The sequence below is a fragment of the Variovorax restrictus genome, from assembly GCF_051216715.1.
Lineage (GTDB): Bacteria > Pseudomonadota > Gammaproteobacteria > Burkholderiales > Burkholderiaceae_C > Variovorax.
In genome coordinates this window covers 1-55,756 of record NZ_JBPJZH010000006.1, presented here as the reverse complement: position 1 = coordinate 55,756, position 55,756 = coordinate 1, and the positions used below count along the sequence as shown (strand labels likewise).

Sequence of the window (55,756 nt, the reverse complement as noted above, 5' to 3'; positions counted from 1 at the left end):
CCAGTCAGTGCGCTCTTGATCGCGCCGGGGCCATGGGCGCCCGTCGCGATCGCAATACACGCCTGGCGACGGTAAAGCTGGATTGCAGTGGAGATTTCGCTCGCAGCCGCGGCAGCCGCTGTACTGTCGACATCAAGGGCGAGGTCAGCGGCCGTTGCAGCTATCACCTGGGTGGGTTGTTCAGAGTTCATAGGGTCCTGGTTGGTGCTCGTGCGGCCGGCTTTATGCGCGCAGTGTCGCTCCGCGGCTGCTCTGTACCGGATGGGCGCTCTGACCAGTGGCCTCAATGGAATCGACGGGCGAACTGTCTTCGAGCTTCAGGTAAATCGTGGAGCGACTGCCGGCATCGCCACGCGCGCGCACCTTGCCATTGTTGGATGCAGCCATCCCGGCCTGTTCTGCAGTGACGGCGCGATCCCAAACGACCTTGGGGTCGACGGCGCCGTCGAGCCCGTGCCTAATCTTGAATGCCGAGCGACGAAGCATGTTGTCCACCTCAGCCTCCTGGCCAGCTTTGATAGTCATCATCCCGAGACGCGCGTAGTACAGGTATGCCTCGGTCGGGCTGGAAGCTGGGTTGTCGTGGTGCTTAGCGATCAGCTCATTTACTTCGTCGAGCACGAATGCGGCTGCCTCCACGTCGATGGAAAGCATCGGCCCGGTGTTTATCGCCAGAACCTCCTTGCCGCTGGACGTAAGGCGATTCTCCATGCAGCCCTGAGACTCGTTGCTGACCAGTTCGAGAATCGCGCTCCGTAGCCCCGTGTAGGTGCTCTTATCGCCTTCGTCCCAGTCGGCGCCGACGTGGAGATACCTCGCCGGAATCTCCTTCGGCCGCGGAAACACTGGAACATCAGGCACGTGATATCGCTCGCCGCGGACATAGATGTCGTTGTAGATCTTCAGCGCGTGGAACGGGCGATGAAAAGCCTGAAGGCTCCACATGGAATCGATCGCGAAAAGCTGCGTGATGTCAACAAGTTGGAACCGCGGCTTGGCCAAGCCTGCCCGGCGGGCTGCGGATTGCTCGACCACGTCAAGAGTGAGCGCATAGCGGAGCAGTTCCTCCATCATGCCTGGCGAGTAGGCGTCGGGCGAGATGCGGATATAGCCTTCGTTGATGGTCCTTCCGACCCACGAGCGACGATCCATGTCCCACCGCGTGTTGGAAACGAAGTTGCGCAACTTGTTCAAGCCACGCATATACTCATATCGTGGATCGCCGATGAGCATGTTCTCCATGGACTTATCGGTTGCCGAGGCTGTGCAGAGACTGCATCCGTGGCGTGCGCCACATGCCTTTGATGAGGCCGGTCCTTTGCTCATGTCTTCGCCCACAATGACGCACGAGCTGCCCATCGCATCTGCATAAACCCGGAAGGTCTCCTCGAAGTTCGAATAGGACGGTATGGCCCCGGCTCGAGCCATGCCGAGCATCTCCCAAACGTCATCGGTCGTCCAGTGCGCCAGCGGCGACATGAACAGATGGCCAGGGCACCCCGACTCATCGATCCCGCGTCTCACCTCAACGTCGGACTCACCGCGTTCACGCATGTTTGCCGATCGTACGGCGCTCTCGTCATACCGCGTCCCGATGAGTACGACGGGTTCGTTGTACTGACCGCTGGTCAGACGCTGCATCACCCGTTTGCGCAGACGCTTGAGGGGGGCGACCTTCATATTCACTGCACACTCACGCTGCCCGCCGGGAAACGTGGGAAGACCGCGGCCGCCGATGACACGAACCACCCAGTCCTCTGTGAGGTTCGGATGTGCAACCTCGACAGCAACGTTCAACTGATGTTTGCGCGCAAACTCACGAACCTGTGCGAGCTCACCCTCCGCGTATATGTCCACGTCGGGGTTCTCAATATTGGTCGAAGCTGTGAGTACTGCGATGGGTGGGACGTGCTCACCGCGTTGCTTCATCTTCACCGCAGCTGTCAGGACGAGGTTCAACAAAGCGCTCGAATCCTTGCCTGCGCTGAACGACACGGCGCAAGGAAAGTTGCCACGCAGCAGCTCGGTGACTGCTGAGACGACCCGATCGATCTTATGTTCGATCGTATTTAAGGCGGGGGCCTTGGCGGCGCTCGGGGCAGGACCATTGTGGGTTGGTGCACCAAGGTCAAGTGACAGCTGGGCATGCGGAATGGGTTCAGTGACGAGCGGCATGGGCATAATATTTGCCCAAAGATACTCGGAGCCGATTAACGCTGCAAAAATCGGCAGCCTCGCCCGCCTGCGCGATTTGTCAGGCGCGGAGCTATTAGCTAGCGTCGCCGGCGCAGTTGCCGCTGCTGGAAGTTGCGGACCCTGATCTGGCACGGCAACGTCTCTAATGTCACCTCCGGATCAATGTCACCTAAGAGGTCCGTCACTGCGTCGGCCAAATTCTCGGGCACCCTGTGCGCAGAGAGCAGGCCGCCGTCCGTGAGCTTGGTGCGACTGAGCGGACGTCCTTGCTCATCGCTGATGGTGACGATCACCGAGATCATTGCCGACTCCTATTCTGCAAGGCGCGCTCTTGTTTTGGCTTCGGGATGTTCAGCGACGCGCAAACATCACTTCCTTCTTGTCCCAGTCGATCGTCGCAACGAAGCCCTGCTCCTTCAGCAGATCCTGAAGGACGTTCGTCCAAGGCCGGCGGGTACCGCGCACGGTGACTTTCCCGACTTGAAGAACTCCCGAGTCCGCATCAGCGAAGCCACGCCACTGCGCGGGCACAATAGCCTTCAGCGCATGGGCGAAGTCGACGCCGACAATATCCGCTCGCATCAACGCAGGCTGCTCGTATTCGCCGACGAAGGTAAGTGTCGGCTTGTTGCTCGGCGTCCGGGCCTGTGGCGCCAGCTGCACTGCCGCTGCTGGCGCAGCAGCAGGTTCGTTTTCAACCACCAGGCGCGCCTGGCTGGAATGCGCATTTACACCCAACACAACAAAAATAGCGACACGAAGCGCGCCGGAGATGGTGAGATGTCGCATTTTGAGTCCTGAACGTAGCGAGAGATTATGAAAAGATTGCACCGAATGCACTGCTTAGGGCGCCCGGGGGGCCGGCGCTGCTTGCAGCTTCCGGCAGGCGATTAACACGCTCGATTATTGTCGGAGCCGACACCGACATGTCGCCGATTAAGGTCGAAGGCGGTGGAATAGTTGCGTTGGAAGGGCGTTCGTCACTCCCCTCTTCAGGGGCGGGCTCGCGAGAGTCAGATCGATGCGGCGCAGGAGCCCGCCTCACGGACGAGGTGCGGTTCGGTAGTGCAGTCGCGTCGGCTGTTGGCTGAATGGCCCGCACGATTGCCTGGCCAGGCGGTGTCATGACGACGGCTGGCCCCAGACTGGCGATTGCTGGTGCCTCGAAGGCCAAACCCCGCTCGAGCCAAGCCCCGATGCAGAGCCAATGGCGCACGAGGTCGCAGCGGCTACGCATCGGATGCTTCGAGAGCGCGGTGACCACCTCGTGGTCATACGGGTCCTGCGCGTCAAAGAAGAGCTTGAGTCGAATGGTGGTGTCGAAGTCGCCTAGGGCCTGGGCGTGGCTTAGATCCGGCACCAGGGAACGGTTGAGCATCCCGAGGCGCACGGTACTCCGCATCCAGCCGGCGGCCCGCCGGGGCCCACGTTCGGTGATGGCGTCCAGCACGTTTCCTTCGGGTTCGTACTCGCGCACGAATCCGAGGGTGTACACATGGCGGGACTGAGCGGAGGTACGACGAGAGCGCACTTTAGCGGCCGATGACGTGCTTCAGGTACTTGAACATGCCGCGCGCGTTCGCGAACTCTGGTTCGTCGACGAACACCGCCGTTGCGAAGTGCTTCTTGATCTCTTCCTTGAAGACAATGGAGCCGCCGCCGACGAAGAGCATGGCCTGCAGGTCGAAGCCCTTGGCGACGCGTTGCTCGACGTCCTTCATGATGTCCGCGGCTATCGCAGCACGCGCGATGGCGACGTCTTCCGAGAAGTCCACGTTCAGCGCGTGCTTTCGGAACACGCCAGTGCGGATGACCTCCTCGACCATAGCGCGCGGAACCTGGCTGTCCTGCAGGTCGCCGAACATCTCCTGGATCGTAGGGTTGCGGAGAATCGTGAGCTTGATCGCCTTCACGAGGTCGAGGACGCCCTTGTTGATGGTGCCCGAAGCCTTCTTCTCGACGTTCATCCCGACCAGCACCTTGACCGTGTCCGTCGTCCGCCCGCCGATGTCGATCACCGCGGCGGGGCTCTCCAGCGCTACCCGCTGCGTGCCCTCATCACTGATCGCGAAGTCAAGCCACGCGGCGACGCCTTCAGCGAACACGTGAGCCTTGGCGACCCGAGCGCATGGCACGCCGGCGACAGCATGGACTGGCTGCTCGATGCTCTCGTTCTTGCGCGCGATGTTCACCTTGTTCTGGCCGTCTTGGTTGAAGAAGGTGTGGACGGGAAGGCTCGTGGCCACCTCCACCTCCTGGCCACCCAGGCCCGCCTGGCGCAAAGCGTGGTGGACCATCACACGGTTCAGCGCGCCGTACGGGTAGTCGTTGTAGCGGGTGTCGGCCGCCTCGATGTCGGATGCCATGGTGGCCGTGAAGAAGCCTTGCTCTCCATGAGTGCCTTCGCCGACATTGGTCTTGTAGGTAGGCAGCTCCTCGGACGAACCGGTCAGCGAGGAAGCGCCAGTTCGCACGAGCGATGGCATCTTGAACTTGGTGCCGTTCGACAGGACGACCTTGGTCATTGCGTAGCCGTCGTCGACCGCGACAAGAACGGGGGCATTGGTGGTCTTGGAAGCTTTGATTTCAGTCATGGGTCAGTCTTTCGTTCCGGCGACAAGTCCGGAGGGATAGAGGGTTAAGTTGTTGGAGAGGCGTTTAGAGGCGCGTCTTCTTCCACCAGGGCACGGCATAGCGGGTATTGCCGGCCAAGTTCGAGCGGAGGGCCCGCAGGACGATCCGCAACGGCCGGCGCATGAACACCTCGACTAGCCACATTGCGAGCGTCACGCCGACGGCAATGCCCAATGTCCACCACGCGATGTTGAATGCGAAGAAGAGCAATGGCGGGAAGACGATCGTGGCGTCGAAAGGCCCAACGCGAACCTTTTTGGCCGTATAGCGCCACTCGATGCCGCTCGGTGTACCTGATTGGTTGTAGTCCATGCTTTCTCCTTATGTGGCTGCCGGGGCGAGGCTCCGAAGCGTGGCCTCGTCAATGCGTCCTTCGGCATGAAGCCGCTGCGCGCATGCCCGGACGGTTTGGCCATGCTTCTCGACCAGCTTTGACATATGCACCAATGCCGCGTCCATGTTCTGGCTGGCGATTGCCATGAGCTCCTCGCGGATCTCGCTGCTGAAGACCAGGTACTCGCGGATAGCCACGCGTTTGCCGTCTGGAGTGCGGACGAGGCTCTGCCAAACCACTGCCCGCACGCTCGAAATCAAGCCGTTCATGACAGACCCGTGGATCTGGTACGGGAAGAAGTTCACGATGCGACGGAACGTGTCAACCACCGAGTGGGCGTGGACGGTCGTGTACACGGCATGCCCGGACTGAGCGGCCGCTAAGGTGGCCTCGATCGTCTCGATGTCGCGCATTTCGCCATTCAAGATCACATCGGGCGCTCGACGCATTGCGCTCCGAACACCGGCGTCGAAGGTTGGCAGGTTCGCGTCGGGACCGATCTCGGTTTGGAAGATGGTGCTGCTAGGGGTCGCCACGGTGTCGTAGACATACTCGATCGGCGCCTCGAAGGTCATGATGAAGCGGTTCCCGTCGACCTGCTCGAGCATGTGGCGCATCAGCGTGGACAAGGTCGTCGACTTGCCTGAGCCGGTTGCACCAGCCATGATCACTATTCCGTCCTTCGGGAACAGGCCTGCCCGCAGCTCCGGCTCGAGACCAACCTGGTCCATGGTCGGCGGCTCTAGGGAGATCATGCGGATAGTGATCTCAATCGCGTTTGCGCCCATCAAGGTGCCGCCGACGGCGTTGACGCGGAAACGGTATCGCTCGTGCCGGGTTGGATGTAGCTCGTAGGCGATGTCGATCGCCGAGCCAGACTTGATGCGGCCTGGGCCGTTCGAGCCATACAGCGTCGTGAGGATCTCTTCGACCTCCGGTGGAGGCAGCGGCCTGGTGGTCAGGCGATGCACAACCCCGTTGACCTTGGCGATGACGCAGTTGCCGGTCTGAAACTTGACGTCCGACGCGCCAATCGAGCTGAGATACACGAGCAGGCGCTTCACGTGATCGGACGAGAACCTCGCTGGAGGGTTCGGAAAGGCGAACTCGCTCGGCGGAGCGACGACAGCTTCGCTCATTGCCGAGGTTTTCCTGCGCTTTTCGCCTTCGCCACTACGGGAACTGCCCGCGCCGGTACGTCTGGAGAAGGACCACCGGTCAGCTCGTCCAGTGACACCCGTGCCCCGGGCGAGCGGGCACTTGGCAGTACCACCGCGTGCGGGCGCGCAGTCGGCGGAGCGACAGGAGCGGGCTGCTGCGCAGGCGCCGAGGGCGCGATCTGCCCAGCCGGCGCCGCCGGATAGGGCCGTTGTGGCTCTTGCGCCTCTCCCATGACTGGCTTCCAGCGCGTCGGGTCGCGCTGGAAGGTCGGGATCACGGTGATCTTCAGCGTGATGTCGTTGACGTTCAACGCGTTGTCGTTGCCCGTGACGCCGTCGTTGCGACTGGCCACATGCGGCAGCGACAGAACGTTCTGCGCCAGGAGATCGTGATACAGGACCATGCCGTCGAAATCACGTGCAAGGCGGTTCAGGTCCCACTCGAGAATCGTTTTGGCCTGCTGATAGCCGATCTGCCAGCCGTCGGCGACCCACGCGTCCCAGTTCGCCTTTTCGGTGGCGTTGCGCGGCATCAGCGTGTAGTGCGGAAGGCTCGCGGCCTTCTCGCCCAGGTCGCGGTACAAGTAGGTTCGCCAGTTGGGAGGAGTCGCAACGAACTCGACGTTGCTCTCGATCCGGTAAACGGCATCACGCTCCCGAAGCATCCGGGTGTCGAGTTGGTTGTAGGCGGCGCGCGCCTGGACGATCACAGGAGGGCGAATCAAGCGTGCCCGGCCATCGCCACCACTCTCGTACGACTGCAAATCGGTGAGCATCAGCGGAGCGAAATTGAACGTCGCGTCGTAAGCTGCGGCGACACGATTGAGAGCTTGGCGGATCTCGTAGCTGCCGCGCAGCAGCCCCGAGCGTGCGCCATACGAGTTCGCAGCCTCGCGCATGGCCTTCGAACGCAGATCGCGCTCGGCGACAGCCTTCGCGTCAACGGCGCCGGCTCCAGCCGCGACTGCAGCCTTGGCCTGCTCCAGTGATTGCGGGGGGACGTCGCCATCGTTGATTTGCGCAGCGGCCGTGATGGGCAACCCGGCGGCTAGGAGCGCAACAACCAGTGCGCAGAAGGCCGGGGCGGCGTGGAGTCGGATTGGGGTCTTGGTCATGGTCTAGCTAATAGCGCCTGCGTTTGCGGATCAGCGCGGTTGGACCGGGTAACCCCCGCTGCGCATTGCGGGCGGGTACTTGACGAACATCTTCTTGGTATCGGGATGCACAACAATGTCTGCCGCCGAACCGGCTTGCGCAGCTGCGTCCGACAGCACGTTGAACGCGGTGTGGCTGTTGACCGCCATCGATACCAGCACGGGCGTCTTTGCGCTTCCCAGCGTGCCGCCGTATTCGTACCCTGCCACTTCGGCGATCTGTTGCACGAGCTGATCGACTGGTCCAGACCAAGAGACCGACACAGGAACTTCCAGACCTGCTGGAACGATTCCTGGCGCGACCGTAACGCCAGCGGTTGCGCTTCGAATCGCAGCCAGACGCGCCATCGAGTTACTGGCGCGCTCCGAATAGACGGCGAGTTTGGCCATCACCTCCGCATCAGGGGCAGCCACAGGCGCTGGCGGTGTAACGCACCCCGCAAGCAGCCCAGCGGCGCAGACCGCAGAGAGGAGAGACGCCAGCCGAACGCTGTGGAGCTTGGGGGACATAGCCGTGACCTGCTTTCTAACTTTGCCTGGCGCCGAGCACTGACGCTAGGGTTGCTAAGAGACATAACGAGTAAAGGGCGGAATCGCCAGTAACCATTTTGAGAGTAACACCCGATCCACTGGCAAACCGCCTCACAACCACGTGGCGGGCCGCTTTTCTGGTGCGAGTGCGCCAAATAAAAGCGGTTGCGACAGTAACGGGTCCGATTCTGCCTGCGATTTTGCGTAGCCGCCGCGCATTACGTGCAGAAAGGGTGGAATCCGCGACAAGAAGGCGGAGACAAAGGTGCCGTCAGACCTAGGCGCAGGTCGTAAGGGGCGATTGCTACGCAAGTAGTCCGGCCGTGCGAGTTGTGCGGTGCAGTGGTGGCGTATCGCGCAGCGTTGGGTGGCCAGATCGGCATCAGGTGGGCGCCGTCAATCGGCCTCCTGTGATGCGGATACCCGTGCACGCGAAGGCTGCGCCAGTTCCGAGCGCTGGTGCTGCGAGCACCCGGCTCGGGCCGGAATCCGGGCCCGCAAAACTATGCCGTTCGCTATGCCGTAACAAGCCCGGTAACAAACATCAGCGCTTCAAAATCGGCACTCGCCATGCGTTACCGAGGCGCATTTGCGTACCAAAAGGCATAATCGGCGCATTATGCATTTTGCTGTTACGAAGCTACGCATTTTCTGTTCCTCGTAACTACGCAGCAAAAGTACGCAGTAACATACATACTGGTGCAAGAAACACATGGAATTTCGTGGGGGCGTAACAGCCACAAAGACCTCTAAAACGGAGGATGAGTACCGGAAGCGTTACCGTGGATTCGTGCGGATGGTCGAACGGGCTGAGGTCGGGTACTCCAAGGACACTCAGACAGATGTGCACGACATTCATGCGAAGGTGGTGGAGTGTTTTCTCAGAACCAGGGGGGAGTACAGCCCGGCGAGCGTTAGATTGAACCTGGCAGCCATCGTGTTTGTGCTGGATGAATCGGTCCAGGGCGGAGATATCGCAGCGTACGAGGCAAAGCGGACGCTGTTGGACCGTACCGATCCGGTGAGCAATCGCTATCGCAGTCTCTCGGCAGCTGAACGCAGCGAGGCAGCAGAGGAGCTTGAGCGGATCGCGGAGGCGCAAAAGTCGAGAAAGGCGAAGCTTCGGACGTCCCGTCTTCCAGGGAAGACGTCGCAGCAGAAAGCCAAGGTCCTGACGGCCGAGAAAATCAATGCGCTGATCGGGGCGCTAGTGGCAAGCCGCAGCAAGTGGGCGGCAGACACGATCAACTGGTTCCGAGCCGGGTGCCTAACTGGCCTTCGGCCGAACGAGTGGCCAGGTTCGGAGATCGTTGATTTCGAGGGGGTGATCGCCCTGCGGGTGAGGAACGGGAAGTTCTCGAATGGACGCGCTCCGTCTGAATGGCGCCACCTCCTGCTCCACAAGGCTGACGCGGCTCAACTGGAGGTCATCAAGGCACAGGTAGCACGTGCGAACGAGATTGAGGCGCGCGGGGGATACCCCGAGTGGTACCACAACTGCCGACAGGAGCTACGCCTCAAAGTGACGCGCTTGTGGCCGACTGCGCCGAAGCACCCATCCCTCTATTCCACGCGTCATGTTTTCGCGGCGAACGCGAAGTCGCGCCTGACCCAGCGAGAGGTCGCAGCGGCCATGGGTCATGGATCGGACGTAAGCAGCACTAGGCACTACGCCCCGCGGAGATCGGCCCCAGGCGGATTTACCGCAGACCCGTCAGACCTCGATCTTGCAGTGCTTCAGCAGCGGAACGGCGACCCGAAAGACGTGGTGCGACCGCCAGAGAAATCACGAGGGGATGAAGACGGGCGCTGATGCGGGTGCGATTGCGGGAAAGGGGCGACGGCCTTTTTGCTCCACCGGGGTGCGCAGCGTCCCGGAGGCCGCGGTCGAAACTCGTACACGAGGTTTCGCCCGCGTATTTCTTCAGCGCGATCGAACATCCCCGATTACGAAACATTCCCGCTCACGAAGATTCATGGCCCAGCGCGAGGCGCCCGGGCTGATTGGGAGCGGCGTCCGATGGGCCCCATTTTCGTTCTCGGAAGAAGCCCGTAAGCGGGGACCATTTACGACAACGGACCACCCTGCCGGCTGCCCTCCTCCAGGCTCAGGTCTACCAGCACCAGTCGAGCCCTCTCTGCGTGCGGCTCGCGTACATCACGTTTTCGGGGAGGTTGCGTCTACGTAGATCTTTGCGTCCACGGAAATGTCATTCTTATTCGACCTACGCGCATGACCCATCGCCTGTCGGCCTGTCGAAAGGGCACTTTTCCGTTTGCGGACAGACACTTACCGTTCGCGCCCCCATGTCATGTTTATTCGACCTAGCAGCACCAGCCCTCCGCATAGGCCCGATTCGGGCCGTGCTGCCTGCGTCATGTTTATTCGACCTACGGCCAACGCCATCTGCCAGCCAGGGGCGCCAACAGCCATTTTCGCGAGCGGAATCAACGGCTTAGCGCTGCATTCGCGGTGTCATGTTTATTCGACCTAGCCCGAGCTTGCGTTCCGACTGCGCATGTTTTCGTCCGCGTAGAGCCACGAGAACGGGTCATGCACGTCCACGGAACCATCTACGTGATCGAACCACGCCATCGGACCCCATACGGCCACGGAGCCTTTCCGACTTCGGAGATCACGGCCCCGTGGTCGCGCCGGCCTGCGGCCAGGCGCTCCCGCAGCGCACCGCCTGGCGGCGAGTGCGGCTGGGGGCGGCGGAGTTTGCGTGAGCGAAACCTTTCCGTCTTCGGAAATGGAGCCCTCCCCGACTGCGCACTCAGGCCCGCGCGCTGACGCGAGACGGGCTGCGGGCCCCGGGCTGCGCGCCGGCCTGTGGCCGAGCGCAGCGGAACCCGAGCCCGAACCCGAGTCCGGGCCCGGCCCCGCATGGTGCTGGTGGGCGACCAGCACCAGCGATCGCGAGGACGAAGTCATCACGATCACGCAACCGCCAGGCGCTCCGGCTCGCCGGGCGCAGACCCTGGTGGGGCTCCTGGCCTGACGGCCAGTGACGCGGGGGGCGCCGCGCAGACCGCGCGCCCTCCTCGAGCGGGCGGACCGGAGGGGCGGACGCGGGCGGCGGGCCGGGCCGGCCTGGCGGCGCTCCCCTCGGTTATCGAGGGTAACCGTGCGGGGCCGACCAGGGCGGCGCGCCCCTCCTTGGTTATCGAGGCCAACCGTCCGGCCAGCACGGCGGGCCGGGCCGGCGGCGTCCTCCTCGGTTATGGAGGGTAACTGCCTGAGTGCCAACCAGCACCAGCGGCTGCGCCGCGTGATGGGAGGGCAACCCCATTTCCGAAAGCGCCCACCACGTTCGCGCAGCGCCGTCGCGCCGTCGCGCCAGCGCACGGCGTGAGGTGCGCGTCATGGCGCGCATCCATGAGCGCGCGCCAGGACGGTCGGCGCGCACGCCGCCAGGCGTGCAGACCGCCCCTATCCGCAAGCGCCCCTTTCCGTCAGCGCACCCCACGATGGCGAAACGCCTTCCGAAAGCGAAGGCGTTCCGATAGCGGCGATCACCGGCCCGCCGCGTGGGCGCTGGTGCTGGCGCGTCGGTTGCACCAGCCAGGCGGCAGCAGAGGGACGATGACGGAAACCGCGCTCGTAATGTCGTCATCGAAAATCATGCCGCTTGCGGCATCCCCGCCGGCGGAACATTCCCGATCGCGGAAAGATTTACGCACACGGAAAGGATTCGTCACCGGAGCTGGCGCCTGGCCGCTGGTGCTGGACGCACAGCAGCCAGTTGGCCAGCGCGCCGCGCGAGCGGATGTGCTGGCCAGCGGCGGGGCGACGGCGCGGCCGTGGCACGAGGCGACCGCAGCGCCCTCCCCTGCGCGTGTCACGCACATCACGACCACGTAACCCACGACCACGTAAATCACGAGACCGGGAATGCTCGGCCGGCCGTCAGGCCGGCGGTGGCGCGCGCTGATGGCGCGCTGTCCACCAGCACCAGCCGGTCAGACCTGACCGGCGAGCGTGCGTGACTGCGGCCAGCCTGGTGCTGGCCGGCAGCCGGCCGGCCAGCGGACTCGCGCGCGTCGCGCGGGCAGAGCGGCCGGGTTGCCGCCAGGCCGCCCGCCTGGGCGGCGCCGGCTGGCCAGCGCGGAGGCGCGGCGGCGCGCGCCAAGCGCGGACCGGCAACCAGCACCAGCACGCGTGCGTCTCCTGGCGAGCCCACCACCCAAAACCATTTCCGAAGGCGAACACATTTCCGACCACGTAGTGGCAACGTCATCGGAGAGCCTCGTCGTCGGGAGATCCCGGCATCGAAGGTCTACGTGCACGAAGCCATTCCGCCCGCGGAGATCAACGCCGGGCGACGCGCGCTGGCGCCGCGCGCCGCGGCGGGTTGCGGATGTTCCGTCGGCGGGGTTTCCGTCTGCGGAAATGTGCGGCAGCGGAAATGGTCGGCGTCGGAAATGGTCGGCGTCGGAAGGCTCGTCGTCGTAAATCGGTCGGTCGCGTAGACGTGCGACCTCGGCCCGCGTTCCGAGTGCGTCGATCATCACGTGAACGGAAATGGTCCGGCCGCGGGGATCGTTGCGGCAACGGAAATGCGCGCGTCCGGTAAACGGCGCGACCGAGCCGACGCTGCTCGAGCAGCGGTCGGCCGAGGAGACGCCGCCGCGCCTGGGCGCGCGACGGTCGGTCGCCGCCGCGGCGCCGCCGCCGGGCGGGCGACGTCTGCCGACCCGGCGTTCCCGGCACCATCACCACGCAGGTGGTGCTGGTCGACGGGAGCCGGGAAGTGCGCCGGGCCCGGCCGGGTTGGCGGCCGGGATCGCCAGGCTGCGGCGCGACGCACATCGCGCGCGCTGACGCCGCGCGGGTGCGCGCGGAGCAAACGCCGGAGCGCCCGTCGAGCGGGCGGCCGGGATCGCCGGGCGTGCCCGGCACCGGCACCACGCAGGTGGTGCTGGTTGACGGTAGCCGAGAGATGCGCCGGGCTCGGCCGGCGGTCGGACGGCCGCCCGCGTGGGCGGCGCGCCGATCGGGTCATCGCGGCGCGCGCAGTCGCGGGCGGGCGTGCCAGGCGAAGCCACCACCCCGGTGGTGTTGGTTGACGGTAAACGTGCGGATGGATGGGAGCCGGCCTGGTCCAGGCGGTCGAGTTAGGTGCCGCGCCCGAGCGCGGACCGGGAGTTCACCCGGCGTTCCCGGCACCAGCACCACGGATGTGGTGCTGGTCGACGGTAGCCGGGAGGTGTGCCGGGCCGGTCGGCCGGCGTGGTCAGGCATCTTCATGCGGCGCCGCGCCCAAGCGCGGGTCGCGAGTTCGAGCGGCGTTCCCGGCACCGGCACCACGGAGGTGGTGCTGGTCGACGGGAGCCGTGGGGTGCGCCGGGCCCGGCCGGCGGCGCGGCGCCGGCGCGGCTGCGCACGGAGCTCGGCGCGGAGGATCTGCGAGACGGCGATCTGGGCTAGAGCTCGTCCGGCATCGGGCCCGCGCCGGTGGTGCTGGTCGACAGTCGCCGAGGAGAGCCCGCGGGCCCGGCTTGGTCGAGCCCTCCCCTCACGGCGCCGCGCTCGAACGCGGCGCCGCTCTTCGTCCGGCGTTCCCGGCACCAGCAGCACGGAGGTGGTGCTGGTCGACGGGAGCCGGAAGGTGCGCAGCGGTCGGGCCGGCCGGGCCGCCGGGCGCCAGGGCGGAGCGATGGCTGCGGTCCATTTCTACGGGCGCGTCCGAGTCGAGTCCACGGCGTGCCCGGCGACGGCACCACCCAAGTGGTGCTGGTCGACGGTAGCCGGGTCGCGGTCTGCGGCCGGACGCGGCCGGTCGACCGGCGGCGCCGGGATCACGAGGGTACTTACGGCGCAGTGGCCAGGAGGATTCGACGCGACGGCTGCTTGCCGGGCGATCGCATCGAGCCAGCCGGTCGGGCCCGAAGGGGGGGCGGCGCCTCGGCGGCGGGCCGGCGATCTGGTCGACCAGCACCAGCGCAGTGGTGCTGGTCGACAGTGGGCGCGATGCGCGTCGGGCGAGTGAACGCAGCGCGGGCCGGCGGGTCGGACATGACGCGCGGGAGGAAGGGTCGAGCGGCGCCGCGGCGGAGCTCGACCGTACGACTTTCTGTACGGTACGGATTTTTGTATGACGTCGAACGCGGGATGTCTAGCGGGCGGCGTGCCCGGCGCCGGCACCACGCAGGTGGTGCTGGTCGACGGGAGCCGGCGCATGTTCCGTGGCGCGCGCCGGACTTGCCCGGTCGTCGGGCTGGCGATCTCGACGACCAGCACCAGACGGGAGAACTGCTCGCGAGCGGCACGCTGCAAAGAGTCGGCGCGGTTTTGACGCGATCGCCAGGCCGCATAAACTCGACGCTCAAGACGGTTCGAGAGCGAGTGCGAAGACGAACCAGCTGCCTGGAGCGATTCAGGTCCTGCACACCAGCAGGGGTAACAGAGACTCGCAGCGATGACCGCGGTCATCAAGGACAGGGCCTTCGGGCCCTTTTTCTTTGCCTGGACGGGAGGTTCGCCGGGGCGCCGCGCCGGGTTGGCCAGGCGTGCCCGGCGCCGGCGCCACGCATGTGGTGCTGGTCGACGGGAGCCGGCGGCGGCCAAGCGGCCCGCGAGCCAGACTAACTTGGCTGGCCGACGGGCCGATCGGGCCGGGTCGGCCGGCCGCGCGCCACGGCATCGCCGCATCACATGGCGGCGATCGCTGGGTCCAGTTCAAACAGCACCAGCTCCATGGTGCTGGTTGACAGTTCGGTCGACGGTGTGCGCGCGGAGTGAGGCGACGCGAGCCGCGGTACCTCAGGCCGACTGTGTTCGAGCGGCGCGCGTCCGCGGCTATTTCGGGTGGGATCGTCCCGCGGCGTGCCTGGCGCCGGCGCCACTCAGGTGGTGCTGGTCGACGGGAGCCGAGAGGTGCGGGCCGTGATCCAGGTCAAGCAGGTCACCATCTGCAGAAGGAAACCGCACTCCGCGGCCAACAAGATGCTAACCATCGGCCCTGGCCGACGATTAGCACTTTGTTGACCCACTTTCCTTTGCCAGCGGCTGCGCGATCCCGTGATTAGCACATTGTCGGTCGCGCCATCGTGCCGCGTCCGACGGTTAGCACTTTGTTGACCCAAATCTTGCCCCGGACGGCTGCGGCGCCCGACGGTTAGCACTTTGTTGACCCAATTCATGCCCCGGACGGCCGCGGCGCCCGACGGTTAGCACTTTGTTGGCCACGCCGCACGGCCAGGGTCCCGACGATTAGCACTTTGTTGACCCACTTTCTGACCGTCGGCGTCGCGCGGTCCGATGGTCAGCACTTTGTTGACCACGCCAGCTGGGCCTGGGTCCGACCATTCGCACAAAGTTGGGATTTGTTCTGGCCAGCGCGATTCCGTGCAGACGAAGCCACTGACCGGCCGGCGGTTGAACGTATGCTCACCGCCGACCCAGACGTCGTTTCGCGCGAGCTCGACGTCGTACACCCAACATGCCGGCGCATCGCCGGCGCTACGTTCAGGAGATCTCCGTTTGTCGACCAACAGTGAGCAGGGCGGAATGTGGCAGATGGTCGGCATCGGGGCCGGCATTTGCGTCCTCGTTGCAGCGGGCCTCTTCCTCTACACGTTGTCTAAGTCGAATGGGACCGGCTCGGAGCAGCAAACCTTGGTCTGGGATGTGGCGCCAGAACTGAGCGGAAGGATTGAAATATCGGATTGCGGAAGACGCGGCGCGAACATGAACTGCGCCGTTCGCAACCACACCTCTGCGCAGATCTTCGACTCGAACCCGAACAGGGCGTACACCATCACGTGCTTCGACGCCACGAATCTCAAGCTCTACGAAACCTGGATGCGTCCGGTCGAGGGCCAGACAGCCGAGCGTCAGGACCTTTGCCCCTGGGACGGTCTGCAGCGCGTGCGGATAGTCAAGGAAAAGTGGTAGCCAGAGACGAAGGATCCGTACGCGTCGGCCCGCGGCCGCTCGTCGAGCGAACCCTATAGGGTGTTGAACCATCCGCTGATAGGGTGCTAAATCCCGATCGCGCCTTCCCCACCGCCCTCCCGCTGAAGTCCTGACCGACGGCTTTCCTGGGATGCCTCGGCGATCCTCCGTTCGTCCCCGGCGCGCTGACATGGAGAAGTCACGTGGCAACTGATGTCGCACTGCACCGGGTCCTAGGCGATCCAATCTCTTGGCGCGACGAACAGCCACTTGCCGACGTCGTGTTCGTGCACGGCCTGGGGCACGATGGGTTTCGCACCTGGCAGCCCACGGTCATCAGCGGTCGCTTCTGGCCAACCTGGATCGCTGGACCGTACACCCAGGTGCAGGTGTGGACGGTTAGCTACCCTGCTCTGTCGACTCGATGGTCTCGCGATGAGTCACAAGAGGGCATGCTGAGAGTCGCGCGCGATTTGCTGGCGGCGCTCGCAGCGCGTCAGGTCGGGGATCGACCCATCGTTTTCGTGGCGCACTGCCTCGGCGGTCTGATCGTCAAGGAGCTGTTGCGTGCCGCCGAAAGTGCTGAAGACCCCGCACAACGACACGTCAGTGAAATGACGCGCGGCGTGGTGTTCCTGAGCACACCCCATACTGCCGCTGCGCTGGCCAGGCTCGAAACTGCCGTGGCGAAGCTGCACCCCGATTCCCGCCCGCTCCCCGACCTCGGGGCGACCAGCGACTACTTCGGCGAGCTCAACGACTGGTTCGTCCAGTATGCGAACCCGGCGAAGCTGCGGGTGAAGGCAAGCTATGAGACTCACGCACTCGACGACACCGGGCAGGTGGTTGTGGAAAAGCTGGACGCGAATCCTTTTCCGGGACGGCCCGGTTTCGAGCCGAACGACATGTGGGGTGACCACTTCAGCACGTGCAGGACAAACATCATCGACGGGCAACTGACCGACTATGTCCGGAAGTTCGTCACCTCGCTGACAGGCTCCTGGGAATGGTCGCTCAATGTCGTCTGGACTCAGCACCTCACCGAGGAGGCACGTCCGTTCATGTATCGAATGCTGAAAATGCCAGGGCTCTGGCCATGCTCGAACACAGAAATGGGGAGTGCACAAAAGTTCCTTGACCAGTTCACGATGTGGGGGACGGGGCCACGCAATCATGGAAGCGTCACAGTCTTCGTCCTGCGTGACTTCATGTCGAAGACCCGTCTCGAGCACCGGCTTGTCGGCAAGTTGTTCGGGCACATCGAAGACACGTTCTCAACGGCGCACGTCGCACCCGTCGTGGTGTTTTACGGGACAGAGGCCGAACTCGGTAGATTCAAGAGCTCCTTGATTCCCACCGCGAGAGCCTGCCTCGAACGCCTCGCCAGCTTCACGTTGCACTCAGTGGACGAGGCATCCTACGATCTAAGCAAACGTCCCGACGTCCTGACGCGACGCATGCGCGACCTGCGGGAACAGATCCGAGCGCACTGGGCCTTGCTGCCAACACCTCTCATGCCACTTCGTTGAGGGCCAGGGCGACGGGCTCGCAGCTGGCGCCCGCCCGTGCTGTCCATGCGGCCGCGCGGGCCGTCGGCGAAGGGGTGTCGGGCACCACCTCCACCAGCTCCGACGGGGGTGCTACCTGCCCCGGTCGCTTAGCGAGCCATCGCTGCCAAGCCAGACACCATCGCTAAGGTAGACATCTTCTCCGTGTTCGCCGATGGCGAGCTCCTCGTACAGATTTTGCCGTTCGACAATTGGCCTGTCGCTCAGTCTCGGCAAGCTGTCGTAAATCTCGAAAAATCGACCAAGAGCGCGCTGGTTCTCTGCGTCGAAGGCCTCCTCACCTTCCCCGGGGCGACGAGTGATGGCGCAGACTTTCACGTACTCGCGCCCTTTCCAGTCTTTTTCGACCGTGGGCCCCGTTTTCAGCTCCGCGCCTAGTCGCAGGGCAGCCTCAATCAGTCGAGGCTGCTCCGCGCATACGCGAATGTGGCCGCGATCCTCGTCCGCTGTTGCGGTCGCAAGAGACCATTCGGGCTCGGCGCCAAGAATTCTCAGGAAGGCTGTTCGGTTCCGGACCACGACGTAGCTCTCTCTACTGTTCAATCCGACCTTGCTGGACTCAAGCACGGAGAAGGCATTTGTCATGGGTGATACGTGTCGGGTACTGCCGGGCTGGTCGGCCAAGCACTTGAGGGATGAGGAGCTCGGACGCTCGAACATTGCTTGCTCGGGCCAGGGCGGGCGGGACGGCACATGATAGGCGCCAGAAAGACGCCTCCTCCACCGCGCGCGCGGCCAGAATTCTGGCTCAGCTCAGGCTGCCGTCTGCATCGTGCCTGGATCTCCCATCGCGGAAGCCCCGAATGGCGAGCTTGGCGACCCACCACCAGGTGAGGGCCCAGATCATGATGACCGCCGCCCAGCCCAGAAGCGAAGGGCTGGCCCAACCCCACGCCTCCGACGAAGCGTAGACGGGAAGTCCGATCATCTTCAGGAGCGTGAGAGGCAGATAGACCGAGCTGCCCACCAGCGGGGCGAGCGCATCGGGTGGAAACAAGAAGCCACCCAAGTGAAGAACCACAAGCGCTGCGAAGAGGTAGCGACGACGACGCATGGCGGACAGGAGGAAGTCGGACGCTCGCCACCTGGAGGGGCTCAGCAGCCGCTCAAACCCGAGTTGCGCCTGGAGACCGCTGCGGCACCGCTGACGGTGTGCTCCGCCCGCTCATCGCGACGGCGAACGAGACTGCCCAGAAAAAGGGCATTTCGCGGATCTGCATCTGCGGGCTGGCGCATGCATACGACACAGCACTCAGAGTCTCGCGCAGTTGCTCCACCGTTGTCGCGGCGTCGAGTTCTGGCTGAACCTCTTCAGCCCAAATGGCGTCCGCCTTGAGCTTGAGAGCGTAATACTCATCCGCCAACGCCTTGATGCGTGCCGCGTTCATAGGAGCCTGCGTTTGCATGGGATTTCGGCGAAAGCTGTTGCGATTATCGAAGTCTAAAGTGCCCGACGACGCCTTCCTAATCGACGCCAAAAAGGACGGCGTCCCGATGCGTTCTCGACGATTCGATGCCAGTGCGCAGGTCGAGCCGGAAACTGTGTGGCGCGGCCCGGCCCTGGCGTCGCAGTGATCCTCGGGGTGCCTGCTGTGACGGCGACACCTCCGTGCTGTGAACGATGCTCGGCGTGTGCGAGGCAATCTTGTCGCCCAGCACCAGCGCGGCGATCTGATCGACGGCCGCGGCGCGGGTCTCGCGCGACCTGCGCAAGTGTCCGTTGCCGATCGAAGCCCAAGAAAAAGGCCCGCACGAGGCGGGCCTGAAATAGTGTCTTGGGACCACCTTGAAGAAACTGCCCCTAGGTTAGTAGGCCACGTCCTACAGCACAAGCACGCAAAAGTTCTCAGGGAGCTTCAATGGCGACGGAAAGCGCGAAATCTTTGCCCGGGTGCCGATCGGCGTCAGGGCAGTGGCCGCACGCGCGACCGACCTATGCATTGCCGGGCGTGCCGCGGCCCCGCCGCGCACGCGTAGTCGCGGTCTTTTTAGCGGTCTTCCAGGTCACCACCGCCCCTTTGGCGTCAATCAGGAACTGCACGCCGTGGAGCTCTTCTCCTGGTTGCAACTGCGCGGCGAACTCATCGGCAGCTGCCATGCTTTCGAAGAGCCGGATCGCGGCGCCATCGAAGAGGTCTCGGTCGCGCAGCCACGCGCCTGTTTCGAGCAGGTAATCCGTCGACCCCAACCCCCGAAACCGCGCTACGCCCCAATCCTTGGCCATGCTGTACCTCACTACCAGCATGATGCCAGCAGTGCCGACTTCTCATTTTTTGCTCTGCCTGTACGCCTGTCCAACGCCTGCGCGCTCCGAGAGACTGGCGACGACGTTCTGCCGATCGGTATGCCGATCATTCTTCTACCAAATCAACAACTTACGCGCCCGCCGTGGCCGTTTGATGCCGGTCTTTGCGAAGACCGTCGGAGCCTGCCTCCGCGGTGCCGTGCCGGGGGTAGTCGGGCGTAAAGGTGTCCTGCAAAATGGGCTGCAGATGGGCTATTGCCACCGATTCGCAACCAACAGGTCTGGAGCCAGGGTGAAACAATTCGGAGATGAAATCCTTAACAGCCTTGCGCCAGAACTTGCGCATTTCACCGCTGCAGAGATCCCGGAAGTCGAAGCGGAATTTCCCTCGTGTCGAGTCTGGATGTCCAACTACTTCCGATACACGCTCCTTACGGGTAAGGGCTATACCGAAGAGGCGCGGCCGCACCATGTCACGTTCCTGTTGCGGGCGCAATCGCTTTTCCGAAACTACAGCCGCGCAAAACATTCCACGGAGGAGTTCTTGCGTCCCTTGACCCAAACAATCCGCCAATTGACAAGTACTTCGCTGCTCTAAACGATTGGGAACACACGGTCTTGGATTGGGGCATCGCCATCGAAAGCTACAACGAATTCGGCATGGGCAAGGCCATCGACAACAAGTCTGAGCGAGACAAATTCGAAAGCGCTACCTACAAGCTCTACAACACCATCAAGCACTGGAGTCCGAACTTCGCTCAGCAACGGCTGCCCGGAGACACTGTCCCCGTATGGCTCGTGACTGATGGGCTGGCGTCTCGGACGGCCGCCACCGTACCGTTCAGTGAGCTGGCCCGTCTTGTTCGCGACGTCGGGCGCGTCTCCAACGAAGTTCAAGCGCCAGGTGCAAGCGAGACGCCACTCAATGAGGGTGAGTCCATCGTGCCGACGGCGCTCGATGGCGCGGGCCAAACCCCATCAACTCCGGCCACTTCCTTGAAGGCCTAGATCAATGGCTCGCACTTTGCGCCGGCCGAAGCCCGGTGCTGCACATGCGGCCGCGCCGGCCGCCTGTGAAAGCTTGTCAAGCAGCAGGATCCATGGCGTGGTGCCCACCGTCAGCTCGATCTGCAGTGTTGTTGGCCGAGCTCCGTGATTTTCCAGAAGGTTCCCATGATGTCCTGGGCCATGCCCTTGGCAACCAGGCTGTTCATCGTGCGCTTGGGCGGCTTGTCTATCAGCAGGCTCACCCACCCGCGGCTGTCAGCGTCCATCTTCAACAGCCATTCCCTCTCCCCTGGGGACAGGTGGATCGACGCGGGATCCGCCTGCGGCAGCGCAGGCGCGCGAGGTGCGACGGGCTCGCGCGCCATCACGCGCCCCACATCTTGGTCAGCGCCGGCTGGCGCATCGCAGCCGCGGTGTCGACGCAGATCGCGCGCAGTTGCGCCGCCTGGTCATCGGACAGGCCTGGGAACTTGCCGTCCAGCGCAAGGAAGAGGTCGGAACCGCGCAGGTGGACTGCATTGCCAAGGGCGCTGGCCAGGCGCTCGCCCTCCTGGCGGATCTCAGCGAGCGTCGGGATTGTTGGAATGGTCATGTGCCGCGTCTCCTCAGGCGGGTTGAGCGGCGCCGGCGGGTCGCTCGGAACTGTCGACGGACACCTCAACTGCGGGCTGCTCGATCAGGTTGATGCTGACGCCCACCGCCTGCAGCGCAGCCAGCGAAGGGTAGTAGACCGCTTCGTGCGTCACGAAGCCACCGGAATCCAACACGTCGAGCGCAAGGTACGGCTGACCTTCGTGAACCATCTGCCGAACCTTGCACGTGTAGCCCAGGCCCGGACGCTCCAGCCTGCGGGTATCGCCGTTCCAGTCGACGAAGAAGCCTGTGACGGGTAGGTCTTGCGGGAGTGCGGGTGCCTGTACGGCGCCGGCACCTGGTTGCGAGTGGACGAGACAGTTTTTCATTGGCTTCGGAGCGACGAGAGATCGAGCTTCGATTCTCTTCGCTGGAGCGCTCAAAGAAAAATCGGCTGCAGTTCCGAGCGCACACCGCCACCGCTCGCGATATCACAACGGGCTACGGTTGCGCGCACAAGCGAGGCAAGTCCAAGCAACGGCGATCGGTACGCCCGCGGAACCCGGCGGCTGCGCCAGCCCGCTGGGTGCGCGCGCCTATTCCTCCAGTCTTCGAACGAGAAATCGTGCGCCTAGGACGTCTCTGGCGCTAAGTCGCACCGATCGCCGGGCCCAGGTTAGGGCGTGCGGCTTATGGCCAGCGATCGCGGCGCAGCGAGCGCCCCAGTAGAGAACATCGAAGTACGCGCCGCTTGATGCGTTGTTGCCAACTAGCTGCGGTTCGATTTTTCCCTTGAAGCCTTTCGGCATCAGGCCCTCGAACATGCTGCGACAGGCCTTGAATTGATGCCAGAGACTTTCAGCACGCGGATCGAACTCGAGGCCGCCGTCCTCGGAGAGCTGCGCCATTGAATTGACGAGCTGCCAAGCCAAAAGGTAGGGGTTTTTCGGCATTTGGAGGGCAGCGGCACTCAGCACGTCGCAGGCGGCCTGGCGCTCCTCGTCGCTGTAGTGGTCGCTCTTGACTACTTCCATCTGGTCCAAGATGACCCGATAAACGCTGTGGCCCTTGGCAGTAAGGCGGAACACTCCCTCCATTGACGGCTTCTTCTTGGGCCGGCGGGAAAACTCTTCTCGCACTTCAAACCAAGCGTAATCAGAGACCTGCGCTTCATGTTCGGCGGCAATCGCGCCTGTCGAGACCGCGTCCTGAAAGTCCTCTTGAGCGATGACTCCCTTGCGCACGTCAGGTTCTTCGAAAATGCCCAGGTCGTCGATATCGCGACGACCCGTGGGTCTCGCATCATCGGGCGCGAATTCGCTGAAACGTGTAAACGCACTCATACGAAGCTCAATCGCATCGCCGAAGGGAAGTTCAGTCGGATACGGTCCGGGTTGTGGGTTGGTCTTCATATGCTCCTGGACCGCGTGCAAGTCCGGGTAGCCATAGATCCTCGCGAGAAGCTCCTGACACGCTTGAAGCGGCAGGTTGCCGTACGCTTTTTTGATGTCGCGCGCCGTGTGTTTGAACGCGCTGATTGATGCGGGCGTGAAGCGGAAAGCAGTCGACATGGTCGATCTCCGTGAAGCGTCCACGCCCACTCAAAGCCTCGTCCTGTCTGGAGCCTGCTGGCGTAGCTCCGCAACGCTTCGAGATGGGCGCAGACCGTTGACGAAGAAAAGCCAAGGATCGCTGCCGCTACCAACCCGGTGTATTTCTGCGTGTCTGTAGACCAGCGCCAGCGCAGCGAGTACCGGTGAGACCCGCAGTTTTGAATGTAGCAGGACTTAGCCGCCATTGCACCCGTTGCACGCGCGCGTCGTCCAGGTCCAATTGACCCGGCCTCGGTGGATACTTGCCGGCTCATGTTCTGTCATCAGAAGGGCCTCACTTGAAATTCAATTGCATCGCCGCAGGCACCCTCTTCCTTGCAGCAATGGCGTCGTCGCACGCGTTTGAACTCAAGGGCTTCAAGAGCGTCGAATTCGGCGCCAGCAGCGCGACGCTCACGGCGAACGGGCTCAACTGCAGACCTCAAGGAACAAACGTTGAGTGCTCAGGTGCCGATACGCTTTTCGGCTTGTCAGGCACAGTGCGCGCTTGGCTGAGGAACGACAAAGTGACGAGCATCCGAATGGTGGTCGTCGACAAGAAGCCAGTGAACCTTGTCGATGCTTACAGCCAGGCGCTGGGAAAGCCCAAGACGTTCATCCAGCGCTACCCACGGCAGGATGTGACTGTCTCGTATTGGACCGCGAGGGACGGTACGTCCGTCTCCACGTTCACCACAGGCACCACGCTCGTGGTCAAAAACCCGGACACCGGTGAAGAACGCCATTCGGCGACCGCCGACTACATGGACAAGGCCAGCACCATAGATCTGCTGGCCAAGGCGAAGAAAGCGGAACAGTCAAAGCGCGACTTCTAGCACCACGCGGCCGCGGGATGGTGGTGGATCGATGTCCGCAACGCGAACCCAGGGCTTCCGGCGCGAGCGCCCCGCGCGCCGGACCGCCGGAGCACCGCGGGGTGCGACCGGCAATCTTGTCGACCAGCACCAGGACGGTGTGCACGTTCACAGGATGGAGCTCGAGTCGTGCTTAGGGCTCTGCCGGTCAGGTCGGCGGATCCGCGCGGCATGCAGCGTTAGATCGACGGGCCGAAGCACGCGAGCCGGGACGGAGAGTCTCCGCGGCGTGCGCCATGGACCTTTCCCCATGGGGGTGCCTCCTATCGGTGCGCCCAATAATCGCCCAGACGTTTAATACGCGATATAATCGGAATGTGGCGGATTATGCGGATCCGTCAGAACACGTCATTCGCGTTGAGGACACCATGTCGAGCCCATCTCCTATTGCCGGCGGCGATTGCTTTCAGGACACCGAAGCCGTGATCGCCTGCCTCGGCGACGACGCCGCCGCGCTGCGCAATGAGAACCCCGATGACGAGCGCGCAGCCAACATGGACCGCGCTGCCGAACTTCTCACGGCCCTTTCCACCGACACGACCAGTATCGAAGTGGACGACGCGATGGCGCTCACGTTTCACCGGGCCACCACCGACGGGATGATCGGGAGTGACGAGCTCGAGGACATCAAGTTGGGGTTGCGCGCCGTCCTCTGCAATCTGGTCGCCCCGACCTTACCCCTGAGCGTGACCCCGGTACATGCGGGGCTGAACCTGCTGGCCAAGAAGCATGAAGACATGCGCGTGGACTACAGCGGTCTACTCGGCGAATGCCAGCGTGCTTTGAGCGCCCGACGGGAGTCGGCCAACGCCGAAATGCTGCGCCAACTGAAGGGCCACCTCAAAGAATTGGGCCGCCGGTGGTACGCGGGCGACATCGCTGTGGTCGACGAACTGTTGCAGCTGTACTGCATCGAAAGCGACGCCCGCGCCGCGCTCGCTACCAGCATTGCCGCCAAGGCCGAACCTGCGCCGTGCACGCGTGGCGACGGAATAACTCGAGTTGGAACGCCAGCACAAGGCGGCCTCGCTGCCCAGCTGACAACCGCCGTCGTGTCCATCGAGTCAGGGCACGACCCTTATTGCATGAGCGTTCTGCGGGGGAAAACCTGCGACTGCGGTACAGCCATCGCCGTGAAGCCAGATCACGACCCCTACTGCATGAGCGTGCAGGGCAAACACTGCGACTGCGGCGCAGCTCACCGGCAGACCAAGTCCGAGGAAAGTCCATCGTGAGCAAGATCGACGGGCAGACTTTCATGGGAACGCGCGAAGCGACCAACGCCGAGCACGCGAAGCACGTTGAGGCCGGCTACTACGTCGCCCGACTCAAGGGCGGATCGAAGCTGCACCTACGCAAGCTCGCCGAAGATGCTGTGTGCGGCGCGCACCCCACCAGCAAAGGGGGGTTCCGCCACATCAAGAGACGGGACGGCTGGGAAACCTACAAACAGGACGGCCATCCGCGCGCCTCTTGTCTCCAATGCCTTGATGGCTTCCGGCCAGTTGCGCCGCCACCAGCATCGTGGCCGTTCCCACTGTCGCAACCAGCAGCAACTGAGGGTCACATCGGCTCGCTCGAACCCCGAGGCCTCGACGCGCAGCCAGGCGCGGTCGCCGCAAAAGGAGATGGAGTTGCCTGACGCACACAAGACCATCCCCGCGCCGAGCATGCCGATGACGGCCGTCAGGCTGCAGCCATCGGACATCGCTGATGCCAAGCCCCTCCTCGGCTTCGACCTCGGGCCCAACGTTTTCCACGTGCTGGCCTTCGACTTCGGCAACGACGGAGGTGCGATCGGAATCTGGCGCGAGGGCGACGAGTTCTGCGCACGCATCACGCTCGATGCGCTGGCCGAGTTCTGGGCCAACGCGAAGGCGGCGGGCGCCATCGCCAACGCAGCCAGCGTTGATCCTGGCCGCGACCGACGTTAGACCGAATGAGGCCGGCGATCGCGTTCAAAAACGGAGCCATGCCGGGTCGGTCCTTGTAGACCCGTCAGCCCAAGCAATTCGAGCAGAGGAAAACAGCATGTCCAGCACATCCCCGGTCAGCAGCGACGACAGCCAGTCCACAGCCGCCGCCGGCGCGCCCTACTCCCATATCGGGCAACTTGATCCGCGGTTTTCGGCCCGCCTGACGTGCCACAAGTGCGGCACTTGCCAAGCGGGCCAGGTGTTGCGTGCCGGCTCCGACTTCTTCGACTGCCTCGAGTGCGGCAGCTTCACCTACGTCAAAGGCATCAACAAGAATGCGCACCGGGAGGCGGCTCGTCTGGCCGCTCCAGCCCCGGCCGAGGATCCTCTGCTGAGCGGTCGCTTCGTCTTCGTTTGCCGCACGTGGGGTGAGAGCGACAGCCCCATCACAGAATTGGCGCTCGACTTCGATGGCGTCGGCGCCTTCATGGTCAGTTGCTGGCTGGGCGAGCCTGATGCGGTGGACCACGACGGTACGCCAACGCTCCCGCGCCTCATGGACGAGTGGAAGGCGTACGACTGGACCAAGACGCCAATGTGGTCGGCAGAATTCGAAATAGGCGGCGTCAGCGCCGAGCGCGTCGCGTTGCCGCTCCTTGTTGCCAGCGCCGCTGCGCCCGAGCCTCTGTACCGGCGTGCAGGCGTCGCCGACCTGATCTTGCACCTCCAACAGTGGCAGGTGGCGCCGACTGGCCAGCCTTCGACCCACGCTTGGGATCGCTTGCAGGCAACGATCGACGCACTCGCCACTCCTGATGCTTCGCAGCTGGCCCTTGAGGCAGCGCGTTTGGTGGTCAACCAGGAGGCCGTGACGCAGCAAACCACGATGCCAGGGGCGAGCGAGGCGCCTGTACCTGCCGCGCTGACTGCTGCGATCGCTTTCATCGCGTCCTACGACCCCGACGAGGCTGGCCGCATGGGTCGCGACCAACTGGCGCAGCGCTACGTCTCCATCGTCGAGCGTGCTCGGCGCGCACTCGCTACCGGTGGCGCCGCCTCGGCCGAGTGGGGCGCCAACCCGGACGGCATCGTGCCGGGGCAAGATTCGCCGATCCGCGTGCGCACCGACACTGGTGCTTGGGAAGATCACGGCGCACCAGTGTCGGCAGATCCAGCCGTGCGCCCGGGATGCAAACAACCCTGGCGAGGCTTCTGCTCATGCGGTGAAAGCGTTGCAGCGCAGGCCGGGCCGATCAAGTTCAAGACGTTGCTGACCGGCGGGAAGTTTTGCTTCAAAGTGGGAGGCCCGGTGTTCGTGCGCGAGAAGTCTTTCTTCAGGACACTGCCGGACGGTGACAACGGGCGATCGTTCCCTGCTGACATGGATGCCACGGTCTACCCCGTTCCCGACACCGCTGCCGCTTCAACACCAGTCATCAACTGCGACATCTGCGGATTCCCGACCCAGGGCGCCGCGCGCCACCCCCATTGCTCCAACGTGGACTGAACCATGATCACAATCACTAAGGACGCTGCCCGTTTCGCCAAAGCCGTGCGCCAGGGCTTGGTGCCAACGCTGCAGGAGGACAGAAACCGGCTTGCCGAAGTCCTCGAGAGCATCGCCGCTGCAGCGCCGGCCGAGGCAGTGCTGTGCGTTTCTTCCAAGGAGTTCTCCCGGCTGCGCGCGGGTGACGACAGCAGCAAGGCTTGGCTTCCGCCGGCGACCGGTGCGGAGGACATGCTGCTGTACGCGGCCCGGGCGCCATCGCCCGCCGACGGTGGCGCGCTGGTTGACCCCGTCGAGTTCAAGACGTTCTCTGTGTACGCAGACACTGAGTTCCGTGACTCGGAGGGCAAGCTGATGGCGGTGGTGAACAGCGGCAAGCACCACAAGCGGATGACATCGGCCCTTCGCGCAGAGCTGCAGCAGACCCAGGGCGCGTGAGGCGCCTCGCGGGCGCTGCTTCAGAAGCCGCCAGAGCTACAGGGCTGCGCGTTGGGGTCAGCGACGGTCGGGCTCGGGAGGCACAACTGGCTGCGCCGCCACGCCGCCGGCGGCGCGCCGTACTCGCGGCGGAAGGCGCGGCTGAAGGCCGTGTCGGTCTGGTAGCCCACGTCCTCGGCGATCGCGGCCAGCGGCGCGTTGCTGCCGCGCAGCAGATTGGCTGCGATCACCATGCGCCATTGCGTGAGGTACTGCATCGGCGAACTGCCGACCAAGTGCTGGAAGCGTTCGGCCAGCACGGAGCGCGAGCTGCTCGCGGTGCGCGCCAGTTCTTCGAGCGTCCACGGATGGCCGGGGCGGGCGTGCATCGCCTTCAGCGCGGCGCCGACGACGCGGTCGTTCACGCCGGCCAGCCAGCCGGTGCGGCCTTCGGCCTGTTCGTTCATGTGGAGCCGCAGCACCTCGATGAAGAGCACCTCCGCCAGCTTCGCGAGCACGCCCGCGCCGCCGGGCCGGTTCGGCGATCGCGCCTCAGCCAGCGCATAGCGCACCGAGGCCTCGAGCCACACGCCGGCCGGCGAGCCGCGCACGTTCACCTTCACCAGCGAGGACAGGCCGGCCAGCAGCAGCCGCGCCAGCCGCGCGTCGCAGGCGAGGTAGCCGCAGACCAGCCGCGTGGTCGGCCCGCCACCGCCGTAGGCCAGCGTGCGCGGCCGGCGCGCCAGCACCGCGTCGAGCCGCGCGCCGCTGGCCGGCGGCAGGCCCGGTTCCGATGCCATGCGGTGCGCATGGCCCTGCGGAAAGATCACCGCGTCGCCGGCCACCAGCCGCACGGGCGGTGCGTGGCCCATCTCGACGAAGCATTCGCCTTCGGTGATGAGGTGGAAGATGACGACGCGCTCGGCGCCGGGTTCCAGAAAGGGCGCGGCCTGGTCGGCGTGCGGCGACTGGTAGCACCACGGCGCGGTGAAGCGTGCGTTGATGAAGATCGCGCCCACCAGGCGCACGACGCGCAGTGTCTCCGACAAGGCATCCATCGGCACGTCCTCGCGCTCAGCCGCCCGCGGCGACGCGCAGGTCGAGCGGCAGCGCCGTCTGCACCGCGCAGGGCACCGGCGACTGGCGGCAGGCGCGCTCGGCGAGGTCGCGCAGCTGTGCGGGCGCGATGCCATCGGCGGCGATGCGGACCTGCAGCTGCAGGTCCTGCGGCGTGGCCGGCACGGCGCCGCCGTCGCTGTCGTGCAGGCCGAGCATCCCGCGGGTGTCGGACCGGCTCGCGGCCTGCACGTCGAGCGTGCGCAGCACCACGCCTTCGCGTGCGGCGAGCATCGCGATGCAGGTGGCGGCGCAACTGGCGAGCCCGGCGCGGAACAGCCAGCCGGGCGTGACCTCGTCACCGCTGCCGCCCAGTTCGCGCGGCATGTCCGTCGGCACCTCGGCGCCGTTCGGGTGGCGTGCGATGAAGCGCGTGCCACCGTCCCAGCGCACGCTGGCCGGCGCGTCGTCGTGCAGGCCGGCTTCGGGCCGGCGTTCCAGCACCGAGGCCACGCGCTGCAAGGCGTCAGCGATGTGTTGGGCCATGGGAGCACCTCCAGGGTCGTGCTGAAAGGTGCATTCTGGAACGCGGGGCGCGACGCGGCCATCGCCGAAACGGGCTAGGCCGGTTGGTGGGCGGCGCCCGGACGATGGGGCAGCCATCGCCGACGCGCGGGCAGGACGCCCGGGCCGGCCGGCGCGACAGTCCGGTCTCCATCCACCGACCTGACAGGAGACCTCCATCATGACCGCCACCGCCACCCTCACCGCACCGCCCGCGACCGACCTCGAAGCCCTCAAGAAGCGCCAGATGGCCGCGTGGGGCAGCGGGGACTATGCCGTCATCGGCACCACGTTGCAGATCGTCGGCGAGCAGCTGGCCGAGGCCTGCGACCTGCGCTTCGACGAGCGCGTGCTCGATGTCGCGGCCGGCAACGGCAATGCCACGCTGGCGGCCGCGCGGCGCGGCTGCCGTGTCACCTCGACCGACTACGTGGGCGCCTTGCTCGAGCGAGGCGCCGAGCGCGCCCGTGCCGAGCGGCTCGACGTGCAGTTCCAGGTGGCCGACGCCGAGGCGCTGCCCTTCGAGCCCGCCAGCTTCGACGCCGTGTTGTCGACCTTCGGCGTGATGTTCACGCCCGACCACGCGCGCGCCGCCGGCGAGCTACTGCGCGTGTGCAAGCCGGGCGGGCGCATCGGCCTTGCCAACTGGACGCCGGAGGGCTTCATCGGTCAGGTCTTCAAGGTGCTGGGCCGCCATCTGCCACCGCCGGCCGGCGTGCAGCCGCCGTCGTTGTGGGGCACCGAGGCACATCTGCAGGCGCTGTTCGGTGCGCACGCCGCCCGCATCGACGTCGCACGCCGGTTCTTTCAGTTCCGATACCGGTCGGCGGCGCACTTCATCGACGTGTTCCGGACATGGTACGGCCCGGTGCACAAGGCCTTCGCCGCGCTACCGCCAGACGGCGCCGAGGCGCTGGAACGGGATCTGACCGGCTTGCTCGAGCGTCTCAACAGCGCCGGCCCTGGGACGCTCGTGGTGCCGAGCGAGTACCTCGAGGTGGTCGTCAGACGGCGTTGATGACGCCGTGGACGGTGGACGGCGAGACGGCCACGTCAACGGCGAAGCGTCGACGGAATCGTGCTGGGCAATTCAGCGGACTTGCGCAGTCGCTCGACAGCTGAGTGGCGCCCGGCGGTTGGTGCGGCACCTGGCAGATCGGCCGTTCCCCGTCGAAGGCGCCAGGCGACTTCAGCTCGTCGATCGTCAACGTCGGATACGTGCCCGACGCCGCGCGCTAAGCGTTCGGCAGAGCGCGGGGCATCCTCCGACCAGCACCAGGCCCGCTCTAGCGTTGCCCCCGTCCGAACGCCGCCTCTTTTAAGGTCGTGGGCCCGTCCGCGGGGGAGCGCAGACATCCAGCAACCCATCGCTTCGAAGCACTTCGGCGGTATAGCTCTCCTCGAGAGCGTAGACGCCGCGCTTCTCTTTCCAGATCAGCGACTTCTCCTGCAGGCTCTGCAGAGCGCCCTGCACGTTCGACACCTCCGGCACGACCTCCTCCTCCGGCGCGATGGACGCGAGCACCCTTCGGTAGGTGGCCATGGTCCCTGCTTCGAACGGGGCGTATTTGTCACCCTCGTACGCGAGGACACGCAGCACGGCCGACTGCAGCGGCGTGAGCGCGTGGATCACTCGAAGCGTTTGCTGTGCGGCTTCGTCGATCTCGTGGATGACGGCTTCCTTAAAAGCGTTGCGCACCTGGGTCGCGTCCAGGTTGAAATCGAAGCGGATCTTGTCCGCGGCCGCACCGAGGATCTCTGGTCGGGACGCCGCCAACTTGAACAGTTCGAACACTTCGACCGGGTCGAGTGGGCCGGCCAGGCCGACGCCTCGGCAGAACCACTCGATGAATTCGGCATCCAGCGCCGGGAAGGCGACCAGGGGGGCACCGAAAAACGCCTGGTCCTTGCTGTTGCGCAGCATCGCCAGCTTGTCACGATTGGAGCCGGTGGCCACGATGCGAAGGCCGTAGTGCTCGCTGCTGTTGAGCTCGTCGCGCGCCGCCTTCAAGGCGAACAGTGCGTCGTAGCCTGCGTCGGTCGTGATGGCGTGCTGCGCTTCATCCAGGAGCAGCACGATCGGCTTTTTCGTTTCGTCGGACAGAGCGGCGAGCGCCGTGCTGAGAGAGATGTCCTTGCCGAGGCCCACCCGATCGAGCGAGAAAGCAACGCCGCCGACGGTTACCTTGTCCAGGCCCGCCTGCTTGGCTATGCGGGTGACGACGCCTTCGTGCTTGGCGAGCTCGGCCCGGACGGCGGCGACGATGACGGTCCCGGGATCCAGCTGCTTGTTCGCCCAGAGGTCAACATAGAGCACAGTCGCACCTGTTTGCTGGAGCGCTGGGCGGAGATCCTCCCGCACGAACGTCGACTTCCCGGTCCGCCGAGGCGCCGCCAAGAACAAGCCCGAGGCGGCCGCAGACCCGATGGCCGCGGGCATGAGCTGCTTGACCAGGCGCTCGGCCAGTGCGGTGCGATGGAATACGACGTCGGCCATGAGTTCTCCTGGAGAGTCCCGATTACACCGGATTATAGTGAGAATGCGAAAACTACACTGGCGCACAATAATTTGGTGTAGCACCCGTGCCGCAACGCCTTTATCGCAACTAAACGTAAAGGTCAGACTCGGCGTCACCCTCCTTTCCCTTGCGTAAGTGGACCTGACGGCTGTGACTTGTGAGGGCAGTTGAGGGCAGTTGAGGGCAGTTGAGGGCAGTTGAGGGCTCCCCGCACTGTCGATAAACACAGCTGATTTGGGCTTGGCGTCGGGTTGCAAGGAAGGATGCGTCTCCCGCGGGGCGAGTTGTCAGGTCGTAAGGGCGAGCGGATAAATGCACACCACTCCTTGAGAAGGACCCGACATGGAATCCCTCGCCAGACGTCTCCCGAGAGCACACTTCACCCGGGTGCTGCACCGGATGTGCAAGCGGCTGGACGAGTGTTCAGTGTGTGAGTTGACCGTCGATCCGATCTACCGGCCGCCATATCAAGCGAGCTTCAAGGTCAGTCGGCTTAGCGTCTACGGTTCATATGCGCGCGGCGCGTCGGACTGCGGCGACCTTGACGTGCTGGTCTCCTTGATCGACGGTCAGGGGGACGCCAGGAATGGCCAGTTGGTCAGGGCCTTATTTGGAGGGCTGCAGCTGGTGCATTGCGAATTTGTGAGTGACGGCGACGAGCCGCCCCACGCTACGGATCTGCTACCGGTTTGGACGGGCCCCGGGTGTGATTGGAAGGGAAGCCTCGAGGCGATCACCCCTGACCCGCAGGCGGGACGCTTCGAGCGGGACACGGACGTCATCCCGCTACGGCTCGATCAGCTCAACATCTCCCCCGATGAGGCCAAAACGCTGGCCGTTGCGTATGCGGACGGCCGTTATGAGTGGGAATTCGTGCCTTTCGGCCCCGCCATGCTGACGGCTCTGCTGCCCGGGCCTGAACTATGGCCTTGCTCAAAGCGCATAAAGCCGCTGATCGCGCCGAGACAACGGCTCATGTGCGCGCTCGAACCTCAAGGGAAACTCGAAAAAGACAGCACCTATGGCGTCTGCCCCGAGTTCGGTCTACACGGCAGCACCCTCTGCTCGCTCGGGCGGCCCTTTCTGCTCACCAACGCTCTGGATGAAAACGTCGCGATACGGCAATTGGCACTGATTCCGTATCTCAGCGCTCAAGGCCCGAACGGGGCCTGGCTGATCAGGCGCGGTCCAAAGCACCCCGACACGATCGCACTGCGCGGATGCAGCGGCTACTACCTGCGGGTCGGATTCGAGGTACAGGTCGTCGCTCACTACTCGCAAGCTAACGGCATCGCACGCACCGTGCGGATCTTCACATCCGAGGCAGAAGCGAAAGCTGCTGAGCAACCCAAGGAAGGGTCGACAGTGGCTCGTTTTGAAGGGTTAGAGCTGCTCTCCTTGTTGTCGTCCTGTGATGTGCTCATCATCGACAACAAGTTCTACGCGGTGCGGCCAGGGGGACGCCGGTTTGCCAAGAGCGTTGAAGTGGCATCCGTTCGATCGCTCGCCGAAGCACTCAGTCCCGAGGTGGCGGCAAGCGCGTCGTCTGGCAGGAGGCGACCGAGGCATGCAAAGGCCGGAGCAGCGCCGGGCGCTTCTAGGCGCCTCAGTCCTCCTGCACCTTGATGTGCCGGATCTTGTCGTCTCCGGTCGCCTGCAGCATGGCCCGCAGTTGACGGTCACTCTCTGATTGCACCTGTGGATCGTCCGTCACCAGGTGAGCGAACTTGCGTTGGCGTTCCGCAGCGGCGGCAGGACCCTTGCCGCCGTCCGGAGCAATGTTCGGAGCGAAGCGCATCGCCTCGCGCTGGAGCAGCACCAACGTGTCCGCGGTAACGCGCCCTTTGGTCTGTTCGGCGAGGGCAGCCGTTTCGTACCTACGAATGCGCTCGCAGTGCTCTGGCTTTGAGGGGTTGGCCGCTACCGCCTGATCGACCAGGTAGAGCACTGCGATGTCGTCGGCACTGAACAGCTGCGCGTACCGATCAACGAACCAGGCGACCTCGTCCGGTCGAGCGTTGAGGTCGTAGCGGGTGCGCAGAATGCCAAGGACAGCGTTGCCTTTCATCCCCTTTTTCAGGCCTGACACCAGTGCCTTGAACATCAGCGAGCTCCTTCAGTCACACAAGACGTGTCTCAAGAATGTAGACGCTTGAGGTGTGCGCACGTTCCTGGCGGGCTGTCTTTCGCCCGAAATCTGTCGCCGCGGCAGCGCCTACCGCTCTGATCGCCGCATGCCCGTCTTTGGCGGTGGCCAGCCGTGCGTCGCGGTCCAAACCTCAGGTCTCAGCAATCAATGCCGTCGCGTGGCTTCCGCTCGGTAGCATCCCCTGGACGGTCACTGGCGGACAACCTGCGCGAATGTGCGCCATCGACGCCGGCGTCCAGCGCAGCTTGTCGACCGCGTCGCCACTGCTCGAGCGGGGCCGCCCTGGTGAGTTCCAGTGACGCCCCTTTGTGGTGTGCTCGACGACCCAGCCGGCGGCCTTGAGCGTGGCGCCCACTTCGTCTTGCCGCGTGTAGGTGATGACTTTCTCGAACTTGCGCCGCTTGGCCTCGCGCGCTGCCCAGCCGTAGAGCTGGCTGCAGGCGTTCCAGGTCAGGTCCGGGGCGATGTCGGTGCGAATGCACAGGCGGTTCACCTCCACGACCCGGGTCGCATCCAGCATCCTCGCGACCGGCCGGCCCACCATGATCACGCCGATCAACTCGCTGCCATTCCTGATGCCGGCACCGAAACGCCAGCCGACCGGCGCCCTGCAATGACGGTGATGGCTGGCAACAAACGCCTTGGCGGTTGCGAGACTGACGTCCACGACCTCGAGGTTGAAATCCAGCACCAGCTGGCCCTCATCGTCGACGACTCGCCGCGATCGGTGGCCCACCAGCGCGTCGAGCCCCTTGCTGCGCAACCACGCAGCGGCCTGCTTTGGATCCTCGGCGAGAAACTCTGAGAGCGCACCGTGCATCTGCTCGCAACACGTTTCCATGGAGAACTCACGAGGCGACCACACCTCATGAATCTCGGTGAGCTCCGGCTCGCCGCAGTAGGGGCAATTGGGCGTTGTCGGCGCCAGGACGGCAGATGGCATCTTGTCGGCGTTCTTGATCGAATCGCCTATTCTTCGCCGATTAACTCCCGCGTCAAAATGCGACCCGAATCGGGCGTTTTCATCGGCGCTAGCGGGGCGCGGCCGTGACGCTCAACGCGCTTCGCCTAAAGTTTCGCGCCGGGGCGGAAAGTCGGGATGTCCTGAGCAATCTGGGAGCAGTACAGCTTCGCGCGGGTGTAGCGAAGCAGCTGCGTCTGAGCTGCCTGGTCGCGGGGGCTGAGGGTCCGCATGCTTTCAAGCAACACGGACTGCGCCGCCTGCACATCCGACGGGTGGCCAAGGGCCTCACCCAAAAAGCGCTCTCCATACCAGAACCCTATGGCTGGCTTGGCCGGTCCGAAAAGATGGCCTGGGGTCTGTGTATTTTCCATAGCCGTGCTCGCCTTCGTGATCGATTAAATGTCAACCCGGCCGATTTTGGCAGCGTCTCGCAAACGCGTCCAACGGCGCTGCGGGACAGCGGCGTTTCTCAGCGCCGGCGGGGCCGAGCGACAGAACCCGCGGATCCCGACGCGACGCGAAGTCGACGACCTACAACGCACTGCGCTTGGCCGCCCATAGTTGCGGAATGCGAAAGCCCAAACAGACCTTACTGGAAATTTCTCTCCCGACTGCGCCCGGCGCGCTGCGTCGGGGCAGCCGATCGCGCATGAGAGTGCAATCGCTACGAAAGCCCCTCCTCATTGACTTCGAGAGTTGGATGCGGATTACGCAGGGTGCTGCCGATGCCATAGAGGCGAGCGACAAGCAGCAGCGGTTGATCTTCGACTAAGCCCGATGATCATGGATGCGCGCCGGCAGCCTGCGACGAGGCGGTTAAGACACGGCCTGCTCGCAGCGCCCACAGCGACGGCGCAGCGGGGTCGACGAGCCTACTTGGCGGCAGCAGCCTTATCGCGGGCAAGGCCCTCTTCAGCTCGTTTGAGCTCGTTTACAGCCAGCTCTTCAGTTTGTGTGCTTGCGCTTGCTCCTCTGCCACCACCTGAAAACGCGAGGGGTACTACCTTCACCAGGTCCACGGCCGTGGCATAAGCGTCTCCGGGCTGGAGCCGTCAACCTTGGCCTGGCAGCCAGCCAACAGTGCCATCGCGCAAACACAGAGCCAGAATCGGAAACGCATTTGAGATCCTCAGAATAGTTGTTATGGCAGCAAATTGGGGGCGATCACACTTTTGCCGGTGCCGCCCTTCTCATTCAACAGAGCGACGGTTCTCACTTCTCTTCCCCGCCATACGGGCCAGCTCAATTGCAAGTTCATTCGTTGCATTGTCGACGGATTTCAGGGGGTTACTACGGCAGTACTTCTCTATCCACAACCGTATGGACGGCCCATCCGTATTTTTCAGCAGATCAACTCCGGTTCCGGCCGACAACCCAGATAGGTAGCCGACAATCCACGCAAACTCAAGCGAGACAACGTTGTCCTCTACGCTTTTGACATACGCCCCGCAACTGCTTACGCCGAGAAGCGTCACCGCCGCGTTAGCGTTCAAAGACAGGGCGGCAATAAAAACAGCAGGCAAGAATTTCTTCATCACGACGATCCATGTAAGTACTCGCGACGGACAGAAGGCCTGCAGTCACACCGCCAAAGTCTACATGGGCGGCTGCTCTGAAAGCCGCTCAACAAGTGGTGCGGCTGGCGCGCTGCGGCATACCTTTCGGGCGTTCGCAGGAATTCGGTCACGGTGTCGCGAGAAGCCTGCTCAGCCCTGCACGCAGCCTGCACCATGTCCGTCGTTCTGGTCATCGCGCCGCGGGGCATGGCCGAGCGCGCGCTTACGCCGCCACAGCAGCACACAGACAGGTCGAAAATCTCCTAGAGTCCGCCTGATAATGGGCAAAAGCACGCATATGCCAACCGTCCAGGAACTCAGCACCCTCGTCCGCAACCGGAGGAAGGAAATCGGGATTACGCAGGAAGCTTTGGCCAAGCTCAGCGGGATCTCGCGAAAAACTGTCAACGGTGTCGAAACGGCGACCATCAAGAACTTGAGCATCGGCATAGCGTCCGCAGTACTCGAGGCGCTTGGGATGCGTTTGGATGTGGCTACCGGTGAGGCGCCAGGAGCGCAGGCGCCCCCGGCGAGGTCTCCACTCGAGGTCGCAGCGATGACTGCAGGTGTGAGCTTCCTGCCAGCCGTTGAACATGAAGAGCTGCGCAGGGCATTGATGCACGGCAATGCGCCATCCGCGATCCAGCCGCACCTGCACGCTTTGCTAGATGACGCGCCGATGTCTCTGCTCGGGCGGATCGTGGATCAGCTGCACCGTGAGGAAGCCATCGAGCGCCGCGCGGTGTGGGCCAATATGCGTGGCCTGGCGCGGCAGCTCAAAAGTTATCGTCCTGTCTGGAACTGAACGGCCCGACGCTTGGAGCTCATCGCGGCGGATCTGCCAACCAGCACCAGGACGAGGTGCTGGCCGGCCAAGGCACTAGCAGGGCCCACACTGCGAAGGCAGGTCTGGCACGAGTAGTGGGACGGCTGAGAGGCGAGGAAAGCTCGACGCGATCTGCAGCCGCCGAATGCCCGCTGCAGTGACCTGATACTGGTCGTCGGCCCCGCGCTTCAAGAGCCCGGCCGACCGCAAGTGCTCCAACTCGACAACACTCGTGGTGTGGCGGACGACAAGCACCTCACAAAGCCCATCGTGACGTTTCCGGATGTGGGCGCCACCGCTGATAAGCCGCAACACCTCATCCGCATCCTTCTCGGCCTGCGTCCTCGAGTCGACTGCGGCCGCGGCGCCCGGGCCTCTCGATGCGTCGAATCGCATGTGCCCCAAGACGGTCGGGGCCTCGCCGACGCCCTCGACAAAACGCAAGGCAGCCACTGTGCGCAAGCGACGATCGCCAACGTTCGTCACCTGGTACCGGCCGTTAAATCCGAGCTCCAGGAGGCCGGCCTGCTGCAGCCCCGCCAACGTCGCCACGCTCGTCGATCGCTTGACCACCAGGATGTGGCAGAGGCTGTCATGGATCTTCCGGATGTGCGCACTCTTGTGGATCAACCAGAGCACATCGTCACCGTCGCGTTCCAGCATCGTCCGTGTGTCGTTCATGCTGCACCTCCGGTGGTGGGTTGTGGAAACTCTGGCGCCAGCCAGTGGCCAGGACTCGTTGGGTCCATGCCCTGCGCCAGACCGGCGAGATAGTCACGGACTTCGAACTCCTCAACCTCCAGCAACTCGGTGGCGAACGTGACGCATGCCTGTCCGCTCGGGGCCAGGGTCGACTTCCAGTAGGAAAAGTCATTGTCCTCGTCACGTGGCTGCCACTCCTTAGCCACGATGCTATGCAGCAAACGCGTTCGAGTGACGCCCGAAGGCGTTGGCCAGGGCGGCGCCGGCGAACGAGGATCCGCATCGAACGGGTCGAGGGTCGCCGAACTGTAGGCACGGACGAAGCTCATCGGTGTGGAGAAGGTGGCAGCGACCAGGCTCGCGACGCTGACCTGCACGGTTTTCGTCCGGGCGTGTTCACGCAGCAGCTGGTCGGTAGCCGGCCGGGGGTCCTTCCAACGACCGCAAAGGAGCGTGTGGATGGCCGGATGGAAGTGCAAAAGCGCCGGAGCATGGACTCCGCCGAGCGATAGAACAATCATAAGAAAACCTCCAAAAATATTGCGAACGAAATTGAACCTTGGTGGCTGTGGGTGCAGCCACGAGACGTGGTGCGTGGCCCGTTTCGGGCCATGGCTGGTGAGGCCAAGTCGTTGACGCTCTGGCAGGTTGCCGTGAGCGGGCCCATCAGGTGCGAGTACCGGCACTGATGGCATGTCTGTCGACGCACTAGCCCCGAGGTATCGGCTTCGTGCGGAGGGCTCAGGTCTGGAGGTGCAAGAGGGGCTTGCGAGCGAGCCGGCATTTCGTCATCAAAGAGGCCGGTTCGGAGGTGCCCGACCCGGCTGGGCACACTCGACGAAAAGCGTAACACGACGACTGCGTTGAGACAACGCCTGCCCTCGCAAAACGATTGGTGCGCCGCAACTTTCTTGTGGTGCTCGGCACGTCCGACGATGACACATTTGGCCGCGCAGCGTGATGCAGTTCCGATTTCCGAGGTTGCCGCTCTTCAGACCTTCGCGACTTGCTCCGATACGAACTCTTTGGGGCGCTCCTGCGCGCTCCGCCATCAGTGTCAAACGCCTCACAGGAAAATCATGTCGTTCAAAGATTGGAAAATTGGGACCCGCCTGGGCACCGGCTCTGCACTGACGCTGGCGCTCGTTTGCGCGGTAGCCGCGCTGGGCTACAACGGCTTGAGCGGCGCCTCGGTAGCCTTGCAGGAAACGAATGACGCGTCGGAGCGCTTGGTGCTCGCCGAACGCTGGGTCGCTGCGATCTCAGCGAACGCGGTGCGCACGATCGCAATGATGCGCGCGGACAACGCGGACGATGAGAAGTACTACTCCGACGAGATCGCCACTCACTCCGCAGGCGTGACCAAACTGCAGTCCGAACTGAAGTCGCGCGTGGCGACCGAAGAGGACAAGAAGATACTGGACGGGGTGGCCGCCGTGCGCGAGTTACACAACGCCGCACGCGGCGAGGTCTTGAAGGCTAAGAAGGACGCCGCCGGGCAGATGCCGCCGGACGAACTCCGCAAGCTGATGGAAAGCAAGTACGTACCCGCTCGAACGGCGTACATCGCGACCGTGCAGGCATTCGCCGATCGCCAATCTGAACTGATGGACTCCACCTTCCAGAAGGCGGAATCGGATGCAGCGCGTGAAAAGTCCTTGCTGGCTGCACTCACGACGATCGCACTGCTGCTTGGCGCCGGGTCCTCGTGGGTCCTTGCTCGCGGCATCACACGCCCCATTCAGCGCGCTGTGGACGTGGCCCAGACTGTTGCCGCTGGCGACCTGACCAGCCGTATCGAGGTGCAGAGCCGCGACGAGACGGGCCTCCTGATGGAAGCGCTGCGCGCGATGAATGACAGCCTCGCGAAGGTCGTCGGAGAAGTGCGTAACGGTACGGACACCATCGCCACCGCGTCGGGCCAGATCGCCGCCGGCAACCAGGATCTTTCCTCCCGCACCGAGGAGCAGGCCAGCTCGCTGCAGCAGACGGCTGCTTCGATGGAGGAGCTCACCTCCACCGTCAAGCAAAACGCTGACAACGCGCACCAGGCGAATCAACTCGCAGCGTCAGCATCGGAAGTGGCGATCCGCGGTGGTTCGGTGGTGAGCCAGGTGGTCGACACCATGGGGTCGATCAACACGTCGTCCAAGAAAATCGTCGACATCATCGCCGTCATCGACGGCATTGCGTTCCAGACGAACATCCTCGCGCTCAATGCTGCCGTCGAAGCCGCACGCGCGGGTGAACAGGGTCGCGGATTTGCAGTTGTTGCGTCCGAAGTGCGCAGTCTCGCGCAGCGCTCGGCCGCTGCAGCCAAGGAGATCAAGGTCCTGATCGACGACTCGGTCAACAAGGTCGCCGCGGGCAGTCTCCAGGTGGAGGAAGCCGGCAAGACGATGCAGGAGATCGTCGCCAGCGTTCGCCGTGTGACCGACATCATGGGAGAGATCTCGTCTGCCAGCCAGGAACAGACCCAAGGGATCGACCAGATCAACCAGGCCATCACGCAGATGGACCAGGTGACGCAGCAGAACGCCGCGCTCGTTGAAGAAGCGGCTGCAGCGGCAGGGTCGATGCAGGAACAGGCCGGCACTTTGGTCGACGTCGTGGGTGCCTTCAAGCTGAATTCAAGCTCCCACGCCCTTCAAGCGCACTGAACCCGGGTGAGGCGTGCGGCGACGCGCCTAGGGCGTTGCAGTTTGTCCGGCAGGGAACGCGGTACCGGCCGTGTTCGCCACAGTTGCGTCCGGGGTCGCAGCAGCCTTGCACGCAGCGCCGCGGCCGGCGGGGTCTGGCGCCATAGCAATCAGCACGGCGGCCGCGAGGCCGGCCGCCACCCATACGACCCAGAAAGCCCAGGTTTCCCACTTCTCTTTACCCGCGAGAGGCCTGAAATAGCACTCGTACCCGCCAACCGGTCCCAGGAAGTGCCGCTCGATCCGCATGATGTGCTCTGGCGCAAGCTTGTCGAGGTGCCTCATGCCGGCGCCGAAGCGAACGCCGCATATCACGACGAATACCAACGGCAGCCACCAGGCTATGCCGCCGCTGATCTGCGCTTCGCATGGGTGCGTCAGCAGCCATGCTGCGAGCGCCGCCGCGCCGCCGAGTCCGAACTTTTCGATGGACCAGAGTTCCTTGAGGCGCTCAGTGCTTTCCTTGCTGATGCACTCGTATTCCAAAAGCATGAACTCGTCTTGTCTCGGGTCCGATGTCGCCCTTGCCGCCGGCGTGTGCGCCTCGAGCGAGCCGCCTTGCCCAGAATTCGCAATACCGTTCATCGCCGCTCCTTCGGAATGGTCGAGCAATTGCAGGTGGGATCCGCTCAACATCGTGCCACACCAGATCGACGACAGGCGTTACCGCACGCGCTGAAAGCCGACTGCTTCCGCCGCAACCCTGCACCCCGGCGCATGCATCCTAGAAGCCGGACCCCCCCGTAGTCGTCCGTAAGCTGCAGTCATTCGAGTGGCACCCGGTTAAGGGCTGCGCCGGGGGGATGAGCGGTCTTGATGGGGTGTTGGGGCGATGCCGGATGAGTCCGGCATTCGGTCCGTGCCGTAGCCGCCCGGGGTAACAACCAACTTCCCGTCGAGGAAGGACGCCGTCCGGAGGCCCGCTGCTAGGTTTTCCTGGGCCGCCCTTTGGATCGCTTTGCCCATCACGCGAATCACTCCTCGCGACCTGCAATGCTGATGAAGGACTTGGCCATTGAACGTTCCTAGAGTGCTTCCCGCGGGATCCTACCGCGACGATGGTTCGGATTGGAGGCGCGCGAGCACTGAACGGAGCATGCAGGATGGGCACGCTACGCCGCCGGCCGGCGCGCGGCGGAACCTAGAGCAGGGCTCCGCCGCCTCTTCAACGCAAGGGCAAGCCGGCAGACTGGTACCAACCGTGGGCGGCTTTAAGATCGACGAGTCCGCGAATCCCCTGTAGAAGTTGATCAGCTGGGCGCCCTGCAGGGATGCCGGACGATTGCACTCCCCCGTTGTCAGCGTTTACAGCCGCGCGGCGTGACTTCACGCTGCTCATCAGAAGCGTGAACTATGCCAAAGCTCTTCCTCGAACAAAAGGCGCGTTTCTTGGCGACTGACCAGCCCTCGATTGACTGCCGGCTCCGCCACCCCCTGTACTCGAGCCAACGGGGCATCTCTGATGTCTGGGTCACGCTCGCGATGGTCGTCGTGTTTGGCGTGTTCCTGTTTTTCTTCAGGGCTCCTTACCACTACGCCCAACCGCCCATTCAAGCCAACGTCATTGCCGACCTCAGTGACCGAATCGTCTTCGTCGAGGAACGCGCCGATGGAGGTGGCACTTTGGAAATCGTGATTGATCACCCGCCGACCTACATGGCGAACATCCTTGCCGACCTTGCCCAGAGTGCTGTGGTCATCACACGGGGTTTGCAGCAGCACTTTTCCGACCTCAAGGCGCAGAAGGTGAGGTTTGTTGTTCAGCGTCATGCCCGAGGCATCGAAGAGGTAATCCTTCAAGACAGGGTCGTTGCAATTGAGTTCGACCGTGCCTTGCTAATGCGCCAGCAGCTCAGTGACGACTACCCGTTTCAGGAACTCCTGAACCAGTCATCGAATCTCATCCTCGGCACCCCAGAGGATGAAGTCGTCGTTCGCGCGTTCTGCGCAAACAAATTCGCTGTTTCGGCAGCAGCGTTTTGCACCAGGCACGCACGCTAGCCGAGCGTGCTCACCACTCCAATCCAAGTATCAGAAGCATCGGTGTCATCGCCCATGCGAAGCCACCCGCCGCTGGCGACCCGGGGCGTCACCTTGGGCGCAGGTGAAGCATCAAATCGGGAGCCTCGCTGAGGTATCGGGCGTAGCTTCTCAGAGCTTCATCCGCATGCTGCTTCGCGTTGGCGTGTGCAAGGGTCAGCTCATCCAAGCTTGCAGGCGCCCCTCCACGGCGGTGTTGCTTTGCCAATGCCCTTTGCGCTCCGTCCCTTACCGCGCTCGTCGCGCGGACCTTGAGACGCAATGCCTCTCCATCGACAGCCGTAACCTGCGACACGAGATGGAGCGTCGGCTCGCAATGGCTGTTCAGCCGCGCTCGTAGGTCGGAGACCATTTCGGGAGAGGGAGAGAGGTACATGGTTCACGGTTATCGGCCGGTGACTCAAAAGTTTTAGCTCGCCCCCAAGGCGGCACCAGCTGGGCGCCGGGCCGCGGCGGGTGCCGCAGCGACTTCAGAGCAAAGCGTTGGCCAGCAGCAGCAGTGTGGAGTAGACCAAGATGCCGCCGCACAGGTGATGCAGCGCGGCTACTCCCCAGGCCGGCAGAGGCCGAACGGTTTCGGCGCGATCGACTGCGCGCGGACTGCGCCGGCTGCCAAAATCCGTGGGTGGCCCACTGCTCCTGCTCCCACAGCCGTGGGGAGATGGGGTGTTTGCCGAGGATCGGATACAGCTGATGCCCGTGCGTTCTCTTCATTCATATGACCCGCGAATCGTTGCCGCCCATGGCGACGAGCTCGCTTCCGTGATGCTAATGAATGAAGCTCCTGGCCCCGATGAAGCAGATGGCGGCATTCCCCTGCTCGGCCAGCAAGGTGCGAACCTTTATCACGCATTCAGGAAGGCGGAAGTTGCCTGGGTAGCCGCGCACGGAACTTTCGTATGGGCTAAAACGTTGGCGGCGACGGCCGATCGCCTTGCGAAGAAGGCAGCATTTCTAAGCAGTCGAGCGAAACACATCACCTGCACGAACGCGTACGCACAGTGGCCGAAGACCGAAGCCGAGGGGCGAGGATTCATTGCGCCTGCCGCGGTAGACGTCCTGTCGACCGCGAACCTGGCGCGAATGCAGGGTGAGGTACGCGCATCCCACCGGATCCTTCTGCTGTGTGGCGCAAGCGCGTACCTTGCCTGCTGCGGCGAGACATTGATGAGCCCGCAGTCCCGTGAGGGCACCGAGCTGACCGAAACCGAGCTTGCTCGCGTCAACGACCGTTTGGGCTCGGCCTTTGAAGCTGGCTGGTATTTGGGCCATACACGAAGGTGGAACATGCGCCAGGCTGTGATCGGCAATGCTCTGCAACGCGTGGCGGTGCAGGCAGGTTGGACTGCCCCGGCGGGGGCGGCCTAAGCAGGCCAGATCAGAATCGAGCCGGCCAAGCAGATGGGCTAGCCGGGCGAGGATCTCATGCGACCAGGCTGCATGCCGAACCCGTACGCCTTCGACATGTCCAACGCACGTTCGCGTTGCTGGTTCCTCGTGCGCGCAGCGTGCCGGTCGCCCGCCGGTAGACCACCAGCACCAGCGAACAGGAGCAATTTGACACCGGTCACGGTGTATGTAGCTCCACGCAGCTCAGCGCCCCTTGCCGGTCCGCTCGATCGCGCCGACAGGGCTGGCCGATCTCGTATTCTCAGGAGCCTCTCTCATTGAGGGTGACGTGGTCAGGTGAGACCTGCTCATGCAGCCACAGATTCCGGCTCCGGCTGAATCACCGTATCGCCGTAGGCCATCTTCACCCGCACGCGCATCCCGGCGACCAGCATGTCCACGTCCCAGGCGGATACGACGCCGCTCGCGTGCCCGACGCCGTATATACGGCGAATCGCCTCGTCGGGCATGTCGCCGAGCGCCTGCCACCGTGGCGGTGTCTGGCCCCTCGAGGGTCGCATCAGGCCGATCCAGTTGCGCCGCACGATCTCACCGCCGAGCAGCATATCGCTCGAGGGTGCGTACGGCGCGCCGTCGAGCATGCACAGACGGCCGTTCGAGCCGACGAGGATTGCCAGTGTATTCAGCAGCTCGTCATCGCGCCGCTCAGCCTTCGCCACCCAGTAGTCGAGGTCCGGTCCGCTCAAGTCATCGACCGGCATTTCGCCGGCCTTCATCGGTTTGGCCATTACGCTTCCTTTGCAATCAACAAGCCCAGCGCCTGCGCCCTGGCCAGGGCGGCCTTACGGGTTTCGCATCCAGAAATCCTGCTGCTCTGCAACATAGATCGCGAAGGGCGGACTATCGTCGCTTTCGGTTTGACGTGCGATGCCTACCATCACTCCGTCTCGAAGGTAACGCTCCAGCTGCACCCGGGTGGCAGCATGCGGAACTGATGCGATGTGGGCCGTTGTGTTGGTGAGAGGGTGATCATGGCGTCTCGCTTGAAGATTTCAAAGCCAGTGCGGCATTCACGCGCTGGGCGTGGAATCCCGCATGCGTGGGGCGCTTCGCGGAGGCATGGCAGTACTCGCCGACGCCGCAGCCGCAGAGCGGGCAGTCGATCCCGGCTATATCGATCAGCCCGAGGCCCAGATCTCGCCACGATGGCGTCGGAGTCACGACCAGCACCTGCGCACGCTGTTGGAACGCCCACCAGGTGCAAGGGTGCATTCGTCGCGTGCCGCCCTCCCACTGCTTCCAGGCGATCTCCTCGTACCAGATCAGCGCGGCCGCCTCACGCTGCGTGAGGCCTGCGGCCGCTCGGGCGGCCTTGATCTCTTCCGGTGCTGGATTGCCTTCTTGTACCGGTCTGGCTCGGGTCGGATGGTTGGTCATTTTTTAGGTCCGTGCCTGGGCGGCGGAGTTTTGATTGTTCATGTCCCGGCGTCGAGGTGGATGCGCGCGTCTATTGCTACACGGAGCGGGCCGAGATCACTTCGCGCCCAGTTTGGCTCTGGCATGGTGCCATTCTTCAGCGGCGATCAGCAGCGGCGCCCACTTCAAGTATTCGGCGCGCGTTCGCGGGTCGGCGAAGAACTGACGGAAGTCCCCGGGCGTGTAGGCGTCGACGTGGAACAGCTCGGTGGCGGGCACAGTGATCGAACACGCGACCGACTGTTCCCAGTACCGGTCACCGCTGCGCTTTTCGCGCTCCCATTCGAACGTCGCCTTGCCCGTGCGCGTCCATTTCTTCACCCGCGCGAGGTAGCCAGGCCCGGGATTGCCGTAGGGGCGGTAGCGCTCGGGGCGGTGGTCACTTCGCTCATGAGGCGAGCGATCCCGGCGCGCGCTCTCCTTCGTGCCCTCATTACGTTCCCAGACGTCGTCCTGGCCGACGGTCGTTGAACCCTCGCGGAGCGATGCGTTGCAGCGCGCGCGGTAGGCCTCGAAGTCGGGCGGCTCACCGTAGTGCAGCACGCTGGTGCCGTCGTAGACCAACTTCACCGCGGCGTCGAACCCTTCTGCTGTCCAAGTTCTCGCGGGCGGGTGCGGGTGCAGGGTCATCGAACGGTCGAACAGCCCCTGGATGATGAGGGCGACGCGGTTGTATTCCTTGATCTGTTTCTCGATCTCGTTGGTGGCATCGTCGAAATAGACGGACGTCGCGTTGAACGGGTGCCAATCGTCTAAGCGGTAGCTACCGAAATCGTGGTCGCTGCGCCAGTAGGGGTTGCGGTCAGCGTCCGGCCGCGCCTTCTCCCACTCTTCGGATTTGCGCACCCGCTCGGCTTCCGCGTCGCGACGCTGTTCGTACTCCGCCACGGTGATGAACTGTTGAACCCGCCCGCAGAAGAGCTTCATCATCTTGGGCTCGCTCGGATTGAATGTGGTCGGGTCAGGAAAAATCAGTGCGCCGAAGTCCACGGCCGTCGTGATTCGCCAGAGCTGCTCGCCGTTGCGGATGTAGAGGAACGTCGCCTTGTCGAGCTCGCGCTCTTCCATGTGCACGAGCAGCGTGCGGATCCTGCCGTCCCATTGCCGTTCCTTTTCGCTGCGCCGCACGCGCATCGCGACCAGCGTGCGCGGGAATGGCAGGATCCGGTCCCGGTTCTCCGGCTCGGCGAGCCAGGTGTCGAATGCGCCGATGTCCTTGAACTCCATCCCGCCGACGCGGTAGTTCGCCAGGCATTCCTCGTCCATGTAAGCCATGCGCTGCATGACGTGGAGCTTGTCGGACATGTCGGCCGGCGGACCGTCCTTGATCCGGGCCGCATCCTCGGTCAGGCCGGCGTACAGGCTCACGCTGAAGATGCGATCGTCGATGTCCGCCACGATCTCGGCCTGATCCTTCAGCTGCGCGAGCGTCGACATCACCGGAGCCTTCATCCATTTGGCGAGGTTGCCGTGCGCGACCCCAACTTCCTTGAAGAGCGCGGGCAGTGTTTCTTCCTTGGCGACCGTGAGCGCCTGGCTGTAGGCGTTAGGGTCAGCTTGCGACGACAGCACCATCAGCGCGCCGCCGGCGGCCTCGCCTTGCGCGGCTGGCGCGCCAAGCTTGTCCTGGGGTGTCATGCCGAGCGACCGGGTGACACGCTCGATGTCGGCGAGCAGCCGGACCGATTCGGCCTGCCAGTGCCCGATGCGTGCGCGGATGACCTCGTCGGCCTTCGGCTCGTGGCGCAAGCGGTCGACGAACTCGTCGAAATGGATCCGTTCCGAGCTGTAGCCGCGGTCCGTGTGGGGCGAGTGGACCTCGACGAAGTTCGAGCCGACCTTCATGGCGCAGCCGAGCCAATCGGGCTTCGGCTTGCCGGCGTAGTCGGTGTTCTTGAGCACCCAGTACCAGCGCCCAAGCACGGGGCCATCGCCCTCCCCCTGAATTCGGCTGATCCGGTCGTCGTCCGAACCTGGGTCGATGATGGTGATCACGTCGTTCATGGGTAGGTCCTTGCCAGGTCACCGAAGGGTTTTTCGACCGCGGCGGCCGCGATTAGGTGCGCTCCGGTGATAACGCGCGTGGACTCGTTGGGCGCCTTCCAGCGGAGCGGCGTGTGCAGGCGGTCAGTCGGCTGATTCACTGGCGGACCCCTTCCCGTTGTAGCCAAGCACGCCCTGCCCGCCCGCAATCGCAAGTGCAATGCGATCAGGGTCACCCAGGAACGCGTCGAGCTTGCGCGACAGCGCGCACATGCCGAGCATCATGTTCACGAAGAATTCGGCAGCCTCGTCGCTATAGGGCATGGCAGGCGTCGCCTCGGTCGGGACGAAATCGCCTAGCCCGGCAAAGCCGTTGAGGCGGCCCAGGGGGCCGGTGTCGTGGTGCGCTTCCTCCGGCCGGAGGAACTCGACCTTGACATATGACGGCCGTGTGTACGTCACTCGGTCGAAGGCGCGTGCCACGAAGGCAATGCGGTAGCGACTGTCCTGCTTGTTTGAACCGTCAAGCGTGCCCCGCCACTTGCCGGTCGGATAGTGGCCGAAGGAGCCGTTCGGGTGGAGCGATCCATCTGCGTTCTCGAAGATCGCGATCGCACTGTCGTGTGCGTAGCAGATCACCCGGTCGCGGCTGACGTCAACAGCGAGGAATTCCTCGACGACGGCCCGCAGAAATGCTTCACATGCGACGAGCGTGCTGGCTTCCGCGCGCCAATTCACACGCGCCTTGGTGACGCGCACTGCGCCGGGTTCGTTGCGACGATCCAGGGCCAGCTTCTGTGCTAGCGGCACGAGGTCTTCAGGAATGTGGACGCCGAAGACGCCGTCATTGCCGACGCTGCACTCGCCCTTGAAGGCGTAGGACTCGCCTGCCTTGTTCTTGCGCGTGAATGCGACTGGGTTGATCTTCGCCATGTCAGACGCGCGCCTCATCGAGCTTTGACAGGGCCTCATCGAGGGCCTCGATGACATCGTCAAACGCGGTGTCTGCGGAATCCAGGGCTTCGACGGCTGCATCTGCCTTCTGGCCCTTATCGCCTTCCGCGATGGAGTCGGGCATGTTGTCCCGGTACTCCTGCTCTTCCGACTGGACCGTGGAAATGTCGCCTCGGATGGACTCGGCCTCGTTGCGAAGCGCATCGATCCGCGCGCGGATGGCATCGATTTCCTTGCGACGCGTGTCGTTCATGCTGCGTCCACCGCATCGAGCTGCGCCGCGGCGTCCGCCGGCGTCGCGCCTGCCGTGTACAGCCGGTCGACCAGGTCGGCCTGCGCGCCCAGGATGCCGGAGGCGTCGCTGTGAAAGCGATCGAATGATCGCTCTAGAGCCGCATAAAGTCTCATCAATTGGACCAGTGAGAAACCTGTGTACCCCCGCTTGTACCCCCTTGGGATAATCGCTTGTTCTTCTAACGGGTTCGAGTCTGTGCAGAAGCGGCAGTTTCTGGACGTTCGACCTGCCGTCCCGCCGAAATCCACTTGGAACCACGCCTCTCTCGCTAACTAGAGCCTTGTCGTGTTCGACCAAGAGCGGCGTCGCAACGCTTCCACATCAGTCCTAGGCTCAGGGCCTATCTGAGTGCCGCTTAGCAGCGATTTCGGCTGTCCATCGTTCGTCAACTCGCACAAGCCAAAAACCGGCGACTGCCCGGACCGGGATCGAGAACAGCATCGAGAACAGCAAAGACTCGTACCCGGCCATAAGCCCTTCGGCCATGCGCAGCGCAAAACCCAAAAGCGCCGGGAACGCGATACATGCCGACAACAGCTTCAATGCGTTCCGAATGCCATAGCGCCACCACCACAGCGGCAGCCCGTAGCAATACAACGCTGCGAACAGCCCTCCCCAAAGCAGCCTTAGCCACGGGCGCTTCACACCTTTCAACTTCGCCCTAAAACGAACTGAAGAAGGGCAAAAAGGAAGAAGCTTGCCGTCGCAATGACAAGTTGAAGCCCAAGCATTACTGAATCAGATTTTCCGTTGACGCTTGGCGCGTGGGGCCGCGCGCAGCGTAGCCATCGCCGTCACTTCTTCTTGCGCAGACTAGCGATTGATCCCACGAGGGCGCCGACTACGGCACCGGCCATGGGCCCCACCAGCGGGATCGGAACGGCGAGTACAGCGCCTATCGCAGCCCCCGTGGCAGCGTCCTTAGCAAGGTCGGAAGATGCCACCTCTGCCGTCACTGCCTTGACCGCTGCAGCAGTTTTTTCAGTCGCGATTTTGACGTCGGCCTGGTCGAGTTGCCCATCGCCATTTTGATCGAGTAAAGTCCGTCCGACCGTCGACGCCGTACGGGCAGCACTGGCACCGACCGCTCCTGCAACACCACCCGCCGCGCGCACAGCCCTGCCTGCCGCATGCGCCGCATCGCCGACCCCCACCATCGTAGACTTCAGCCCGCTCTGCACGTTAGACGCTACAGCGCGCGCAGCATCACTTGAGCTGTTTGAAGCAGCCACAGCTAGGGACCTGCCAGCTTCGCCGGCCGCTACAACTTTGGTCCCAACGCCCCTGGCAACGTCGCCAGCGGTGTCCGCCAGACGCTTGAAGTGCATTTTCATGATTAATTCCCCGAGCGAGAGGATAGCGGCTCACGTTGTGCCGGAAGGAAAATTTGCGCGTCTGATGCGGTGCCAAAACATCAAGACGGGGCGCCCCACCCGGCGCCCCGGTTTCCAGACGCGCAGGCCACGGTAAGCTTTCGTGCAGATGCAGCGAACGCGACCGCCTATATCGGCACGATGGGCACGATGGGCACGATCGGCACGATCGGCAGAAGACTAACTACGGGCAGGATCGCCCTGCTTGCATGTACCTCGCGAGATCCGTGCTCTGCGCCCGCGAGGATCCGCACGGCGTTTGCGCCTCGCGATCGAATGCACCTTTATATCGCCTGCTCCAAGCCGCCCCAGCCGCCACCGACCGAAGTTCAATCAGCACCACTGCCTTATGATTCATCATGCATAGCTGTACGCGATCCATATGACAGCGGGCCCATCATCAACTTACCACCCGCGCACTGACAACTCGGGACGCCGAGTTCTTATTAGGAGCCCCCATCTGGCTTCACCGGCCGCGGCGTGGACGGATGCACAAGCCGAAGCGCGCGCGATCCCGGGCTTGGCCGTCGGAGGAATTCTCCACGGGTTGCCTTTCTCGTCTTGGATGATCTCTCCGACTGACGACGCCGGCTGGGAGGCCCTCGCATCGCTGGTGCCCTTTGCGGAACCATCGTTCGACTGCCCGGTGGGACTAAGGCCAGCCGCCGGAGCAGTTGTCATTGAAAGTGATGGCCGCATCTGGTGCGTTGCACCCACCAACGGCTTCGGAGGACATGAATTTACTTTTCCGAAAGGAAGAACGGATGGTCGCAGCCTCGCCGCGACGGCGATCATCGAAGTCTTCGAGGAAACTGGGCTTAAGGTTCGACTGCGTTCGTATCTCTGTGATGTCCCACGGAGCATGACCTACACGCGCTTCTACATCGCAGAGCGCTTGGCTGGATGCCCCGGAGACGCCGGATGGGAGACACAGGCCGTCGTGCTCACGACGCCACACCATCTCTACGGACTGCTCACACACCCCGGGGACCAGCGTGTGCTTAAGCACCTTTGAGCATTGAGGCGCGATTCCTGCATCGCGGGAAAGGTTCGAGGTCGACATCGTCTGCGGGAGTTCGCACACGGCGGTCCGATCACTTCAGAGTTACTCAACGTTGTTTTCGCGCGAACGCTTCCTGCGGCAAGGAGCGCGGCGCCAACCCGGCCTCAGTTAACTCATGCTTTAACGCGAACAAGCAGACGAACCAAATGCGAGTGCACAGAACGGAGAAGCTAATCAGTTCGCCCTTTAACGGCCGCAGCTTACGCATCAGAGTTGTCTAAGGCCTGCCGATTGCGCACGTAAACGTCGTCAAGGCTAGTGAGCACCCATCGAACCCGCTCAAGCGATTCAAGCTCGGCGCAGAGGGCCATCAACCAGCGGGCCCGGCAGTCAGCAAGTCGCCGCTTCTCACCCGGTCCGGCTATATGCATCGATGCCGCGGCGGCACCGTTTGTCACAACGGTGCTGATGCCTTTGTCGCGGGCCCATGCGAGTGCATGCAGCAGACTTTCCATGAGAAGTGCGGGCGACGCATGGCCCTGAGCGTGAACGAACATGATCCAGTGGCCGCCAACCTGCTGCGGTTCCTCATACATCTCGAAGGGATCGTTGACGCTGGCAAAGGGCCCCAAATCCTGAGCGAACTTTATCCAACTGGCGCCCATGGAATTGAAGCCTTTGTGTCCGAACACAACCACTAGTCGAGTAGAAGGCCCGCTGACATGGTCAAAAACGTTTCCTTGCAGTAGCTCGGGCATTCGGATTCCACCTAAAGTTTGATTTGTCCCTGCGCGCGAGCGCTCTAGTCTCGCATGCAACTGGCGACTGCCGCGTGTGAGAGCATCTGCCTGCTTCGCGTAGACGGGTGGGCGTGACAAAAGTCGAGCCGAGTCAAGTATGCAATATGAGCACGGAGACACGCAATCGAAGCTTCTGCGACTGTAATGAAAACGCATGCACAGGCTCAGACATAGAAAGCAAGCAAAACAGGTGCCGAGCTCAAATTTGGAGTAGAACGGACCGTCGATGCGAACATGCCTCCCCCTGATTAACCTATGCTTGCATACATCTACGCATAAATAAGGCCGCACGACCGTGCAGAACTTTTCTCCTGCTTGGATCTTTTGGGGCGTCATCGCAGGCACGTTCTGTTTTCTTGCCGTCTACCTCATTTGCGACAAGCGCCGGGTGGACCGTATCAATATTACTCAGCCAGACGGACGCCAGAATGGTTCATTCCCCATTCGCCCATCGCCACCCTCGATCTCCCTGGGCAAGCTGCGGCAGGTGCAGGCCCGGGAGCAGGAAGCCTGGGCACCCTCCCGGAAAAGCCTCGAAGGTGAACGCCTGGTGCAGACGCGCTTCGACTACTCGACGACTTCCTTGGAGGACCTCATCTCCCAGATGAGCAGCGCGGAGCGCGGCAATCTTGGAAAGGTACTCAACGTCGACACAGTGGGGGGCGCCGGTAGCATCGCCACGGCCCTCCGCAAGGCGGGCACCCACAGCGCTCGAAACGTGCTCGGAGGCGCGCCGTTACCCTACAGGCAGGTTGCCCAAGATGCCGCCGAGAAGATCGGCGTCGTAGGTCTTACTGTCGCCACGCCGGTTGCCGAGGTGGAACGACTTGCGATTGAAGCGGTACTCACTGCCAGGTTGAACAGCGCATCGCCGGAAGAGCGCGCCAAACTCATCGCGGTCCTGGGCGGCCCTGTCAGAGGTGCAGGCATCGTAACGGCGGCGGGAGGTATCGTGGTGGCCAACCTCAGCGGGTTTGCCCTGTACACCGGAGCGTCGACCGCACTCGCCGCCGCGGCGGGCGCATTTGGCGTCACGCTGCCCTTTGCCGTATACACCAGTATGAGCAGCACCATGGCCGCCCTGATCGGCCCCGTCGGGTGGGCCGGACTCGCGGTCTTCGGTATCGCGAAGCTTGGCGCGACGAACTTCAAGAAGACGATTCCCTCGATGCTGGCGGTGGCTGCCGCTCGAGCCCGGCTTATTGAAGCGCAGCGAGAAGCCTTAAGTAGGATCGATGCGGAATTGGGGATGAGCGACGCGCAGGCGCAGCGACTGGAGCGGATGGCTCGATTCCTCCGCGGGTACGCTGGCAAGACCGACGACAGCCAGATCCCGATCGCCAACGTGCCGCTGTGAGCTCCTGGCCCCCGAGGGTTGGCGCTTGGCGCCCTGCCCGACCCTATAGCCACGCGTCACGAAGGTTGGCGGGTGCGGCCTCAAAGATGTTAGGTGGCGCTACCTTAAGCGGCTTCATCGCCTCTGAAGTAATTCCGGCGTGACGTCGATCGGGACCGGCCATTTCGATCGAAAGATCGGCTTCGTGCTCGTCGTGCCCTAAAAAAGGCGGTGGCTTTGCAGCGGTTGCGGCCTGTCGCCTGCGGCCAGCGTACTCACGGTTAGCGCTATCAAGCCGACCTTCAGTTTAATGGCCTGCGCTGGTCCGAGTGGCAGCTATAGGACGGCCGACTCAGCCGACACCGGACGTGGGTCATACCCGCCGGCAGTTGGCAAGTGCCTGCTGTTCCCCTCGCCGAACTTATCCTGCCGACCCGTTACGACCGCCGCCCCCAGCTCGACCATCGGGAAGCGGTGAACCGGCGCGGCAAGCCGGTTGCTGGTGCTGAACGGTGCCCCTGCTCTACTCGAAATAGGTGCCGCTCCTGGAATGCGGGGCCCCACGTTCCTGGCCAGGGAAGAATGGCAATTCGCTCGAGCAACGCTAGCTCACGGAGAGCTCAGAATGAGATGGTATTCGAAGCGCTCATTGCGCGCTTGATGCTCCACAAGCTGCCGTCTCGTCTCGCGGTCAATCGTGAGCATGACACAGCTCTTCCAACTCGCGACGGCATTGGCATCCTCGGGCTCCAGTGCGTCCGCCAACTGACCCAACAAGGGTGATCGCCGCCCGATGCTCTATGTGACTTATCGTCCGAGTTCCGCCGCGCCCTACGCGCGGGTGCATCGGACTGATGCGATTCAACTTCACCGGTACGACTCGTACGTTTTTGAATCGCCCCGGTTTTTGAGGAGGCTCAACACTCTGAGAGGATTGAGCCATGAAGAAGTCGAACAAGTTCTCACCCGAGGTCCGTGAATGGGCCGTGAGGATGGTGCAAGAGCACCGAGGGGAGTACCCGTCGTTGTGGGCAGCCATCGAATCGATCGCACCGAAGATCGGCTGCGTGCCGCAGACGCTGCATGAATGGGTCAAGCGTGTCGAAGTCGATAGCGGCGTGCGCGAGGGCGTCACAACCAGCGAGGCCCAGCGGATGAAGGAACTGGAGCGCGAGAACAAGGAACTGCGTCGGGCCAACGAGATCCTGAAGCTGGCCAGCGCGTTCTTCGCCCAGGCGGAGCTCGTCCGCCGACTCAAGTCCTGAGGGACTTCATCGACAAGCATCGCGATACCTTCGGGGTCGAGCCGCTCTGCAAGGTCTTGCAGGTCGCCCCGTCAGCGTATCGACGCCATGCAGCGCTGCTGCGGGAGCCCCACAAACGCTGTGCCCGAGCCCATCGGGACGAGGTGCTGGCGCAGCAGATTCAACGTGTCTGGCAGGCCAACATGCAGGTCTACGGTGCCGACAAGGTGTGGCGGCAACTGGCACGCGAAGGTGTGGCCGTCGCCCGCTGCACGGTCGAGCGATTGATGCGTAAGCTGGGGCTGCGCGGCGTGATGCGTGGCAAGGTCGTGCGAACCACGGTCGGTGATGCCAAGGCCGCGTGCCCGATGGACCGGGTCAACCGGCAGTTCAGGGCGCAGCAACCGAACCAACTGTGGATCAGCGACTTCACGTACGTCTCGACCTGGCAGGGCTGGTTGTACGTGGCCTTCGTCATCGACGTGCTCGCCCGTCGCATCGTGGGCTGGCGCGTGAGCAGTTCAATGCGAACGGATTTCGTGCTCGATGCGCTGGAGCAAGCCCTGTATGCCCGGCAACCCGAGCGCGACGGGGGCCTGATATGCCACAGCGACAGAGGGTCGCAATACGTCAGCATCCGGTACTCCGAACGGCTGGCCGAAGCCGGCATCGAGCCTTCGGTGGGCAGCAAGGGCGACAGCTATGACAACGCCTTGGCCGAGACCATCAACGGGCTCTACAAGGCCGAACTCATCCATCGCCGAGCACCTTGGAAAACAAAGGAAGCCGTGGAGTTCGCGACGCTCGAATGGGTATCCTGGTTCAACCACCATCGCCTGCTCGAACCCATCGGGTACATCCCGCCGGCAGAAGCCGAGGCAAACTACTACCGGCAACTCGCCGCTCAGGCCACCGCGGTGGCGGTCTGACTTAAACCAACCGGCCTCCTTGAAAGCCGGGGCGATTCACAAGTGAAAGCTTAGGCCGGGCTGGTGTCACTCCATCAGGTTTGGTCTCTGCCACGCCAGGCCTTGCCAGCTCGACGGCATCCCCTAAGCAGATTCCACGCGTGTCGTTAAGAACGCCTCGCCGAACGCGTATGCGGAAAGTAGCCGGCGTCCGATGCAGACTAGCCGATGACTAGCAGGGTGCTGAAATACCTCTCCCAGTCGGCGCGCGACAGCCCTCAAGCGTTGGAAGTTGACACCACCGACAGTTGCAACCCAAGACCCCAGACGATGCGCGGAGCCGATACCT

General features: G+C 63.6%; 57 protein-coding genes and 1 other annotated feature (1 of these 58 cut by a window edge). Of the genes, 20 read left to right on the top strand and 37 right to left on the bottom strand.

What is annotated here, in order from left to right:
* From ACSFA0_RS23540 to ACSFA0_RS23495, 10 genes are all read right to left on the bottom strand, one after another.
* A protein-coding gene (locus tag ACSFA0_RS23540) for a hypothetical protein (RefSeq protein ID WP_435452684.1) crosses the window boundary here: on the bottom strand, positions 1-191 show its beginning. 457 nt of this gene lie to the left of the window's left edge; the window shows 191 of its 648 coding nt (coding positions 1-191); its start codon is at positions 189-191; its stop codon lies beyond the left edge, outside the window.
* Positions 192-222: 31 nt separating this feature from the next.
* On the bottom strand, positions 223-2,175 hold the full coding sequence (locus ACSFA0_RS23535; RefSeq protein WP_435452683.1) for a phosphoadenosine phosphosulfate reductase domain-containing protein: 1,953 nt from the start codon (positions 2,173-2,175) through the stop codon (positions 223-225).
* Between the two features lie 98 nt (positions 2,176-2,273).
* Positions 2,274-2,498, bottom strand: a complete 225-nt coding sequence (locus tag ACSFA0_RS23530; protein WP_435452682.1) for a hypothetical protein — start codon at positions 2,496-2,498, stop codon at positions 2,274-2,276.
* Between the two features lie 49 nt (positions 2,499-2,547).
* Positions 2,548-2,985, bottom strand: coding sequence for a hypothetical protein (locus ACSFA0_RS23525; RefSeq protein WP_435452681.1), 438 nt, complete (start codon positions 2,983-2,985; stop codon positions 2,548-2,550).
* A 25-nt stretch (positions 2,986-3,010) separates the two neighbouring features.
* Complete coding sequence (locus tag ACSFA0_RS23520) at positions 3,011-3,691, bottom strand: hypothetical protein (protein WP_435452680.1); 681 nt, start codon at positions 3,689-3,691, stop codon at positions 3,011-3,013.
* 37 nt (positions 3,692-3,728) lie between these two features.
* Positions 3,729-4,790 carry a plasmid segregation protein ParM domain-containing protein gene (gene parM, locus ACSFA0_RS23515; RefSeq protein ID WP_435452679.1) on the bottom strand — a complete coding sequence of 354 codons (1,062 nt, stop codon included), beginning with the start codon at positions 4,788-4,790 and terminating at the stop codon, positions 3,729-3,731.
* Between the two features lie 64 nt (positions 4,791-4,854).
* Positions 4,855-5,142 carry an IcmT/TraK family protein gene (icmT, locus tag ACSFA0_RS23510; protein WP_435452678.1) on the bottom strand — a complete coding sequence of 96 codons (288 nt, stop codon included), beginning with the start codon at positions 5,140-5,142 and terminating at the stop codon, positions 4,855-4,857.
* 9 nt (positions 5,143-5,151) lie between these two features.
* Positions 5,152-6,303, bottom strand: a complete 1,152-nt coding sequence (locus tag ACSFA0_RS23505) for a type IV pilus twitching motility protein PilT (RefSeq protein WP_435452677.1) — start codon at positions 6,301-6,303, stop codon at positions 5,152-5,154.
* Positions 6,300-7,439, bottom strand: coding sequence for a type IV secretory system conjugative DNA transfer family protein (locus ACSFA0_RS23500; RefSeq protein WP_435452676.1), 1,140 nt, complete (start codon positions 7,437-7,439; stop codon positions 6,300-6,302). Before ACSFA0_RS23500 ends, ACSFA0_RS23505 begins: the two co-directional genes overlap by 4 nt.
* Before the next feature lie 30 nt (positions 7,440-7,469).
* Complete coding sequence (locus ACSFA0_RS23495; RefSeq protein ID WP_435452675.1) at positions 7,470-7,868, bottom strand: DotD/TraH family lipoprotein; 399 nt, start codon at positions 7,866-7,868, stop codon at positions 7,470-7,472.
* Between the two features lie 853 nt (positions 7,869-8,721).
* Here ACSFA0_RS23495 and ACSFA0_RS23490 point away from each other — a divergent pair.
* A complete protein-coding gene (locus tag ACSFA0_RS23490) occupies positions 8,722-9,822 on the top strand; it encodes a site-specific integrase (protein WP_435452674.1) in 1,101 nt (366 codons plus the stop codon).
* Positions 9,823-11,890: 2,068 nt separating this feature from the next.
* Here ACSFA0_RS23490 and ACSFA0_RS23485 read toward each other — a convergent pair.
* Entirely contained in the window at positions 11,891-12,193 is a 303-nt protein-coding gene (locus ACSFA0_RS23485; RefSeq protein ID WP_435452673.1) for a hypothetical protein, read from the bottom strand.
* A 3,302-nt stretch (positions 12,194-15,495) separates the two neighbouring features.
* Here ACSFA0_RS23485 and ACSFA0_RS23480 point away from each other — a divergent pair.
* Together ACSFA0_RS23480 and ACSFA0_RS23475 are read left to right on the top strand one after the other, a co-directional pair.
* Positions 15,496-15,909, top strand: a complete 414-nt coding sequence (locus ACSFA0_RS23480; protein ID WP_435452672.1) for a hypothetical protein — start codon at positions 15,496-15,498, stop codon at positions 15,907-15,909.
* A 203-nt stretch (positions 15,910-16,112) separates the two neighbouring features.
* Positions 16,113-17,438: an esterase/lipase family protein gene (locus ACSFA0_RS23475; RefSeq protein ID WP_435452671.1), complete on the top strand. Its 1,326-nt coding sequence runs from the start codon at positions 16,113-16,115 to the stop codon at positions 17,436-17,438.
* 111 nt (positions 17,439-17,549) lie between these two features.
* Here the strand turns inward: ACSFA0_RS23475 and ACSFA0_RS23470 are convergent, their stop codons facing one another.
* From ACSFA0_RS23470 to ACSFA0_RS23455, 4 genes are all read right to left on the bottom strand, one after another.
* Positions 17,550-18,062, bottom strand: coding sequence for a hypothetical protein (locus ACSFA0_RS23470; RefSeq protein WP_435452670.1), 513 nt, complete (start codon positions 18,060-18,062; stop codon positions 17,550-17,552).
* A 163-nt stretch (positions 18,063-18,225) separates the two neighbouring features.
* Positions 18,226-18,531: a hypothetical protein gene (locus ACSFA0_RS23465; protein WP_435452669.1), complete on the bottom strand. Its 306-nt coding sequence runs from the start codon at positions 18,529-18,531 to the stop codon at positions 18,226-18,228.
* Between the two features lie 52 nt (positions 18,532-18,583).
* Complete coding sequence (locus ACSFA0_RS23460) at positions 18,584-18,865, bottom strand: hypothetical protein (RefSeq protein WP_435452668.1); 282 nt, start codon at positions 18,863-18,865, stop codon at positions 18,584-18,586.
* Between the two features lie 545 nt (positions 18,866-19,410).
* Entirely contained in the window at positions 19,411-19,701 is a 291-nt protein-coding gene (locus tag ACSFA0_RS23455; protein WP_435452667.1) for a hypothetical protein, read from the bottom strand.
* Here ACSFA0_RS23455 and ACSFA0_RS23450 point away from each other — a divergent pair.
* Together ACSFA0_RS23450 and ACSFA0_RS23445 are read left to right on the top strand one after the other, a co-directional pair.
* Positions 19,700-20,320, top strand: a complete 621-nt coding sequence (locus ACSFA0_RS23450) for a hypothetical protein (RefSeq protein WP_435452666.1) — start codon at positions 19,700-19,702, stop codon at positions 20,318-20,320. The genes ACSFA0_RS23455 and ACSFA0_RS23450 overlap by 2 nt on opposite strands.
* A gap of 20 nt (positions 20,321-20,340) precedes the next feature.
* Positions 20,341-20,730 carry a hypothetical protein gene (locus tag ACSFA0_RS23445; protein WP_435452665.1) on the top strand — a complete coding sequence of 130 codons (390 nt, stop codon included), beginning with the start codon at positions 20,341-20,343 and terminating at the stop codon, positions 20,728-20,730.
* Between the two features lie 110 nt (positions 20,731-20,840).
* On the opposite strand, the gene ACSFA0_RS23440 is transcribed toward ACSFA0_RS23445, so the two are convergent.
* From ACSFA0_RS23440 to ACSFA0_RS23425, 4 genes are all read right to left on the bottom strand, one after another.
* Entirely contained in the window at positions 20,841-21,095 is a 255-nt protein-coding gene (locus ACSFA0_RS23440; protein ID WP_435452664.1) for a hypothetical protein, read from the bottom strand.
* On the bottom strand, positions 21,095-21,322 hold the full coding sequence (locus tag ACSFA0_RS23435; RefSeq protein WP_435452663.1) for a hypothetical protein: 228 nt from the start codon (positions 21,320-21,322) through the stop codon (positions 21,095-21,097). The genes ACSFA0_RS23440 and ACSFA0_RS23435 overlap by 1 nt, the downstream gene beginning before the upstream one ends.
* 13 nt (positions 21,323-21,335) lie before the next feature.
* Complete coding sequence (locus ACSFA0_RS23430; protein ID WP_435452662.1) at positions 21,336-21,533, bottom strand: hypothetical protein; 198 nt, start codon at positions 21,531-21,533, stop codon at positions 21,336-21,338.
* A gap of 366 nt (positions 21,534-21,899) precedes the next feature.
* On the bottom strand, positions 21,900-22,874 hold the full coding sequence (locus tag ACSFA0_RS23425) for a hypothetical protein (protein WP_435452661.1): 975 nt from the start codon (positions 22,872-22,874) through the stop codon (positions 21,900-21,902).
* A gap of 320 nt (positions 22,875-23,194) precedes the next feature.
* On the opposite strand from ACSFA0_RS23425, the gene ACSFA0_RS23420 reads away from it, so the two are divergent.
* The 6 genes from ACSFA0_RS23420 (at position 23,195) to ACSFA0_RS23395 (ending at position 27,631) form a co-directional block, all read left to right on the top strand.
* Positions 23,195-23,731: a hypothetical protein gene (locus ACSFA0_RS23420; protein ID WP_435452660.1), complete on the top strand. Its 537-nt coding sequence runs from the start codon at positions 23,195-23,197 to the stop codon at positions 23,729-23,731.
* 407 nt (positions 23,732-24,138) lie between these two features.
* The gene (locus ACSFA0_RS23415) at positions 24,139-25,005 is read left to right on the top strand and encodes a hypothetical protein (protein ID WP_435452659.1); all 867 of its coding nucleotides are present in this window, start codon (positions 24,139-24,141) and stop codon (positions 25,003-25,005) included.
* A complete protein-coding gene (locus tag ACSFA0_RS23410) occupies positions 25,002-25,412 on the top strand; it encodes a hypothetical protein (RefSeq protein ID WP_435452658.1) in 411 nt (136 codons plus the stop codon). The genes ACSFA0_RS23415 and ACSFA0_RS23410 overlap by 4 nt, the downstream gene beginning before the upstream one ends.
* Complete coding sequence (locus ACSFA0_RS23405) at positions 25,405-25,704, top strand: hypothetical protein (protein WP_435452657.1); 300 nt, start codon at positions 25,405-25,407, stop codon at positions 25,702-25,704. Before ACSFA0_RS23410 ends, ACSFA0_RS23405 begins: the two co-directional genes overlap by 8 nt.
* 97 nt (positions 25,705-25,801) lie before the next feature.
* Positions 25,802-27,193, top strand: a complete 1,392-nt coding sequence (locus ACSFA0_RS23400) for a hypothetical protein (RefSeq protein ID WP_435452656.1) — start codon at positions 25,802-25,804, stop codon at positions 27,191-27,193.
* Between the two features lie 3 nt (positions 27,194-27,196).
* The gene (locus ACSFA0_RS23395) at positions 27,197-27,631 is read left to right on the top strand and encodes a hypothetical protein (protein ID WP_435452655.1); all 435 of its coding nucleotides are present in this window, start codon (positions 27,197-27,199) and stop codon (positions 27,629-27,631) included.
* Positions 27,632-27,651: 20 nt separating this feature from the next.
* Here ACSFA0_RS23395 and ACSFA0_RS23390 read toward each other — a convergent pair whose 3' ends face one another.
* The gene (locus tag ACSFA0_RS23390) at positions 27,652-28,668 is read right to left on the bottom strand and encodes an AraC family transcriptional regulator (RefSeq protein WP_435452654.1); all 1,017 of its coding nucleotides are present in this window, start codon (positions 28,666-28,668) and stop codon (positions 27,652-27,654) included.
* 16 nt (positions 28,669-28,684) lie between these two features.
* Entirely contained in the window at positions 28,685-29,212 is a 528-nt protein-coding gene (locus ACSFA0_RS23385) for an OsmC family protein (protein ID WP_435452653.1), read from the bottom strand.
* Between the two features lie 199 nt (positions 29,213-29,411).
* Here ACSFA0_RS23385 and ACSFA0_RS23380 point away from each other — a divergent pair, with 199 nt between their 5' ends.
* A complete protein-coding gene (locus ACSFA0_RS23380) occupies positions 29,412-30,248 on the top strand; it encodes a class I SAM-dependent methyltransferase (protein WP_435452652.1) in 837 nt (278 codons plus the stop codon).
* 300 nt (positions 30,249-30,548) lie between these two features.
* Here ACSFA0_RS23380 and ACSFA0_RS23375 read toward each other — a convergent pair whose 3' ends face one another.
* The gene (locus tag ACSFA0_RS23375) at positions 30,549-31,727 is read right to left on the bottom strand and encodes an ATP-binding protein (RefSeq protein WP_435452651.1); all 1,179 of its coding nucleotides are present in this window, start codon (positions 31,725-31,727) and stop codon (positions 30,549-30,551) included.
* A gap of 364 nt (positions 31,728-32,091) precedes the next feature.
* On the opposite strand from ACSFA0_RS23375, the gene ACSFA0_RS23370 reads away from it, so the two are divergent.
* Positions 32,092-33,375 (top strand): hypothetical protein, encoded by a 1,284-nt coding sequence (locus ACSFA0_RS23370; protein WP_435452650.1) that lies wholly within the window; start codon positions 32,092-32,094, stop codon positions 33,373-33,375.
* Here ACSFA0_RS23370 and ACSFA0_RS23365 read toward each other — a convergent pair.
* The 4 genes from ACSFA0_RS23365 to ACSFA0_RS23350 form a co-directional block, all read right to left on the bottom strand.
* A complete protein-coding gene (locus ACSFA0_RS23365) occupies positions 33,356-33,853 on the bottom strand; it encodes a hypothetical protein (protein WP_435452649.1) in 498 nt (165 codons plus the stop codon). The genes ACSFA0_RS23370 and ACSFA0_RS23365 overlap by 20 nt on opposite strands.
* Before the next feature lie 175 nt (positions 33,854-34,028).
* Complete coding sequence (locus ACSFA0_RS23360; RefSeq protein WP_435452648.1) at positions 34,029-34,841, bottom strand: XF1762 family protein; 813 nt, start codon at positions 34,839-34,841, stop codon at positions 34,029-34,031.
* A 125-nt stretch (positions 34,842-34,966) separates the two neighbouring features.
* Positions 34,967-35,233 (bottom strand): hypothetical protein, encoded by a 267-nt coding sequence (locus tag ACSFA0_RS23355; RefSeq protein ID WP_435452647.1) that lies wholly within the window; start codon positions 35,231-35,233, stop codon positions 34,967-34,969.
* Between the two features lie 819 nt (positions 35,234-36,052).
* Positions 36,053-36,397 carry a hypothetical protein gene (locus ACSFA0_RS23350; protein ID WP_435452646.1) on the bottom strand — a complete coding sequence of 115 codons (345 nt, stop codon included), beginning with the start codon at positions 36,395-36,397 and terminating at the stop codon, positions 36,053-36,055.
* Between the two features lie 301 nt (positions 36,398-36,698).
* On the opposite strand from ACSFA0_RS23350, the gene ACSFA0_RS23345 reads away from it, so the two are divergent.
* On the top strand, positions 36,699-37,223 hold the full coding sequence (locus ACSFA0_RS23345) for a helix-turn-helix transcriptional regulator (protein ID WP_435452645.1): 525 nt from the start codon (positions 36,699-36,701) through the stop codon (positions 37,221-37,223).
* A gap of 75 nt (positions 37,224-37,298) precedes the next feature.
* Here ACSFA0_RS23345 and ACSFA0_RS23340 read toward each other — a convergent pair whose 3' ends face one another.
* Together ACSFA0_RS23340 and ACSFA0_RS23335 are read right to left on the bottom strand one after the other, a co-directional pair.
* On the bottom strand, positions 37,299-37,925 hold the full coding sequence (locus ACSFA0_RS23340; RefSeq protein WP_435452644.1) for a hypothetical protein: 627 nt from the start codon (positions 37,923-37,925) through the stop codon (positions 37,299-37,301).
* On the bottom strand, positions 37,922-38,467 hold the full coding sequence (locus ACSFA0_RS23335; protein WP_435452643.1) for a hypothetical protein: 546 nt from the start codon (positions 38,465-38,467) through the stop codon (positions 37,922-37,924). Before ACSFA0_RS23335 ends, ACSFA0_RS23340 begins: the two co-directional genes overlap by 4 nt.
* A 558-nt stretch (positions 38,468-39,025) precedes the next feature.
* On the opposite strand from ACSFA0_RS23335, the gene ACSFA0_RS23330 reads away from it, so the two are divergent.
* Positions 39,026-40,606, top strand: a complete 1,581-nt coding sequence (locus ACSFA0_RS23330) for a methyl-accepting chemotaxis protein (RefSeq protein ID WP_435452642.1) — start codon at positions 39,026-39,028, stop codon at positions 40,604-40,606.
* Between the two features lie 27 nt (positions 40,607-40,633).
* Here the strand turns inward: ACSFA0_RS23330 and ACSFA0_RS23325 are convergent, their stop codons facing one another.
* Positions 40,634-41,230 carry a hypothetical protein gene (locus tag ACSFA0_RS23325; protein ID WP_435452641.1) on the bottom strand — a complete coding sequence of 199 codons (597 nt, stop codon included), beginning with the start codon at positions 41,228-41,230 and terminating at the stop codon, positions 40,634-40,636.
* A 768-nt stretch (positions 41,231-41,998) separates the two neighbouring features.
* On the opposite strand from ACSFA0_RS23325, the gene ACSFA0_RS23320 reads away from it, so the two are divergent.
* Both ACSFA0_RS23320 and ACSFA0_RS23315 read left to right on the top strand, forming a co-directional pair.
* Positions 41,999-42,646, top strand: coding sequence for a hypothetical protein (locus ACSFA0_RS23320; protein ID WP_435452640.1), 648 nt, complete (start codon positions 41,999-42,001; stop codon positions 42,644-42,646).
* A 705-nt stretch (positions 42,647-43,351) separates the two neighbouring features.
* Entirely contained in the window at positions 43,352-44,053 is a 702-nt protein-coding gene (locus ACSFA0_RS23315) for a uracil-DNA glycosylase family protein (RefSeq protein WP_435452639.1), read from the top strand.
* A 329-nt stretch (positions 44,054-44,382) separates the two neighbouring features.
* Here the strand turns inward: ACSFA0_RS23315 and ACSFA0_RS23310 are convergent, their stop codons facing one another.
* The 7 genes from ACSFA0_RS23310 to ACSFA0_RS23280 all read right to left on the bottom strand — a co-directional run bounded on the left by ACSFA0_RS23310 (position 44,383) and on the right by ACSFA0_RS23280 (position 50,077).
* Positions 44,383-44,823: a phage protein NinX family protein gene (locus ACSFA0_RS23310; RefSeq protein ID WP_435452638.1), complete on the bottom strand. Its 441-nt coding sequence runs from the start codon at positions 44,821-44,823 to the stop codon at positions 44,383-44,385.
* Between the two features lie 241 nt (positions 44,824-45,064).
* Positions 45,065-45,472, bottom strand: a complete 408-nt coding sequence (locus tag ACSFA0_RS23305; protein ID WP_435452637.1) for a helix-turn-helix domain-containing protein — start codon at positions 45,470-45,472, stop codon at positions 45,065-45,067.
* A 96-nt stretch (positions 45,473-45,568) separates the two neighbouring features.
* Positions 45,569-47,515, bottom strand: a complete 1,947-nt coding sequence (locus ACSFA0_RS23300; protein WP_435452636.1) for a hypothetical protein — start codon at positions 47,513-47,515, stop codon at positions 45,569-45,571.
* A gap of 123 nt (positions 47,516-47,638) precedes the next feature.
* The gene (locus ACSFA0_RS23295) at positions 47,639-48,427 is read right to left on the bottom strand and encodes a hypothetical protein (RefSeq protein ID WP_435452635.1); all 789 of its coding nucleotides are present in this window, start codon (positions 48,425-48,427) and stop codon (positions 47,639-47,641) included.
* Between the two features lies 1 nt (position 48,428).
* On the bottom strand, positions 48,429-48,701 hold the full coding sequence (locus ACSFA0_RS23290; protein ID WP_435452634.1) for a hypothetical protein: 273 nt from the start codon (positions 48,699-48,701) through the stop codon (positions 48,429-48,431).
* Positions 48,698-48,856, bottom strand: coding sequence for a hypothetical protein (locus ACSFA0_RS23285; RefSeq protein WP_435452633.1), 159 nt, complete (start codon positions 48,854-48,856; stop codon positions 48,698-48,700). The genes ACSFA0_RS23290 and ACSFA0_RS23285 overlap by 4 nt, the downstream gene beginning before the upstream one ends.
* 681 nt (positions 48,857-49,537) lie before the next feature.
* On the bottom strand, positions 49,538-50,077 hold the full coding sequence (locus ACSFA0_RS23280) for a hypothetical protein (RefSeq protein ID WP_435452632.1): 540 nt from the start codon (positions 50,075-50,077) through the stop codon (positions 49,538-49,540).
* A 421-nt stretch (positions 50,078-50,498) separates the two neighbouring features.
* On the opposite strand from ACSFA0_RS23280, the gene ACSFA0_RS23275 reads away from it, so the two are divergent.
* Positions 50,499-51,131: an NUDIX hydrolase gene (locus ACSFA0_RS23275; protein WP_435452631.1), complete on the top strand. Its 633-nt coding sequence runs from the start codon at positions 50,499-50,501 to the stop codon at positions 51,129-51,131.
* Positions 51,132-51,379: 248 nt separating this feature from the next.
* Here ACSFA0_RS23275 and ACSFA0_RS23270 read toward each other — a convergent pair whose 3' ends face one another.
* Positions 51,380-51,877, bottom strand: a complete 498-nt coding sequence (locus ACSFA0_RS23270; RefSeq protein ID WP_435452630.1) for a hypothetical protein — start codon at positions 51,875-51,877, stop codon at positions 51,380-51,382.
* A 337-nt stretch (positions 51,878-52,214) separates the two neighbouring features.
* Between ACSFA0_RS23270 and ACSFA0_RS23265 the strand changes: the two genes are divergently transcribed.
* Positions 52,215-53,276: a hypothetical protein gene (locus tag ACSFA0_RS23265; RefSeq protein ID WP_435452629.1), complete on the top strand. Its 1,062-nt coding sequence runs from the start codon at positions 52,215-52,217 to the stop codon at positions 53,274-53,276.
* A 920-nt stretch (positions 53,277-54,196) separates the two neighbouring features.
* Positions 54,197-55,428, top strand: a protein-coding gene (locus ACSFA0_RS23260) for an IS3 family transposase (protein ID WP_435452628.1) whose coding sequence is annotated in 2 segments (ribosomal slippage) — positions 54,197-54,485 and positions 54,485-55,428 — 1,233 coding nt in all. Because the reading frame shifts where the segments join, the coding sequence is not laid out codon by codon here.
* Positions 54,475-54,591: a sequence feature (AL1L pseudoknot), on the top strand. Its footprint overlaps the gene before it by 117 nt.
* Positions 55,429-55,756 lie beyond the last annotated feature (328 nt).

Coding starts and splice junctions, on each gene's coding strand:
- ACSFA0_RS23355 (WP_435452647.1), bottom strand. CDS start 35,233: ATGGAAAATACACAGACCCCAGGCCATCTTTTCGGACCGGCCAAGCCA.
- ACSFA0_RS23310 (WP_435452638.1), bottom strand. CDS start 44,823: ATGGCCAAACCGATGAAGGCCGGCGAAATGCCGGTCGATGACTTGAGC.
- ACSFA0_RS23390 (WP_435452654.1), bottom strand. CDS start 28,668: ATGGATGCCTTGTCGGAGACACTGCGCGTCGTGCGCCTGGTGGGCGCG.
- ACSFA0_RS23270 (WP_435452630.1), bottom strand. CDS start 51,877: ATGCCCGAGCTACTGCAAGGAAACGTTTTTGACCATGTCAGCGGGCCT.
- ACSFA0_RS23365 (WP_435452649.1), bottom strand. CDS start 33,853: ATGTTCAAGGCACTGGTGTCAGGCCTGAAAAAGGGGATGAAAGGCAAC.
- parM (WP_435452679.1), bottom strand. CDS start 4,790: ATGACTGAAATCAAAGCTTCCAAGACCACCAATGCCCCCGTTCTTGTC.
- ACSFA0_RS23350 (WP_435452646.1), bottom strand. CDS start 36,397: ATGAAGAAATTCTTGCCTGCTGTTTTTATTGCCGCCCTGTCTTTGAAC.
- ACSFA0_RS23290 (WP_435452634.1), bottom strand. CDS start 48,701: ATGAACGACACGCGTCGCAAGGAAATCGATGCCATCCGCGCGCGGATC.
- ACSFA0_RS23435 (WP_435452663.1), bottom strand. CDS start 21,322: ATGACCATTCCAACAATCCCGACGCTCGCTGAGATCCGCCAGGAGGGC.
- ACSFA0_RS23400 (WP_435452656.1), top strand. CDS start 25,802: ATGTCCAGCACATCCCCGGTCAGCAGCGACGACAGCCAGTCCACAGCC.
- ACSFA0_RS23490 (WP_435452674.1), top strand. CDS start 8,722: ATGGAATTTCGTGGGGGCGTAACAGCCACAAAGACCTCTAAAACGGAG.
- ACSFA0_RS23285 (WP_435452633.1), bottom strand. CDS start 48,856: ATGAGACTTTATGCGGCTCTAGAGCGATCATTCGATCGCTTTCACAGC.
- ACSFA0_RS23305 (WP_435452637.1), bottom strand. CDS start 45,472: ATGACCAACCATCCGACCCGAGCCAGACCGGTACAAGAAGGCAATCCA.
- ACSFA0_RS23340 (WP_435452644.1), bottom strand. CDS start 37,925: ATGAACGACACACGGACGATGCTGGAACGCGACGGTGACGATGTGCTC.
- ACSFA0_RS23335 (WP_435452643.1), bottom strand. CDS start 38,467: ATGATTGTTCTATCGCTCGGCGGAGTCCATGCTCCGGCGCTTTTGCAC.
- ACSFA0_RS23280 (WP_435452632.1), bottom strand. CDS start 50,077: ATGAAAATGCACTTCAAGCGTCTGGCGGACACCGCTGGCGACGTTGCC.
- ACSFA0_RS23460 (WP_435452668.1), bottom strand. CDS start 18,865: ATGAACGCGGCACGCATCAAGGCGTTGGCGGATGAGTATTACGCTCTC.
- ACSFA0_RS23385 (WP_435452653.1), bottom strand. CDS start 29,212: ATGGCCCAACACATCGCTGACGCCTTGCAGCGCGTGGCCTCGGTGCTG.
- ACSFA0_RS23495 (WP_435452675.1), bottom strand. CDS start 7,868: ATGGCCAAACTCGCCGTCTATTCGGAGCGCGCCAGTAACTCGATGGCG.
- ACSFA0_RS23440 (WP_435452664.1), bottom strand. CDS start 21,095: ATGGCGCGCGAGCCCGTCGCACCTCGCGCGCCTGCGCTGCCGCAGGCG.
- ACSFA0_RS23345 (WP_435452645.1), top strand. CDS start 36,699: ATGGGCAAAAGCACGCATATGCCAACCGTCCAGGAACTCAGCACCCTC.
- ACSFA0_RS23535 (WP_435452683.1), bottom strand. CDS start 2,175: ATGCCGCTCGTCACTGAACCCATTCCGCATGCCCAGCTGTCACTTGAC.
- ACSFA0_RS23325 (WP_435452641.1), bottom strand. CDS start 41,230: ATGAACGGTATTGCGAATTCTGGGCAAGGCGGCTCGCTCGAGGCGCAC.
- ACSFA0_RS23430 (WP_435452662.1), bottom strand. CDS start 21,533: ATGGTTCACGAAGGTCAGCCGTACCTTGCGCTCGACGTGTTGGATTCC.
- ACSFA0_RS23375 (WP_435452651.1), bottom strand. CDS start 31,727: ATGGCCGACGTCGTATTCCATCGCACCGCACTGGCCGAGCGCCTGGTC.
- ACSFA0_RS23505 (WP_435452677.1), bottom strand. CDS start 6,303: ATGAGCGAAGCTGTCGTCGCTCCGCCGAGCGAGTTCGCCTTTCCGAAC.
- ACSFA0_RS23380 (WP_435452652.1), top strand. CDS start 29,412: ATGACCGCCACCGCCACCCTCACCGCACCGCCCGCGACCGACCTCGAA.
- ACSFA0_RS23275 (WP_435452631.1), top strand. CDS start 50,499: ATGACAGCGGGCCCATCATCAACTTACCACCCGCGCACTGACAACTCG.
- ACSFA0_RS23465 (WP_435452669.1), bottom strand. CDS start 18,531: ATGCGTCGTCGTCGCTACCTCTTCGCAGCGCTTGTGGTTCTTCACTTG.
- ACSFA0_RS23500 (WP_435452676.1), bottom strand. CDS start 7,439: ATGACCAAGACCCCAATCCGACTCCACGCCGCCCCGGCCTTCTGCGCA.
- ACSFA0_RS23530 (WP_435452682.1), bottom strand. CDS start 2,498: ATGATCTCGGTGATCGTCACCATCAGCGATGAGCAAGGACGTCCGCTC.
- ACSFA0_RS23415 (WP_435452659.1), top strand. CDS start 24,139: ATGTCGAGCCCATCTCCTATTGCCGGCGGCGATTGCTTTCAGGACACC.
- ACSFA0_RS23525 (WP_435452681.1), bottom strand. CDS start 2,985: ATGCGACATCTCACCATCTCCGGCGCGCTTCGTGTCGCTATTTTTGTT.
- ACSFA0_RS23330 (WP_435452642.1), top strand. CDS start 39,026: ATGTCGTTCAAAGATTGGAAAATTGGGACCCGCCTGGGCACCGGCTCT.
- ACSFA0_RS23470 (WP_435452670.1), bottom strand. CDS start 18,062: ATGACAAATGCCTTCTCCGTGCTTGAGTCCAGCAAGGTCGGATTGAAC.
- ACSFA0_RS23320 (WP_435452640.1), top strand. CDS start 41,999: ATGCCAAAGCTCTTCCTCGAACAAAAGGCGCGTTTCTTGGCGACTGAC.
- ACSFA0_RS23455 (WP_435452667.1), bottom strand. CDS start 19,701: ATGGCCAAGGATTGGGGCGTAGCGCGGTTTCGGGGGTTGGGGTCGACG.
- ACSFA0_RS23395 (WP_435452655.1), top strand. CDS start 27,197: ATGATCACAATCACTAAGGACGCTGCCCGTTTCGCCAAAGCCGTGCGC.
- ACSFA0_RS23300 (WP_435452636.1), bottom strand. CDS start 47,515: ATGAACGACGTGATCACCATCATCGACCCAGGTTCGGACGACGACCGG.
- ACSFA0_RS23360 (WP_435452648.1), bottom strand. CDS start 34,841: ATGCCATCTGCCGTCCTGGCGCCGACAACGCCCAATTGCCCCTACTGC.
- ACSFA0_RS23295 (WP_435452635.1), bottom strand. CDS start 48,427: ATGGCGAAGATCAACCCAGTCGCATTCACGCGCAAGAACAAGGCAGGC.
- icmT (WP_435452678.1), bottom strand. CDS start 5,142: ATGGACTACAACCAATCAGGTACACCGAGCGGCATCGAGTGGCGCTAT.
- ACSFA0_RS23370 (WP_435452650.1), top strand. CDS start 32,092: ATGGAATCCCTCGCCAGACGTCTCCCGAGAGCACACTTCACCCGGGTG.
- ACSFA0_RS23450 (WP_435452666.1), top strand. CDS start 19,700: ATGCTGTACCTCACTACCAGCATGATGCCAGCAGTGCCGACTTCTCAT.
- ACSFA0_RS23425 (WP_435452661.1), bottom strand. CDS start 22,874: ATGTCGACTGCTTTCCGCTTCACGCCCGCATCAATCAGCGCGTTCAAA.